50 protein-coding genes and 2 tRNA genes (2 of these 52 running past the window's edge) are annotated in these 56,843 nt (G+C 68.5%); 30 read left to right on the top strand and 22 right to left on the bottom strand.

What is annotated here, in order from left to right; translation table 11 throughout:
- From J7495_RS03920 to J7495_RS03910, 3 genes are all read left to right on the top strand, one after another.
- Positions 1-304, top strand: the 3' portion of a protein-coding gene (locus J7495_RS03920; RefSeq protein WP_294054770.1) for a septum formation initiator family protein. The gene continues 44 nt to the left of window position 1, outside the view; only the last 304 of its 348 coding nucleotides appear in the window; the start codon falls outside the window, past its left edge; it ends in the stop codon at positions 302-304.
- A 166-nt stretch (positions 305-470) separates the two neighbouring features.
- The gene (gene pdhA / locus J7495_RS03915; protein ID WP_294054769.1) at positions 471-1,517 is read left to right on the top strand and encodes a pyruvate dehydrogenase (acetyl-transferring) E1 component subunit alpha; all 1,047 of its coding nucleotides are present in this window, start codon (positions 471-473) and stop codon (positions 1,515-1,517) included.
- A 1-nt stretch (position 1,518) separates the two neighbouring features.
- Positions 1,519-2,892, top strand: a complete 1,374-nt coding sequence (locus J7495_RS03910) for a pyruvate dehydrogenase complex E1 component subunit beta (protein ID WP_294054768.1) — start codon at positions 1,519-1,521, stop codon at positions 2,890-2,892.
- Positions 2,893-3,057: 165 nt separating this feature from the next.
- Here the strand turns inward: J7495_RS03910 and J7495_RS03905 are convergent, their stop codons facing one another.
- From J7495_RS03905 to J7495_RS03895, 3 genes are all read right to left on the bottom strand, one after another.
- Positions 3,058-3,708 (bottom strand): TadE/TadG family type IV pilus assembly protein, encoded by a 651-nt coding sequence (locus tag J7495_RS03905; protein WP_294054767.1) that lies wholly within the window; start codon positions 3,706-3,708, stop codon positions 3,058-3,060.
- Positions 3,705-4,256, bottom strand: a complete 552-nt coding sequence (locus J7495_RS03900; RefSeq protein ID WP_294054766.1) for a TadE/TadG family type IV pilus assembly protein — start codon at positions 4,254-4,256, stop codon at positions 3,705-3,707. Before J7495_RS03900 ends, J7495_RS03905 begins: the two co-directional genes overlap by 4 nt.
- Before the next feature lie 95 nt (positions 4,257-4,351).
- The gene (locus J7495_RS03895) at positions 4,352-6,472 is read right to left on the bottom strand and encodes a pilus assembly protein TadG-related protein (RefSeq protein WP_294054765.1); all 2,121 of its coding nucleotides are present in this window, start codon (positions 6,470-6,472) and stop codon (positions 4,352-4,354) included.
- Between the two features lie 113 nt (positions 6,473-6,585).
- Between J7495_RS03895 and J7495_RS03890 the strand changes: the two genes are divergently transcribed.
- The 3 genes from J7495_RS03890 to J7495_RS03880 all read left to right on the top strand — a co-directional run bounded on the left by J7495_RS03890 (position 6,586) and on the right by J7495_RS03880 (position 8,551).
- Positions 6,586-7,251 carry a squalene/phytoene synthase family protein gene (locus tag J7495_RS03890; RefSeq protein WP_294054764.1) on the top strand — a complete coding sequence of 222 codons (666 nt, stop codon included), beginning with the start codon at positions 6,586-6,588 and terminating at the stop codon, positions 7,249-7,251.
- A 94-nt stretch (positions 7,252-7,345) separates the two neighbouring features.
- A complete protein-coding gene (locus J7495_RS03885; protein ID WP_294054763.1) occupies positions 7,346-7,855 on the top strand; it encodes an EF-hand domain-containing protein in 510 nt (169 codons plus the stop codon).
- Positions 7,856-8,134: 279 nt separating this feature from the next.
- Positions 8,135-8,551, top strand: a complete 417-nt coding sequence (locus J7495_RS03880; protein ID WP_294054762.1) for a hypothetical protein — start codon at positions 8,135-8,137, stop codon at positions 8,549-8,551.
- A gap of 30 nt (positions 8,552-8,581) precedes the next feature.
- Here J7495_RS03880 and trmFO read toward each other — a convergent pair whose 3' ends face one another.
- Entirely contained in the window at positions 8,582-9,895 is a 1,314-nt protein-coding gene (gene trmFO, locus J7495_RS03875) for a methylenetetrahydrofolate--tRNA-(uracil(54)-C(5))-methyltransferase (FADH(2)-oxidizing) TrmFO (protein WP_294054777.1), read from the bottom strand.
- 60 nt (positions 9,896-9,955) lie between these two features.
- Here trmFO and J7495_RS03870 point away from each other — a divergent pair, with 60 nt between their 5' ends.
- From J7495_RS03870 to J7495_RS03855, 4 genes are all read left to right on the top strand, one after another.
- Positions 9,956-10,573 carry a lysoplasmalogenase family protein gene (locus J7495_RS03870; protein ID WP_294054761.1) on the top strand — a complete coding sequence of 206 codons (618 nt, stop codon included), beginning with the start codon at positions 9,956-9,958 and terminating at the stop codon, positions 10,571-10,573.
- Positions 10,570-11,001, top strand: a complete 432-nt coding sequence (locus J7495_RS03865) for a DUF488 family protein (protein WP_294054760.1) — start codon at positions 10,570-10,572, stop codon at positions 10,999-11,001. The genes J7495_RS03870 and J7495_RS03865 overlap by 4 nt, the downstream gene beginning before the upstream one ends.
- Positions 11,002-11,011: 10 nt before the next feature.
- The gene (locus J7495_RS03860) at positions 11,012-11,398 is read left to right on the top strand and encodes a VOC family protein (RefSeq protein WP_294054759.1); all 387 of its coding nucleotides are present in this window, start codon (positions 11,012-11,014) and stop codon (positions 11,396-11,398) included.
- A 105-nt stretch (positions 11,399-11,503) separates the two neighbouring features.
- Positions 11,504-12,439 (top strand): hypothetical protein, encoded by a 936-nt coding sequence (locus J7495_RS03855; RefSeq protein ID WP_294054758.1) that lies wholly within the window; start codon positions 11,504-11,506, stop codon positions 12,437-12,439.
- 9 nt (positions 12,440-12,448) lie between these two features.
- On the opposite strand, the gene J7495_RS03850 is transcribed toward J7495_RS03855, so the two are convergent.
- The 3 genes from J7495_RS03850 to J7495_RS03840 all read right to left on the bottom strand — a co-directional run bounded on the left by J7495_RS03850 (position 12,449) and on the right by J7495_RS03840 (position 16,428).
- A complete protein-coding gene (locus tag J7495_RS03850) occupies positions 12,449-12,793 on the bottom strand; it encodes a DUF952 domain-containing protein (protein WP_294054757.1) in 345 nt (114 codons plus the stop codon).
- A gap of 186 nt (positions 12,794-12,979) precedes the next feature.
- Positions 12,980-15,745 carry a DNA gyrase subunit A gene (gene gyrA, locus J7495_RS03845; protein ID WP_294054756.1) on the bottom strand — a complete coding sequence of 922 codons (2,766 nt, stop codon included), beginning with the start codon at positions 15,743-15,745 and terminating at the stop codon, positions 12,980-12,982.
- 98 nt (positions 15,746-15,843) lie between these two features.
- A complete protein-coding gene (locus J7495_RS03840) occupies positions 15,844-16,428 on the bottom strand; it encodes a hypothetical protein (protein ID WP_294054755.1) in 585 nt (194 codons plus the stop codon).
- A gap of 185 nt (positions 16,429-16,613) precedes the next feature.
- Here J7495_RS03840 and J7495_RS03835 point away from each other — a divergent pair, with 185 nt between their 5' ends.
- Positions 16,614-17,900 (top strand): tetratricopeptide repeat protein, encoded by a 1,287-nt coding sequence (locus J7495_RS03835; protein WP_294054754.1) that lies wholly within the window; start codon positions 16,614-16,616, stop codon positions 17,898-17,900.
- A gap of 120 nt (positions 17,901-18,020) precedes the next feature.
- On the opposite strand, the gene J7495_RS03830 is transcribed toward J7495_RS03835, so the two are convergent.
- A complete protein-coding gene (locus tag J7495_RS03830) occupies positions 18,021-18,488 on the bottom strand; it encodes an Lrp/AsnC family transcriptional regulator (RefSeq protein ID WP_294054753.1) in 468 nt (155 codons plus the stop codon).
- 171 nt (positions 18,489-18,659) lie between these two features.
- Here J7495_RS03830 and J7495_RS03825 point away from each other — a divergent pair, with 171 nt between their 5' ends.
- The 4 genes from J7495_RS03825 to J7495_RS03810 all read left to right on the top strand — a co-directional run bounded on the left by J7495_RS03825 (position 18,660) and on the right by J7495_RS03810 (position 23,740).
- Positions 18,660-21,275 (top strand): HAMP domain-containing sensor histidine kinase, encoded by a 2,616-nt coding sequence (locus tag J7495_RS03825; protein ID WP_294054752.1) that lies wholly within the window; start codon positions 18,660-18,662, stop codon positions 21,273-21,275.
- Positions 21,276-21,279: 4 nt separating this feature from the next.
- Entirely contained in the window at positions 21,280-22,293 is a 1,014-nt protein-coding gene (locus J7495_RS03820) for a polysaccharide deacetylase family protein (protein ID WP_294054751.1), read from the top strand.
- Between the two features lie 37 nt (positions 22,294-22,330).
- Positions 22,331-22,406, top strand: a tRNA-Ile gene (locus J7495_RS03815).
- Positions 22,407-22,459: 53 nt separating this feature from the next.
- Positions 22,460-23,740, top strand: coding sequence for an NRAMP family divalent metal transporter (locus J7495_RS03810; protein WP_294054750.1), 1,281 nt, complete (start codon positions 22,460-22,462; stop codon positions 23,738-23,740).
- Here J7495_RS03810 and J7495_RS03805 read toward each other — a convergent pair.
- From J7495_RS03805 to J7495_RS03790, 4 genes are all read right to left on the bottom strand, one after another.
- Positions 23,741-23,817: transfer RNA gene (locus J7495_RS03805), tRNA-Pro, on the bottom strand. It lies immediately after the preceding gene.
- A gap of 41 nt (positions 23,818-23,858) precedes the next feature.
- Positions 23,859-25,154, bottom strand: a complete 1,296-nt coding sequence (locus J7495_RS03800) for a sugar porter family MFS transporter (RefSeq protein WP_294054749.1) — start codon at positions 25,152-25,154, stop codon at positions 23,859-23,861.
- A 26-nt stretch (positions 25,155-25,180) separates the two neighbouring features.
- The gene (locus J7495_RS03795; RefSeq protein WP_294054748.1) at positions 25,181-27,112 is read right to left on the bottom strand and encodes a serine hydrolase domain-containing protein; all 1,932 of its coding nucleotides are present in this window, start codon (positions 27,110-27,112) and stop codon (positions 25,181-25,183) included.
- Positions 27,109-28,593 (bottom strand): carboxylesterase family protein, encoded by a 1,485-nt coding sequence (locus tag J7495_RS03790; RefSeq protein ID WP_294054747.1) that lies wholly within the window; start codon positions 28,591-28,593, stop codon positions 27,109-27,111. Before J7495_RS03790 ends, J7495_RS03795 begins: the two co-directional genes overlap by 4 nt.
- A gap of 192 nt (positions 28,594-28,785) precedes the next feature.
- Between J7495_RS03790 and J7495_RS03785 the strand changes: the two genes are divergently transcribed.
- The 8 genes from J7495_RS03785 to J7495_RS03750 all read left to right on the top strand — a co-directional run bounded on the left by J7495_RS03785 (position 28,786) and on the right by J7495_RS03750 (position 38,292).
- Entirely contained in the window at positions 28,786-31,119 is a 2,334-nt protein-coding gene (locus tag J7495_RS03785; protein ID WP_294054746.1) for a TonB-dependent receptor, read from the top strand.
- A 26-nt stretch (positions 31,120-31,145) separates the two neighbouring features.
- Positions 31,146-32,558: an FAD-linked oxidase C-terminal domain-containing protein gene (locus J7495_RS03780; protein WP_294054745.1), complete on the top strand. Its 1,413-nt coding sequence runs from the start codon at positions 31,146-31,148 to the stop codon at positions 32,556-32,558.
- 71 nt (positions 32,559-32,629) lie between these two features.
- Positions 32,630-33,385, top strand: coding sequence for an AraC family transcriptional regulator (locus tag J7495_RS03775; RefSeq protein WP_294054744.1), 756 nt, complete (start codon positions 32,630-32,632; stop codon positions 33,383-33,385).
- Positions 33,382-34,086, top strand: coding sequence for an FCD domain-containing protein (locus J7495_RS03770; RefSeq protein ID WP_294054743.1), 705 nt, complete (start codon positions 33,382-33,384; stop codon positions 34,084-34,086). Before J7495_RS03775 ends, J7495_RS03770 begins: the two co-directional genes overlap by 4 nt.
- On the top strand, positions 34,083-35,087 hold the full coding sequence (locus J7495_RS03765; RefSeq protein WP_294054742.1) for an MBL fold metallo-hydrolase: 1,005 nt from the start codon (positions 34,083-34,085) through the stop codon (positions 35,085-35,087). The genes J7495_RS03770 and J7495_RS03765 overlap by 4 nt, the downstream gene beginning before the upstream one ends.
- On the top strand, positions 35,084-36,382 hold the full coding sequence (locus J7495_RS03760) for a family 1 glycosylhydrolase (RefSeq protein ID WP_294054741.1): 1,299 nt from the start codon (positions 35,084-35,086) through the stop codon (positions 36,380-36,382). Before J7495_RS03765 ends, J7495_RS03760 begins: the two co-directional genes overlap by 4 nt.
- Positions 36,383-36,391: 9 nt before the next feature.
- On the top strand, positions 36,392-37,201 hold the full coding sequence (locus tag J7495_RS03755; protein ID WP_294054740.1) for a GDSL-type esterase/lipase family protein: 810 nt from the start codon (positions 36,392-36,394) through the stop codon (positions 37,199-37,201).
- Positions 37,198-38,292 (top strand): glycoside hydrolase family 130 protein, encoded by a 1,095-nt coding sequence (locus J7495_RS03750; protein ID WP_294054739.1) that lies wholly within the window; start codon positions 37,198-37,200, stop codon positions 38,290-38,292. Before J7495_RS03755 ends, J7495_RS03750 begins: the two co-directional genes overlap by 4 nt.
- Positions 38,293-38,441: 149 nt before the next feature.
- Here J7495_RS03750 and J7495_RS03745 read toward each other — a convergent pair whose 3' ends face one another.
- Positions 38,442-39,116, bottom strand: a complete 675-nt coding sequence (locus tag J7495_RS03745; protein ID WP_294054738.1) for a response regulator transcription factor — start codon at positions 39,114-39,116, stop codon at positions 38,442-38,444.
- Positions 39,109-42,144, bottom strand: a complete 3,036-nt coding sequence (locus J7495_RS03740) for a sensor histidine kinase (RefSeq protein ID WP_294054737.1) — start codon at positions 42,142-42,144, stop codon at positions 39,109-39,111. The genes J7495_RS03745 and J7495_RS03740 overlap by 8 nt, the downstream gene beginning before the upstream one ends.
- Before the next feature lie 338 nt (positions 42,145-42,482).
- Between J7495_RS03740 and J7495_RS03735 the strand changes: the two genes are divergently transcribed.
- Together J7495_RS03735 and J7495_RS03730 are read left to right on the top strand one after the other, a co-directional pair.
- On the top strand, positions 42,483-43,313 hold the full coding sequence (locus tag J7495_RS03735; protein WP_294054776.1) for an alpha/beta hydrolase: 831 nt from the start codon (positions 42,483-42,485) through the stop codon (positions 43,311-43,313).
- 49 nt (positions 43,314-43,362) lie between these two features.
- A complete protein-coding gene (locus J7495_RS03730) occupies positions 43,363-44,142 on the top strand; it encodes an alpha/beta fold hydrolase (protein WP_294054736.1) in 780 nt (259 codons plus the stop codon).
- 106 nt (positions 44,143-44,248) lie between these two features.
- Here J7495_RS03730 and J7495_RS03725 read toward each other — a convergent pair whose 3' ends face one another.
- The 5 genes from J7495_RS03725 to J7495_RS03705 form a co-directional block, all read right to left on the bottom strand.
- On the bottom strand, positions 44,249-45,604 hold the full coding sequence (locus J7495_RS03725; protein WP_294054735.1) for an alginate export family protein: 1,356 nt from the start codon (positions 45,602-45,604) through the stop codon (positions 44,249-44,251).
- Positions 45,601-46,005 (bottom strand): DoxX family protein, encoded by a 405-nt coding sequence (locus J7495_RS03720; protein ID WP_294054734.1) that lies wholly within the window; start codon positions 46,003-46,005, stop codon positions 45,601-45,603. The genes J7495_RS03725 and J7495_RS03720 overlap by 4 nt, the downstream gene beginning before the upstream one ends.
- The gene (locus J7495_RS03715) at positions 46,002-47,840 is read right to left on the bottom strand and encodes an amidohydrolase (RefSeq protein ID WP_294054775.1); all 1,839 of its coding nucleotides are present in this window, start codon (positions 47,838-47,840) and stop codon (positions 46,002-46,004) included. Before J7495_RS03715 ends, J7495_RS03720 begins: the two co-directional genes overlap by 4 nt.
- A gap of 80 nt (positions 47,841-47,920) precedes the next feature.
- A complete protein-coding gene (locus J7495_RS03710) occupies positions 47,921-48,178 on the bottom strand; it encodes a DUF1427 family protein (RefSeq protein WP_294054733.1) in 258 nt (85 codons plus the stop codon).
- 15 nt (positions 48,179-48,193) lie between these two features.
- Positions 48,194-48,865: a hydrolase gene (locus J7495_RS03705; RefSeq protein WP_294054732.1), complete on the bottom strand. Its 672-nt coding sequence runs from the start codon at positions 48,863-48,865 to the stop codon at positions 48,194-48,196.
- 167 nt (positions 48,866-49,032) lie between these two features.
- On the opposite strand from J7495_RS03705, the gene J7495_RS03700 reads away from it, so the two are divergent.
- Positions 49,033-49,728: a dienelactone hydrolase family protein gene (locus J7495_RS03700; protein ID WP_294054731.1), complete on the top strand. Its 696-nt coding sequence runs from the start codon at positions 49,033-49,035 to the stop codon at positions 49,726-49,728.
- A gap of 135 nt (positions 49,729-49,863) precedes the next feature.
- On the opposite strand, the gene J7495_RS03695 is transcribed toward J7495_RS03700, so the two are convergent.
- Both J7495_RS03695 and J7495_RS03690 read right to left on the bottom strand, forming a co-directional pair.
- The gene (locus J7495_RS03695) at positions 49,864-50,055 is read right to left on the bottom strand and encodes a hypothetical protein (RefSeq protein WP_294054730.1); all 192 of its coding nucleotides are present in this window, start codon (positions 50,053-50,055) and stop codon (positions 49,864-49,866) included.
- 447 nt (positions 50,056-50,502) lie between these two features.
- On the bottom strand, positions 50,503-51,879 hold the full coding sequence (locus tag J7495_RS03690; RefSeq protein ID WP_294054729.1) for a M20/M25/M40 family metallo-hydrolase: 1,377 nt from the start codon (positions 51,877-51,879) through the stop codon (positions 50,503-50,505).
- A 124-nt stretch (positions 51,880-52,003) separates the two neighbouring features.
- On the opposite strand from J7495_RS03690, the gene ettA reads away from it, so the two are divergent.
- A complete protein-coding gene (gene ettA / locus J7495_RS03685; RefSeq protein ID WP_294054728.1) occupies positions 52,004-53,683 on the top strand; it encodes an energy-dependent translational throttle protein EttA in 1,680 nt (559 codons plus the stop codon).
- A gap of 31 nt (positions 53,684-53,714) precedes the next feature.
- Positions 53,715-54,335, top strand: coding sequence for a hypothetical protein (locus J7495_RS03680; protein ID WP_294054727.1), 621 nt, complete (start codon positions 53,715-53,717; stop codon positions 54,333-54,335).
- Between the two features lie 13 nt (positions 54,336-54,348).
- Here J7495_RS03680 and J7495_RS03675 read toward each other — a convergent pair whose 3' ends face one another.
- Positions 54,349-54,921: a Uma2 family endonuclease gene (locus tag J7495_RS03675; RefSeq protein WP_294054726.1), complete on the bottom strand. Its 573-nt coding sequence runs from the start codon at positions 54,919-54,921 to the stop codon at positions 54,349-54,351.
- A gap of 172 nt (positions 54,922-55,093) precedes the next feature.
- Between J7495_RS03675 and J7495_RS03670 the strand changes: the two genes are divergently transcribed.
- Both J7495_RS03670 and J7495_RS03665 read left to right on the top strand, forming a co-directional pair.
- A complete protein-coding gene (locus tag J7495_RS03670; RefSeq protein ID WP_294054725.1) occupies positions 55,094-55,813 on the top strand; it encodes a sterol desaturase family protein in 720 nt (239 codons plus the stop codon).
- 51 nt (positions 55,814-55,864) lie between these two features.
- Positions 55,865-56,843, top strand: partial view of a M28 family peptidase gene (locus J7495_RS03665; RefSeq protein WP_294054724.1) — the 5' portion only. Its footprint extends 41 nt past the window's final position; the window shows 979 of its 1,020 coding nt (coding positions 1-979); its start codon is at positions 55,865-55,867; its stop codon lies off the right edge, out of view.

Below are 56,843 nucleotides of genomic sequence, written 5' to 3'. Positions count from 1 at the left end.
GGCAGGCTTGCCCGCGCTCGCGCTGATCGCGGTGGGCTTCTTCGCCTATAACGCCGTGCTGGGGCCCACCGGCGTGATGGCGACCAAGCAGATCAAGGCCGAGTACGACCAGCGCAGCGCGGACTATGCCCAGCTCGACAAGAAGCGTGCGGCACTGAAGAATCGCGTCGAGCTGCTCGATCAGAAGCGCGGCGTCGACCCCGATCTGGCCGATGAGCTGGCCCGCAAGCAGCTCAATGTCGTCCGTCCGGACGAAGTGGTGATCCCGCTCGACAAGCAGGCGCCGGCCCCCAGCGGGCGCTGATTGCGTTTGCTGCAATGCAACGTACAAAAACCGCATTTCTGCTTGCATAAACCGCAATTGCCGTAGCGGCACGCGAACGGCACGCGCTATCCGCGCGTTAGTTGCGCGGCGGGTAAAAACGCGCTTATAGGCACCCGCCTTCCCCCTCCCCGGACGAGGATTTCCTGTGGCCAAAGCACCGGCACGCAAAACGACTGAACCCGCAAAGACCAATCGCGAACGGCCCGACGAGCCGAAGCGCTATGAGGCTTCGAAGGAGCAGCTGCTCGAATTCTACAAGCAGATGCTGCTGATCCGCCGCTTCGAGGAGAAGGCCGGCCAGCTCTATGGCCTCGGCTTCATCGGCGGCTTCTGCCACCTCTATATCGGCCAGGAAGCCGTTGCGGTCGGCCTGCAGTCCGCGCTCGACGGCGAGAAGGACTCGGTGATCACCGGCTATCGCGACCATGGCCACATGCTCGCCTATGGCATCGATCCCAAGGTGATCATGGCCGAGCTGACCGGCCGCGAGGCGGGGATCAGCCGCGGCAAGGGCGGCTCGATGCACATGTTCTCGACCGAGAAGAAATTCTACGGCGGCCACGGCATCGTCGGCGCGCAGGTATCGCTCGGCACGGGCCTGGCCTTCGCGCACAAGTATAACGACGACGGCGGCGTGACCCTGGCCTATTTCGGCGACGGCGCCGCGAACCAGGGCCAGGTGTACGAGAGCTTCAACATGGCCGAGCTGTGGAAGCTCCCGATCGTCTATGTGATCGAGAACAACCAATACGCCATGGGCACCTCGGTGCACCGTTCCTCGGCCGAGGATCAGCTGTACAAGCGCGGCGAGAGCTTCCGCATCCCCGGCATCCAGGTGGACGGCATGGACGTGCTCGCCTGCCGCGGCGCGGCCGAGGAAGCGCTGGCGTGGGTGCGCGCCGGCAAGGGGCCGATCATCCTCGAGATGAAGACCTACCGCTACCGCGGCCACTCGATGTCCGATCCGGCCAAGTATCGCAGCCGCGAGGAAGTCCAGGCGGTGCGCGACAAGTCCGATCCGATCGAGGCGGTCAAGCGCGAGCTCGAGGCGCTCGGCCTGAAGGAGGACGACCTCAAGCCGATCGAGGCGGAGATCCGCAAGCAAGTCAACGAAGCGGCGGATTTCGCGGAATCGACTCCCGAGCCCGATCCGGCAGAATTGTATACCGACGTGCTGGTGGAGGCGTATTGAGATGGCGATCGAACTCAAGATGCCGGCGCTCTCGCCCACGATGGAAGAGGGCACGCTCGCCAAGTGGCTCGTCAAGGAAGGCGACACGGTGAAGTCCGGCGACATCCTCGCCGAGATCGAGACCGACAAGGCGACGATGGAATTCGAAGCCGTGGATGAAGGCACGATCGCGTCGATCGTCGTCCCCGAAGGCACCGACAATGTGAAGGTCGGCACCGTGATCGCGACGATCGCGGGCGAGGGCGAGGCTGCGGCCCCCGCGCCAGCGCCTGCTGCTGCGCCGGCACCGAAGCATGAGCCCGAAGTCGCGGCCAAGGCCGAGGCGGCGCCGGCCAAGCCTGCCGCGGCGCCCGTCGCCGCTGCCGACCCCGAGGTTCCCGCGGGCACCGAGATGGTCAAGCTCACGCTGCGCGAGGCGCTGCGCGACGCGATGGCCGAGGAGATGCGGGCTGACGGGCGCGTGTTCGTGATGGGCGAGGAGGTCGCGGAGTATCAGGGCGCGTACAAGGTGACGCAGGGCCTGCTCGAGGAGTTCGGCGACAAGCGCGTGATCGACACGCCGATCACCGAATATGGCTTCGCGGGCGTCGGCACGGGCGCGGCGATGGGCGGCCTCAAGCCGATCGTCGAGTTCATGACCTTCAACTTCGCGATGCAGGCGATCGACCACATCATCAACTCGGCCGCCAAGACCAACTATATGTCCGGCGGCCAGATGCGCTGCCCGGTGGTGTTTCGCGGGCCGAACGGCGCCGCCAGCCGCGTCGCCGCGCAGCACAGCCAGAACTACGGCCCCTGGTACGCCAGCGTCCCCGGGCTGATCGTGATCGCGCCCTATGACGCGGCCGACGCCAAGGGCCTGCTCAAGGCGGCGATCCGCACCGACGATCCGGTGGTGTTCCTGGAGAACGAGCTGCTCTACGGCCGCAGCTTCGAGGTGCCCAAGCTCGACGACTGGGTGCTGCCGATCGGCAAGGCCCGGGTGATGCGCTCGGGCAAGGACGTGACGATCGTCTCCTATTCGATCGGCGTCGGCGTCGCGCTCGAGGCGGCCGAGACGCTGGCGGGCGAGGGGATCGACGCCGAGGTGATCGACCTGCGCACGCTCCGCCCGCTCGACAAGGCGACGGTGCTCGCGAGCCTGAAGAAGACCAACCGCATGGTGGTGGTCGAGGAAGGCTGGCCGACCTGCTCGATCTCGTCGGAGATCGTCGCGATCGCGATGGAGGACGGCTTCGACGACCTCGACGCGCCCGTGCTGCGCGTCACCAACGAGGACGTGCCGCTGCCCTATGCCGCCAACCTCGAGAAGCTGGCGCTGGTCAACCCGGCGAAGGTGGTCGAGGCCGTGAAGAAGGTGACGTACAAGGGGTGATTGCGCCTGAGCGCGATCCCCTTCCGACCAAACCCCGACTGTCATCCCGGCGAAAGCCGGGACCCAGGGTCACGAGCGATGACCTCTGCTGCCCTGGGTCCCGGCTTTCGCCGGGATGACGATTTGTTTTGAAGGGGCGCGGTGGGTAGCGCGCCGATCCAAGGCTCAGCAGGTCGAGGCGGTGACCCCGGTCACCTGATACACCCCGTTGGTCCCGCCGGTCGTGTCGCGGCGGTCGCGGACCATCATCGAGGCGGTCTCGTCGAACTCGGTGGTGGGCGAGAGCGATGTCTGGATCAGCGGCTTGTAGACGAAGCGCACCTCGACGAACATGGTGACGCCGCTCGCCGGCGCGATCACCTGCCGGCCCGTCGGGCCCACGCCCGCGAGATTGTCGGCGCCCGCCACGCCATAGTTCGAGCCCATCGTGGTCTTGCTGCCTTTGCAGCGCTGCCAGCGGATCCGGTACTTGCCGCTGTGATTGGGATCGGGCTCGATGCTCGACACGATCACGCGGCCGTTGGTGAAGAGCCCGAGCTCGCCGGACTGGAGGTCGGCGCCGGCGAGCAGATCGTTGATATCGGATTCGCTGATCGTCTTCGCCTGGAGCTGGCTGCCGCTGCCGATGCGCGCGGCATTGTCCGCGAGCATCAGCGCGATCTGGCTCATCCGCATCTTGGTGATGACATAGTTGGTGAGCTCGGCGCCGCTCAGCGTGATCGTCAGGAAGATCGGCAGCGACAGCGCGAACTCGAGGAGAGCGGCGCCGCTCGTGTCGTCGCGCATCCGGCGCAGGGCACGGGCGATGCGGCTCATGTGCAGTTCCTCACGACGGAGTCGGCCTGGTCGCCATAGGGCTGGTTGCGCAGGATCGTCTTGGCGGTGACCACAGTGGTCTGCGCGCCACCGATCAGATTGTAGATCGGGAAGATGCGCGGATAGCTCACCGACACCGAATAGACGACCGCGTCCTTGGCGCCGCCCTGGTTCGCGTTGATCGAGCCGGTCGCGTCCCACTGCTTGTTGCCGTTGGTGTCCTCATAGGGTTCGCCATTGTCGCAGCGGCCGTTCGCATTGGTGTCGGTCCAGGGCTCGAACTTGTTGGACGTCGCGTCGGCATAGTCGTGGAAATAGCTGCGCGTGATCGTCACTGTCGCATTGTTGGCGAGCGCGCGGATCTGGTTCGAGACCTTGGCGTCGAGGTTCGACTGGGTCGTGGTATCGAGCCCGGTCTCGAGCGACGCGTCGCGCGCGACCTTCTGGACGATGCCCTGCAGCGCTGCGCGCATGTAGAGCGTGTGGCCGACGTCGAACGCGCCGAGCAGCACCAGCCCCATGACGGGCGCCACGATCGCGAATTCCACGATCGTGGCGCCCTTCTCGTCACGCGCAAGCGCGCGCAGGAACCGGCGGGAGAAGGCGGGCGTGGCGTACCGCCTATGATGGGAGACCTGCCGGGTCATCGGGTCAGCCGCAGCTGCGAGATCTGGTCGGCGATCGACTTGAAGGTCGACTGGATCGTCGCGGCATTGGTGGCGTTGAAATAGCGGCCCGAGGTGGCGCAGGCGGTCATCCGCGTCACCGTGCTCGACGAGAGCGTGCCGAAGGTGATCACCCAGAGCGTGATGTTCTTGTTCTTGATCGCCGTGCACAGCGCCGCGGTGCGCGCATTGACCTGCGCGGTGAGCGTGCCGGTGTCGGTGCAGCCGTCGGTCGGCGCCGAGGAGGCATCGGTCTGGCGGCGGTCGAACCAGGCGACGCCATAGGCCTGGTAGTTGCCCACCGAGGTGCAGGGATCGCCGTCGGTCATGAAGATCAGGTGGCGCTCGATCTCGCCGCCGCCGGGATTGTCCGAGGTCGGGAGCGTATAGGCGTTCTCGCTCGCGAAGATGCCGGTGGGCGACATCAGCCGCGCACCCCAGAGCAGGCCGATGTCGTGATAGGTGTTGCCGTTGGCAGTGAGGCTGTCGACATAGGTGTCGAACGCGTCGGGGTCGGTCCAGGCCTGAAGCTTCTTGGCCTGGGTCGGGCATTGGTAGGACGAGCCGTTGACATAGTCCGAGGTCGAATAGACTTCGTCGGTCGTATCGTTCGGGCCGGTATAGGTCCAATAGGACGAGCCACCCCACCAGCCGCCGGGATCCTGCGGCGTGTAGATCATGTCGTCGAGCACCGGCCCCCAAAGGGTGGATGCATCGCTCTGGCTGGGCACCAGGTCGATGTTCAGGTCCTTCGCGCCGTCGGGGATCGGATCGTAGCTGGATTGCTTGACCGTCGCGCGCTCCTCGACGCAGCCGTCCCAGGTGATCGTCTTGGAGGTGCCGTTGCTACCGATCGGCAGCGTGAACGAGCTGTTCCAGTTGGTGCCGTTCTTCAGCCCCGAGATGTCCTGGGTGATCCGGCCGTAATGCCACTGCTTGAAGGTGTAGGTGGTCTGCGCCACGCCCTGGTCGACGCGCCTGTAGGTGGTCGTGGCGGTACCAGTGGCCTGCCGCGTGTCATAGTAGCAGAGCTTGCTCGGATTGCCGGTATAGCTGTCGTAGCGATACTGCGTCTTCACGATCGGCTGGTCGACCTTGTAGGTGACCGTCTGCACACCGTTCGACGTCGAGGTGTTGACGTTGTACGGGCTGCCGGCCGAGCCGTTGTTCTGCGTCGCGGTGTCGGCGGGAACGTTGTTCTGGCAATTGGTCGAGGATGTGCCCGACTTCGAATAGGCCTTGTCCTGCCAGTTGCCGGTGCCGGTCCAGTTCTCGGTGGGGCCCGAGGTGACCGTGGGCGTACCCTGGTTGGGATAGGTGTAGGTGGTGTTCGCGTTCCACTGCGCCTCGCGCGACTGGTAGGGCCAGCTGTTCGCGAAATAGCTGGTGGGCAGCAGCTTGCCGACGTTCACATTGGTGGCATAGGGCACGAAGCCGAAGCGGATCTGCACCTGGTTGCCGGTGCCGCCGCTGGGATTGCCGGTGGTGCAATTCTCGTCGGTGTCGAGCCGCGCGACGATCTCGTAGAAGCATTTCACCGCCGACTTGAGCGACTGGAGCTTGGTCTTGCTGTCGCCCGAGGGCGTGTCCCCCATCGACCCGGTGGTGTCGAGCACGAACATCACGTCGGTGTTCGGCAGCCGCATTTCGGCATCGCAGGTGACGCTCAGCACTTCCTCGGTGCGCCCGAAGATCCGCATCAGCGTCATCGGCACGGTCGCCGACGCCGTACCGGTCACCTTGCCGGCATTCTCGCTGAAGCTGCGCGTAACGCCGGTCGCGCCGTAGGCGGCGCTGTTGTAGTTCGAATCGAAGAACTGGACGGCCTGGGTATTGGGATAGTTGGAGACGCCGTTGACGGTCTGTGCCCAGGTCCCGCCGCCCATCGTCTTGCGCCCGGCGAGCGCGCCGGCGTCACAAGCGTGTTGCAGCCGCGTCTTGACGATGTACAGGCGCGAGATGTCGACGCCGCCGCCCACCAGTCCCGCAAGCGGGATCAACGCGATCGCCATGATCGCGATGGTGTTCGCACGAACGTCACGGATCAACCGCGTGAGGAAGGTTCCCGGCGTGGCCATGTCGCGCTGCTTCTGCCCCATCGATCCGTTCCCGATCCCCGATCCGGAACAGCTATGACCCAAGTGTCGCTAACGGGCTTTCAACGGCCGTGGTTAATTCCGGATTGCATCTCCGGATCGGATTTGTGCGGAGCATGACGATCGAGGACCCCGAACGCGCGCTCGCGATCAGCTATGCGCCGCGGCACGCGCAGGCGGCGCTGGGGGCGCTGTTCGCGCTCGACGAGTCGCTGGCGACGCTGCTGCGCACCACGACCGAGCCGATGCTGGGGCAGATGCGGCTGACCTGGTGGCGCGACCGGCTGATCGGGCTCGACGAGGGTCCGCCGCCGGGCGAGCCGGTGCTCCAGGCGATCGCGGGCGAAGTGCTGCCGCTGGGCATGCGCGGCGCGGCGCTGGTGCCGATCGTCGAGGGCTGGCACGAACTGGTCGGCAACGAAGCGCTCGATCGGGCGGCGCTCGAGCGGTTCGCGGCTGGGCGGGGGACGTTGTTCGGGATCGGCGGGCAGCTTTGCGGTGCGGCTTCCGGCGATCCGCTCGCGGCGGCGGGGCAGGGCTGGGCGCTCGCCGACCTCGCGCGGCATCTGAGCGATCCGGGCGAGGCCGGGCTCGCGCGCGAACTCGCGGGAGCGTGGCTGGCGGAGGCGGCTGCGGCGCGCTGGAGCCGGGGCGGGCGGGCGTTCGGCGCGCTGGCGCATCTCGCGCGGATCGACCTGGCGCTGCCGGCCGATGCGCCGGCGCCGGTGGGCGCGCCGGGGCGGGTCTGGCGGATGCTCTGGCACCGGCTCACCGGGCGCTAGCGGAGAGTTGCATCCAATTTCGAGCAGGTTGCATTCGATTCGGACCTCGATTGCGATAGCGTGACGATCGGAACGGCCGAAGGGGAGACCGGCGATGTGGCGCTATTGGGTGGGCGGCGGTGCGGCGCTGGTGCTGGCGCTCGCGGGGATGTTCCTGTTTCGCGGCAGTGCGGCGACCGAGGCCAAGGTGCCGCCGGCGCCGCATGCGGCCGCTGCGCCGGCGGGATCGGCGGAGGCAGCGCTGCCCGAGGAAGTCCCCGCCGCCGATGCGCGGACGCGCGAGCAGAAGCGCTTCGACCGGATCGACCGCAACAAGGACGGAATCGTCGGCAACGACGAATATTTCAAGCTGCGCCACACGCTCTTCGCCAAGATGGACAAGGACCATGACGGCAAGCTGAGCTTCGAGGAATGGGCCTATCGCGGCATCGCGCGCTTCGAGGGGGCGGATGCCGACAAGTCGAACACGCTGACCCGGGCAGAGTTCGCGACGACCGCGGTGAAGCGGCGGGCGGCGTCTTCGCGGGGGAATTGCAGCTGCGGGAAGCCGGCACCGGCGCCGGTTGCTGCGACGGCCGAAGAGGATGGGGACGGGGAGGAATGAGGTCCTCGGGTCGCACCGGGACTTAGGGTGAGGTTGGAGAGAGGTTTGAAGCCGGGGTGACGGGCGTCGTTGGCGGAAACGCCCAGCCTCAGCTCTGATTGTCGATACGAGCCAAGCCCGCAGCAGGGTGCCCCGCTTCGCGCCTTTGCGCGAACAATCCGCTACTTTCTTCGTGGCAAGTCTCGCCTTCGGCCCGCGTGATCGCCACGGACCGACGGCGCTCTTGCGGCCCCGGATCGGCCATGGGATGACCGATCGATGGAAGGATTGCTCTGGATAGTGCTGGCAGCAACCGCCGCGGGGCAGCAAAGCCGTCCGCCGCCGCCGGTTGCGCCACCCGTGCCCGTCCGCGTCGATTTCGAGGAAGTCCGCCGGCAGGTCGCGCTCGAGCAGCGCGCCGCCTTGCGGAAGGCCGCGCGCTCGCAACGCATCGTGACGCGCAGCTTCTCGGTCGGCTGGGAGGTGCACCACGGCCTTTTCCTCGTGCCGGCGAACGCCGCCAATTGGCTGGCGGCGGACTGGCTAGTGCCCGACTTCCTCGCGCCGGGGCTGGGCGACCGCCTTGCGGCGGCGGCGGCGTCGCCCGGTGCCGCGCACGCCGGGCAGCGGCTCGTCTGCCGCTGCACGGGCGTCGAATGGAGCTTCCACGACCAGAAGCGCTTCCTGGTCCGCGAGGCCGAGCTGAGCTGGAACTAGCGGGCGCTCGGTTCCCGCCGCCGCCGAGCCTCAGCCCGCCATCCACCCCTTCAGTGCCTCGCGCGCCCGGGCGGTGTACAAAAGCTTGCGGTCCGCCTTCTTCGCGCGCTGGGTGATCGGCGGGAACAGCCCGAAGTTGACGTTCATCGGCTGGTAGGTCTCCGCTTCGGCCTCGCCGGTGATGTGCGAGAGGAGCGCGCCAAGCGCCGTCTCGCGCGGCGGCGGCGCCAGCGTCTCGCCGCGCAGCTCGGCCGCGGCGAAGCGGCCGGCGAGCAAGCCGATCGCGGCGCTCTCGACATAGCCTTCGCAGCCGGTGATCTGCCCGGCGAAGCGCACATGCGGCGCCGATTTGAGCCGCAGCGTCCCGTCGAGCAGCTCGGGCGACTTGATGAAGGTGTTGCGGTGCAGGCCCCCCAGCCGCGCGAACTCGGCGCCTTCCAGGCCCGGGATGGTGCGGAACAGCCGCACCTGCTCGGCATGCTTGAGCTTGGTCTGGAAGCCGACGATGTTCCACAGCGTGGCGCTCGCATTGTCCTGGCGCAGCTGGACGCAGGCATAGGGCCAGCGCCCGGTGCGCGGATCGTCGAGCCCGACGCCCTTCATCGGGCCGTAGCGCAGCGTGTCGAGCCCGCGCGACGCCATCACTTCGATCGGCATGCAACCTTCGAAATAGGGGACATTCTCCCACTCGCGATATTCGGTCTTCTCGCCGGCGAGCAGCCCCTCGACGAAGGCGACATATTGGTCCTTGTCGAGCGGGCAGTTGATGTAGTCGGTGCCGCTGCCTTTGTTCCACCGCGACTGGAACCAGGCGGTCTCCAGGTCGACGCTCTCGCGGTGGACGATCGGGGCGATCGCGTCGAAGAAGGCGAGGCTCTCCTTGCCCGTCGCCGCGCCGATGCTCGCGGCGAGGCCTTCGGCAGTGAGCGGGCCGGTGGCGACGATCGTCATCCCCGCCTCGGGCAGCCGGTCGACGCGCTCGCGGACGATCTCGATGTTGGGATGGCCTTCGAGCGCGGCGGTGACGCCCTCCGCGAAGCCGTCACGGTCGACCGCGAGCGCCGAGCCGGCGGGGACCTTGTGGACATCGCCCTCCCGCAGGATCACCGATCCGAGCGCACGCATCTCGGCATGGAGCAGGCCAACGGCGTTGCTGTCGGCATCGTCCGAGCGGAAGCTGTTCGAGCAGACGAGCTCGGCGAGCCGGTCGCCGTGGTGCGCGGGCGTCGTCGAGCCGCTGCCACGCATCTCGGAAAGGCGGACCTTGTACCCCGCTTCGGCGAGCTGCCACGCGGCTTCCGAACCGGCGAGACCGCCGCCGATGATATGGACGTGATGAGTCATGAAGCGGCGGGCCATAGCGCGCCGCTTGGCATCAGGCCAGCGGTGCGGCATCACGGGCGGATGGAGAGGCGATTTCTGTTCGCGGCGGCGCTGGTCGCGGGATCATCCTATTATCTGTCGCACTGGCTTCCCGTCTCGGGCGCGCTCGAGGTGGCATGGAAGGGATCAGGCGTCGGGCTGCTCGCGCTCTGGGCGGCGACGCAGGCGCGCTCGACCGACGGCTGGCTGATCGCCGCGGTGACGGCACTGGGCGCGGCGGGCGACGTGCTGCTCGAGACGCATGGGCTGACGGTGGGGGCGCTCGCCTTCCTCGCGGGGCACGTCACGGCGTGCGTGCTCTACATCCGCAACCGCCGCGCGACGATCGAGCTGGCGGTGCCGATCGCGCTCGCCGTGGCGCTCGCGGCTTGGCTGCTCCCCAGCGATCGGACCGCGGCGACCGGGATCGCCGTCTATGCGCTCGGACTCGGCGCGATGGCCGGGACGGCGCTCAACAGCCGTTATCCGCGCGCGATCGTCGGCGTGGGCGCATTGCTGTTCGTGCTCTCCGACCTGCTGATCTTCGCACGGCTCGGCCCGCTGGCGCATTCGCCCTTGCCGGGGCTGCTGATCTGGCCGACCTATTTCGGCGGCCAGGCGTTGATCGCCTGGGGCGTCGTGAAGGCCGAGCGCAGATGAAGATCTTCACCATCGGCTACGAGGCCACGACGATGGCCGAGTTCCTCGCCGCGCTGAAGGCGGCCGGGGTCGAGCAGGTGATCGACGTGCGCGCGGTGCCGCTGTCGCGCCGGCCGGGGTTCTCGAAGAACATCCTCGCCGCGAGCCTCGCCGAGGCGGGGATCGGTTACGTCCACCTCAAGTCGCTGGGCACGCCAAAGGAAGGCCGCGACGCCGCCAAGAAGGGCGACCGCAAGACGCTGGAGCGCGTCTACGACGTCCAGCTCGGGCTGCCCGAGGCGCAGGCCGAGGCGGCGCGGATGCGCGCGCTCGCTGCGGAGAAGCCCTCGGCATTGCTCTGCTTCGAGCGCGAGCCCTCGCATTGTCATCGAACCCTGCTGCTTGCCGCCGAAGGCGAGGGCGCCGAGGTGATCGACCTGTTCCCCTGAGAGGAGTGCCATGCTCGACCATATCGGCATCGCCGCGAGCGACTTCGACGCCTCGCGCCGCTTCTACGAAGCCGCGCTCGCGCCGCTGGGGATCGGGCTGGTGATGGAAGTCACGCCCGAGGAGAGCGGCGGCTATCACGGGCTGGGGCTGGGCAAGGGGGTCAAGCCTTTCTTCTGGCTCGGCAACTTCGGCCCGCGCGGCGCCGGCATGCACATCGCCTTCGCCGCCGGGACGCGGGCGGAGGTCGATGCCTTTTACGAGGCCGCGATCGCCGCGGGTGGGCGCGACAACGGCCCGCCGGGGCTTCGGCCACACTATCATCCCAACTATTACGGCGCCTTCGTGCTCGATCCCGACGGGATCAACGTCGAGGCAGTGTGCCACAAGCCCGAATAGCGGCGACAATCGAGTCCGTTTCGCGCGGTATCGGCCCGCGAGGTCCGCGCCATGATAGCCTGCCCCCTTTGCGCGGTCCGAAGAGGCCGCGAAGGGGAGGCACCGATGCGCAGCAGCAATGCCCTGATCGCCTATTGGCTTCCGACGGTGGGGATCGGGAAGAAGCCCGCGATCCACTATGTCCATGTGCCGCTAACCGAAGTGCTCAACTATCGGCGAGCGGACGGGACGCCGCAGGTCGACGTGGTCAACCTGGGTGGCTGCACCTTCAACGTCGCGGAGGATTTCGACACCGCGCCTCTGTGGTTCGATCCGGTGCTGCAGACGACGTTGCAGAGCGGTGCGGTCGCACAGCTCCAGGGGGCGGGGATCAAGGTGCTGCTCACCATCCAGGGCTCGGGCAACCTGCCCGGCACGCCGATGGGCTGGGAATCGGTGACGCCGGCGCAGCTCCCGATCCTCCTCGACTATATCAACAACCAGATTCTCGGCAGCGACGGCTATAATCTCGACGGGATCGACGTCGACGACGAATGGGGCCCCTCGGGGCCGTATCTCGAACCCACGATGACCGCGCTGGGCAAGAGCTTCAACGGCCAGCGGATGCTCACCCAGGCGGTGACCAGCGGCTATGAGGTGCCGGCTGATGCCAAGCCCTATGTCAGCTTCGTCAACACCATGGTCTATGGCGACGATTTCTGCGGGCTGGTGAGCGGCTATCAGTCGTGCCTCGACGCGGGCTTCGCGCCGGGCCAGGTGACGATCGGCGTCAATGCCGGTCCGGTCGCGCAGGGCGGGGGCGGCTTCACTTCGGTCGCGACGACCGAGGCGGCGACTGCGTGGCAGCCCGATGGCGCGACCAAGCTGGGAATGATGCTCTGGACCTTCAGCCAGGACATCCAGCAGTTCACCGCCAATCCGCAGAACCAGCCCGACAAGCTCTACCCCAACGCCGACGACCACAGCTGGCAGGCGGCGATCATCGCGGTGATGCAGGGGGAGAAGGTGACGATCCCGACCTGCGAGCCCGAGGCCTGCTGAGCGGCGGGCTCAGCCAGCGACGGGGAGCATCACGCTGCCGTCCTCGGTGCGCTCGAGCGGCTGCCAGGCGATCACGGTCTCGAGGTCGAGCGGCGCGTAGAGGTGGGGGAAGAGCTGGCCGCCGCGCGACGGTTCCCACTTCACCTTGTCGCCGAGCGCCTCGAGATCGACTGCGGCGATCCAGAGCTTGTCCTGTCCGGCAAAATGTTTGTCGGCGGTCTCGGTGACCTGCGCGGCGGTCGACATGTGGACATAGCCGTCGGCCAGGTCGATCGGCGCGCCGGCGAAGCTGCCTTCGCGCTCGAGGGTATCCATCTGGTCGGAGGTGAGGATCTTGTAGGCGATCAGGTCCATGGGGGTTCCACCGTTAGCGCGTGATCGGGTTCGATCGAAACTCAACCGTCATCCCGGCGAAAGCCGGGACCCAGGGCAGCAAGCGGCGTCCTCCGTAACCCTGGGTCCCGGCTTTCGGCGGGATGACGATTCAGGACGGGCAACCACGGCCCAGGCTTCCCTTCGGGGGAGATGCCTGAGGAAGGATCACTCGTCCGACGCCTCATCGATCGAGGGGTCTTCGCCCGAAGCGAGATCCTCGCCGATGGTTCCATCGGGCGTCGGTTCGCCGCCGACCGGGCCGTCGCCAAGGTTGGCTTCGGCCTCTTCCTCATTCTCCTCGATCCGCGCGGCCGACACGACATGCTCGTTGTCCGCCACGTCGAACAGCCGGACGCCCGCCGAGCCGCGGCCGGTCACGCGCGTGTCGCCGACGTTCATGCGGATCAGCTTGGCCTGGTCGGTGACCAGCATCAGCTGCTCGCCGTTGTGCGCCGGGAAGCTCGCGACCACCGGGCCGTTGCGCTTGAGGTTGTCGATGTTGGTGATGCCCTGGCCGCCGCGGCCGGTGCGGCGGTATTCATACGCCGACGAACGCTTGCCATAGCCGTTGGCGCAGACGGTGAGGATGAACTCCTCGGTCTCGATGAACTCGGCCATGCGCTCGGGGCTGAGCGTGATCTCGCGCTCGCCTTCCTTCCAGGGGGCGGCCTTGAGATAGGCGTCGCGCTCCTCGGTGCTGGCGTCGAAGCCGCGGAGCACCGAGAGCGAGATGACTTCGTCGTCGCCGAGCAGCGTGATGCCGCGCACGCCGGTCGAGCTGCGGCTCTGGAACTCGCGCACTTCGGTCGAGGCGAAGCGGATCGCGCGGCCGCCGCGGGTGGCGAGCAGCACGTCGTCGCTCTCGTCGAGCAGCACCACGCCGATCAGCCGGTCCTCGGCATCCTCGCCTTCGAACTTCATCGCGATCTTGCCGTTCGTGGGCACGTTGGTGAACGCGTCCATCGAGTTGCGGCGCACCGAACCCCTGGCGGTGGAGAACATGACGTGGAGCTTGCCCCACTCATTCTCGTCCTCGGGCAGCGGCAGCACCGCGGAGATCGTCTCGCCGGCGGCGAGCGGCAGCAGGTTGATCATCGGCCGCCCGCGCGTCGCCGGCCCTCCCTCGGGCAGGCGCCAGACCTTCATGCGATAGACCTTGCCCGCGGTGGAGAAGAACAGCACCGGCGTGTGCGTCGACGTGACGAACAGGTGGGTGACCGCATCCTCGTCCTTGGTGGCCATGCCGGCGCGGCCCTTGCCGCCGCGGCGCTGGGCGCGGAACGTGTCGAGCGTCGTGCGCTTGATATAGCCTTCCATGGTCACGGTGACGACCATGTCCTCGCGCTCGATCAGGTCCTCGTCCTCGATCCCGTCGGCGGCGGCGGCGATCTCGGTCTTGCGCGGGGTGGCAAACTGGTCGCGCACCGCGATCAGCTCCTCGCGCATCACTTCGTAGAGGCGCGCGCGGTTGGCGAGGATCTCGAGCAGCTCGGCGATCGAATCGGCAAGGCCCTTCAATTCGTCGCCGATCTCGTCGCGGCCGAGCGCGGTGAGGCGATGCAGGCGCAGGTCGAGGATCGCGCGGACCTGGGTGTCCGAGAGGCGATAGGTGTCGCCGGTGACCTCGACTTCGACCGCCTCGACGAGGCGGATATAGCCTGCGATCTCGGCGATCGGCCAGTCGCGGGCGAGCAGCGCCTCGCGGGCCGCGGCGGGGCTCGACGAGCCGCGGATGATCTTGACGACTTCGTCGAGGTTGGTGACCGCGATCACCAGGCCGAGCAAGATGTGCGCACGGTCGCGGGCCTTGGCGAGCTCGAACTTCGAGCGGCGCGTGATCACTTCCTCGCGGAACTTGACGAAGCTCTCGACGATGTCGCGCAGGTTCAGGAGTTCGGGGCGGCCGCCGCGGATCGCGAGCATGTTCGCCGGGAAGCTCGACTGCGCCGGGGTGTGGCGCCAGAGTTGGTTGAGCACCACTTCGGGCGTCGCGTCGCGGCGCAGGTCGATGACGATGCGGACGCCCTGGCGGTTCGATTCGTCGCGGATGTCGCTGACGCCTTCGACGCGCTTGTCCTTCGCGGCTTCGGCGATCTTCTCGACCAGCGCGTTCTTGCCCTGCTGGAACGGGATTTCAGTGAGCACGATCGAGCGCCGCTCGCCGCGCTGCTCGAAGGTATGGCGGCTGCGCACCATGATCGAGCCGCGGCCGGTCTGATAGGCATTGCGCGTGCCGCCGCGGCCGAGGATCAGCGCGCCGGTCGGGAAGTCCGGACCGGGGACGATCTCCATCAGCTCCTCGACGGTGATTCCGCCGTTCTCCATATAGGCGAGGCAGGCGTCGATCACTTCGCCGAGATTGTGCGGCGGGATGTTGGTTGCCATGCCCACCGCGATGCCGCCGGCGCCGTTGACGAGCAGGTTGGGGAAGCGCGCGGGGAGGACCGTCGGCTCCTGGTAGGAACCGTCGTAATTGTCCTGGAAGTCGACCGTGTCCTTCTCGATGTCGGCGAGCAGCGACATCGCCGGCTTGGCGAGGCGCGCTTCGGTGTAGCGCATCGAGGCGGGCGGATCGGGGTCCATCGAGCCGAAATTGCCCTGGCCGTCGACCAGCGGCACGCGCATCGACCAGTCCTGCGCCAAGCGGGCCAGCGCGTCGTAGATCGCGGCGTCGCCGTGCGGGTGGTAGTTGCCCATCACGTCGCCGACGATCTTGGCCGACTTGCGGTAGGGCCGGCCGGCGACGAAGCCGCCTTCCTGGCTGGCCCAGAGGATGCGGCGGTGGACGGGCTTCAGGCCGTCGCGGACGTCGGGCAGCGCGCGCGCCACGATCACGCTCATCGCGTAATCGAGGTACGAGGTCTTCATCTCGTCGACGATCGAGATCGGCGTAATGTCGGAAGGGTCCGCGAGGACGATCTCGTCGGTCAAAGGCTTCGGCTTTCCGGGGCTATGTTACAAATGTGCGGCCGCTCTAGCCGCGCCGGGGAGCAATGCCAAGCCTCGCGTACGCGCGTGCGCGTGCGCGGTCATTCCGGGAAGGCCGTGATGCAGCTTTCGGTGAGCGCGGTCAGGCTGCCGAGCTTCGCGGCGGTGCTCATCGCCTGCCCCACCATGCGCTTGATGTCGTCGGCAGTGTAGATTCCGTGCGCGTGATAGTCGTCGTCGCTGGTCAGCTTGGCGAATCGATCGGCGACGGGCGTCAGCCGGTCGAACGTGCTGCGGTCGCCGGATCGCTGGCCATGGACGTCGGCAAGACCCCGGGTCATCGACGCGACCGTCGAGCAGAGCTGGGCGCGCTCGAACCGGTCCTGCGGCAGCGCGATCGGTGCGGCGCGCCAGGCGACCGGCCAGGCGTTGCGGCAGGCCTCGGTCGACGGACCGGCGCCTTGCTTGCGCGCGATCGCCGCGTCGTGGATCGACTGGCTCGCGGCGTAGAAACGATCGACGAAATCCTTCTCGCTCGACTCGTTCGCCGCGATCAGCGCGAAGCTCATCGCCAGCGCCGTCTGGTCGAAATCCGCCTTGTCGGGCATGCCGAGCGCCGTTGCACCGCATTCGATCGCGGTCGGCGCAGGCGCGGCCTGGAGCAGCAAGGCGAGCAGAAGCGACATGGATATGAATCCTCCCCCGCGCTTTCTTCCGGTACGATCGGCGACAGCGCAAGCCATTCAATCTGCGTTCACCCGAGCCCTGCCACCGATTGGAAACACGCGTCCGCTTGAATGCCGCCGTGCGCCCAACTAGAGCGTGGCGCGAAGTTTCCCTGCTGCCGACCCGAGAGGAGAGGTCCCCAGTCATGAAGATGGTTTCCCGTTTCGCGCTCGCCGCCATGTTGTCGCTGGGCGCGGTGTCCCTCACGTCCGCCCCGGCCTTCGCCCAGAAGAAGGGCGAGCAACAGAAGCCCGACGAAGCGACGGCCAAGCTGCTGACCCAGCTCAGCCCCGAATATCGCAAGCTCGCCGGGGCCGCCGAGACGTCGATCGGCAAGAGCGACTGGGCCGCTGCCGACACGGAGCTCGCCGCCGCCGAGGCGGTCGCGAAGAACGACGCCGAGAAATATTTCGCGGCGCGCATGCGCTACACGATCGAGTTCAACCGCAAGTCGGACGATGGCATGGTCAAGGCGCTCGACGCGCTGCTCGCCAATCCGAACACACCGAAGGAGCTGATCACCGGACTCACCTATTCGCGCGGCGAGATCCCCTTCCGCCAGAAGAAGCGCGCGGAGGCGCTGCCGTTCCTGCTCAAGGCCCGCGAACTGGGCTCGACCGAGCAGGGCCTGCAGCTGATGATCGCGCAGAGCTATTTCGACAGCGGCAACCTCAACCAGGGCGTGGCCGAGCTGGGCAGCGCGATCGACAAGGAAAAGGCCGCGGGCCGCAAGGCCCCCGACGACTGGTATAACTTCATCATCCAGCGGCTCTACAAGGCCGGCGACCGCACCGCGACGACGCTGTGGCTGACCAAGCAATTCTCGGACTATCCGAAGCTCGACACCTGGCACAAGATCGTGATGCTGTACCGCGAGAGCAAGGACAAGGCGGGCACGCCGCTCGACATCAAGCAGAAGATCGACCTCTACCGCCTGCTCCGCGCGACGGGCGCGCTGGCCGACGTCAACGATTACGGCACCTATGCCCAGGCGGCGGTGAACCGCGGCATTCCGTGGGAATCGCTCGCGGTGATCGACGAAGGCCTGAAGGCACAGAAGTTCACGCTCGAGGAGCCTTCGATCGCGGCGATCAAGGCGGCGGCGGTGAAGGCCTCGGCGAACGACAGCTCGCTCGACACCTATGCCAAGCAGGCGGCCGCGGCGCCGACCGGCAAGGAAGCCGCCAATACCGCCGAGGGGTATCTCGGCTCGGGCAACTACGCCAAGGCGGTCGAGCTCTACGACATGGCGCTCAAAAAGGGTTCGGTCGACAACGACGAAGTGAACCTCAACCGCGGCGTCGCGCTCTATCGCCTGGGCCGCAAGGACGAGGCCAAGGCGTCGTTCGACGCGGTGCAGGCCGGCGTGCTCAAGGACATCGCCAAGTTCTGGATCACCTGGATCGAACTGCCCGCGCCGCCGACCGCCTGAGGTCGGCCGGACGGCTGAAGGAAAGGGGCGGCCGTTGCGCCGCCCTTTTTCGTTGGAGAAAAAATCGTCATCCCGGGGAAAGCCGGGATGACGGAAGAAGAAAGTAGCCGGTTAGCGGCCTCAAGCCTCCGGAACCGGAACCCCCGGCAGCGCCTTCGAGGTGCGGATCGTCAGCGAGGTCTTAACATGTTCGACGTTGGGCGCGGGCGTGAGCCGCGTGGTCAACAGCCTCTGGAAGCTCTGCAGGTCGGTCGCGACGATCTTGAGGATGAAGTCGATCTCGCCGTTGAGCATATGGCATTCGCGGACCTCGGGAATGCTCGCGACCAGTTCCTCGAACGCGCGCAGGTCGGCTTCGGCCTGGCTGCGCAGGCTCACCATCGCGAAGACGGTGAGGTTGTAGCCGAGCGATTCGGGCTCGAGCTGCGCGTGATAGCCGCGAATCACGCCTTCCTGCTCGAGCGCGCGGACCCGGCGGAGGCAAGGCGGCGCGGTGAGGCCCACGCGCTCGGCCAATTCGACATTGGTCATCCGGCCTTCCTCCTGCAAAAGTGCCAGAATCCGCATGTCGATTTCGTCGAAACGCATCCGCAACCTACTCCCTGTTCGATTCGTGCCGCTTTCTTCTGCCGACCATAAGATTCTTACGCGGCAACGCAATTGTCTCACATTGCGACGTTCCGAAATGAGCTGTTCCCCTGACCCCGCCACAGGACTTAAGGAATTCTTACCCGGGCGCGATGCCGCGCGCGGGGAGGGATGGGCGACTTGCGCTTCGACGACACTCTGGAGACCGTTCTGGCGGGCGATCTGGGCTCGCCTTCGGGCGTGTGCTCCGCCTGGCGCCAGCTCGTCGACCTGATCGGCCGCCGCCGCTTCGCGCCCGACGTCCGCGCGCTCACCTTGCTCCGCCGCATTCGTTCGCAGGTGCCGCTCGCGGTGCGCGCGGCCAGCGCGAAGGGGCTCGAGCTCGCCAATCCGCCATCCGCGCTGGTGCGGCTGCTCGCGGTCGACGAAGTTCCGGTGGCGGTGCCCGTGCTCAAGAATGCGCGGATGACGACCGCCGAGTGGATCCAGCTGCTCCCCGATCTGGCGCCCGCGGGCCGCGCGGTGCTGCGCAACCGGCGCGACCTGAGCCCGGTCGTGCGCCGTGCGCTCGAGAGCTATGGCCCGATCGACTTCATCCTGACCGACGAATCGCGGCGGCACGAGGCGGCGGAGGCGGTCGAGTCGAGCGACGGGGCGGCCCAATTGTTCGAGTCGACGCCGGAAATCGAGTCCGAACCGGTCGAAACCATTGCCGAAGCGGAGGAAATTCCCGTGGTCGAGGAACCCGAGACCGAGCCTGCGCTCGCTGCGGCGCTGCCGCTCCCGCCGATCACGATCTTCTCCGAATCGCTCGCGGCGCGATTCGGCCTTCACTCGCCGGTGGTCGCGGCGCCCCAGCACCCTCTCGGTGCCGAGGCCGATCCGGAGCAGGTCGTCACGATGGTCGAGCAGTTGCTCCGCGCCGTGTCGCACGATCCGGACGCGCCGTCGCTCGACGGTGCCGCACCGCTGATGGACGGAGAAGCGGTCGATGGCGTGGCTGCATTCGAGTCTGCCGGGGAAGGTCCGATCGTGATCCCGGCCGAGATGCTCGAGCCCGAGCCCGAGGAATTGGACGGCGCTCCGGTCGCCAACGGCCTGCTCGATCACGCCGCGCCCGTGACCGAGCCCGAAACTGTCTTCGAACCCGAGCCCGAACCCGGTCCTCAGCCGGCCGCCGAAGCAATCGTTTCGCCCCCGATTTCCGCCGCACCGGCGCGTCCCATGCCGCGCGAACGGATGGTCGACTGGACGGACGTGCTCGCGGCGCCCACACCGGTCGTGGTCCCGCCCGTGGTGGTGGAACTGCCCCGGCCCGAGTCGCGACCGGCACCCGAGCCGGTCGCGGTCGAAGCCGAATTGCCGCCCCCCCTCGAGCCGGTTGAACCCGCTGTTATGGAAGAAGATTTCTCGTTCGTCGCGCTTGCCGGGATTGCCGCCGCGCTCCCGAACACGACGATTGTCGAGCGTGTCGAAGCCCAAATTCAACCGAAGCGGGATCAATCCGGGACAGTCGGGTCAGCTGTCCCGGAACGGTCGATTGCGGAGGCGAAACCACCGCTACAGGGTCCGGATGCGACAACGTCAGGGGATCGTACGGTGTTGGATGAAGGGCAGATGCTCGATCGCGCGAGCGAAGCCCCCGCGGCGGCGGAAGGGGACGGCCCCTTCGAGATCGCCGAGGTGGTCGCGCGCATCGACGCTTTCTGGCGCAATCGCGACGAAGGCGCCGTCGACGCGCCCGTGCGCGCCGTGCGCCAGGCGAACCAGTTCCGCTTCGAGACCGATGCCAAGGGCGTGATCCGCTGGGTCGACGGCGCCTCGCGTGCGCCGATCATCGGGCTCAGCCTCGATTCGCCCGCAGCGCTCGGCGGGCTCGCCGGCTCGCGGGTCGACGGCGTCGCGACCGGCGCCTTCCGCCGCCGCGCCGGCTTCTCCAACGCCCGCCTCGCGATCGAAGGCGATTCGGATGCCTCGGGCGACTGGCTGATCTCCGCGATCCCGGTGTTCGACCCCGCCAACGGCCGCTTCACCGGCTATCGCGGCACCGCGCGCCGCCCGCGCGTCGACGAGCGCGCCGAGCCGCTGCGCAACCCCGCGGCCGCCGCGCCCGATTCGCTGCGCCAGCTGGTCCATGAACTGCGCACGCCCACCAATGCGATCGCCGGCTTCGCCGAGATGATCGAGACGCAGATGCTGGGGCCCGTTTCCGATCCCTATCGCGAGCGCGCCCAGGTGATCCGCGCCCAGGCCAAGGAACTGCTCGGCGCGATCGACGATCTCGACCTTGCCGCGCGGATCGACAGCGCCGCGCTGTCGCTCGTCCCCGGCCGCGTCGCGCTGCGCCCCTTGCTCGCCACCATCGCCGACGACCTTGGCCCGCTCGCGGCGCTGCGCGGCTCGGCGATCGCGCTGCCGATCGCGGACCTCGCGGTAAGCGGCGACCGGCGCGCGGTCGAGCGGCTGCTCGCGCGGCTGCTCGCGACGCTCGTCTCGGCGAGCGGTCCCGACGAGCGGATCGGCGTGCGCACCTCGCTCGACGGCGACGAGGTGGTATCGATCGCGATCGACCGTCCGCGCGCACTCTCCGACTATCCCGGCGATTCGGTGCTCGGGCTCGACGACGAGCGCGAGGATTCGAGCCTGCTCGGCACGGGATTCGCGCTGCGGCTCGCCCGCAACCTCGCGCGCGAGCTCGGCGGCAGCCTGGTGATCGAACCCGAGAGCTTGACTTTGCGGCTTCCGGCCTCCGTAAACGGACAGGTGGGACAGGCAAATCTAAGCTGATGCGGTGACAGGCGCCGCACGCGGATACCGAGTTCCGGCGCCGGAGCCCGAGGCGGCCGTCGCCTGGCCCCAGGCCTTCGGCACGCGCTTCCTCGTCTTCGTCGACACCGAGGAGGAGTTCGACTGGCGCTTGCCCTTCAGCCGCGACCGCCACGGCGTCACGCATGTGACGGCGCTCCCCACGGTCCAGGCCCGCTTCGCCAAGCGCGGCGTGCCGCTGACCTGGCTCGCCGACTATCCGATCGTCGCGTCGGACGAAGGTGCGGCGGTGCTGCGCGAGCTGGTGGCGGATGGCGTTTCGGAAGTGGGCACGCAGCTCCACCCCTGGGTGAACCCGCCCTTCGACGAGGAGCTGAGCGGCCCCAACAGCTTCGTCGGGAATCTTCCCGCGGCGCTCGAGGAAGCCAAGCTCGCGAGGCTTACCGAAGCGATCGAAGCCGCGGTGGGGCGGCGTCCGCGCATCTACCGAGCCGGCCGCTACGGGATCGGGCCGCACACGGCCGGGATCCTTGCCCGGCTGGGCTATCGCGCCGATTGCTCGGTGCGCGCGTGCTATGATTATACATCCGAAGCCGGCCCCGATTTCGCGGCGGTCGGCAACCCGGCCTATCGCTTCGGTCCGGAGAACAGCCTGATCGAGCTGCCCTTCTCGACCGTCTTCACCGGCATGCTGCGCGGGCAGGGCGAACCGCTCTACCGAACCCTGGGCAAGCTCCCGCGGGGCCGCGGCGTCGCGGCGAGGCTCGGGCTGCTCTCGCGGGTCTCGCTCACCCCCGAGGACATGCCGCTTGCCGACGCCGAGGAAGCGGTGCGCGTCGCGCTGGGGGAGGGCGAGCGGCTGCTGAGCTTCGCCTTCCACTCGCCCTCGGTCGTCCCCGGCCACACGCCCTATGTGCGGACCGAGCGCGACCTCGTCGACTTCCACCGTTGGTGGGATCGCATCCTGGCGCTGCTCGACCGCCTCGGCGCGAAGCCCGCCAGCCTCGGCGAAGTGCTTGCCGCTGCCGAAGACGCTTGATGCCGCTCGTGCGCCCGCGCTATCGCCGGCCGGGGTGGGGCCTGTAGCTCAATGGTTAGAGCTGGCCGCTCATAACGGCTAGGTTGCGGGTTCGAGTCCTGCCGGGCCCACCAACCCCCGTCGTGCGTTGGGCTTCGAACGAAACAACCGACGGCAAAGGGGCCGCATGCAGCAAGAAGCGTCGTCGCGCACCGCCAAGCTCGCCAAGCAGTTCGGCCCCGGCCTCGTCACCGGGGCGGCGGACGACGATCCCAGCGGCATCGCCACTTATTCGCAGGCCGGCGCGCAATTCGGTTTCCAGCTCCTCTGGACCATCGTCCTCACCTATCCGCTGATGACTGCGGTCCAGCTGGTGAGCGCGCGGATCGGGCGGGTGACCGACCATGGCCTGGCGCACAACATGTGCCGCATCCTGCCGCGCCCGCTGGTGCTGGGGCTGGTCGCGCTGCTGTTCGTCGCCAACACGATCAATGTCGGCGCCGACCTCGCCGCGATGGGCGAGGCGGCACAGCTCGTGACGGGCGGGAACCCGAATGCTTTCGCGGTCGGCTTCGCGCTGCTCTCGCTGCTGCTCCAGCTGTTCATCCCCTATCACCGCTATGCAGCGGTGCTGAAGTGGCTGACCCTGGTGCTGCTCGCCTATGTCGCGCTGCTGCTGATGATCCACGTCGATTGGAGCTCGGCGCTGAAAGGCATGGTCTGGCCGACGCTTGCCGGCGCGGGCGCGGTGACCACGGTGGTGGCGATCTTCGGCACGACGATCAGCCCCTATCTCTTCTTCTGGCAGTCCAGCCAGGAAGTCGAGGAAGTCGACCGTGACGACGACAAGCATGCGCTCACCGAGGCGCCGGAGGAAGCGCCCGAGGAGTTCGGCCGGATCCGCGTCGACACCTTCGTCGGCATGGCGGCGTCGAACCTCGTCGCACTGGCGATCATGATCGGCACTGCCGCGACGCTCCACGCCTCGGGCAAGACCGACATCCAGACCGCCGCCGAAGCTGCCGAGGCGTTGCGGCCGGTGGCGGGGCAGTTCGCCTTCCTGCTCTTCGCGCTGGGGATCATCGGTACGGGGCTGCTCGCGGTGCCCGTGCTCGCCGGATCGGTCGCCTATGCCGCGGCCGAGACCAACGGCTGGACCTGCGGGCTCGAGCGCACCCCGCGCGAGGCGCCGGGCTTCTACGGCGTGATCGCCGCCTCGGTGCTGCTCGGGCTGGCGATGTGCTGGCTGCCGATCGACCCGATCAAGGCGCTGTTCTGGAGCGCGGTGGTCAACGGCGTGGTCGCGGTGCCGATCATGGTGGTGATGATGCTGGTGGTCGGCCGCAAGTCGCAGATGGGCGACTTCACTGCGCCGCTGCCGCTCAAGCTGTTCGGCTGGGCTGCGACCGGCGTGATGGCCGCGGCGGCGCTGGCGATGTTCGCGCTGCCGCTGATGGGGATGGGGTGATGGTCGGGGAGACAGGATTCGAACCTGCGACCCTCTGCTCCCAAAGCAGATGCGCTACCAGGCTGCGCTACTCCCCGACGGGCGAACCCCTTAGAGGGCGCGCCGCCGGCCCGCAACCTCAATGGACCGACGGCATCGCTTCGAGCCGCACGCCGCGCGTCTCGGGGTAGAAGCGCAGCACGCAGACCGTCATCGCCGCCATCATCGCGGCGAAGAACAGGAACGGCGCGCCGGCCGAGACCGCCGCGACCATTGGGAAGACCGCGGAGATCAGCGCGTTGAGCAGCCAGTGCGTGCCGCTGCCCAGCGCGGCGCCGCGCGCGCGGACCTCCTGGGGGAAGATCTCCGAGATATAGGTCCAGATCACCGCGCCCTGGCTCATCGCGAAGAAGCCGATGAAGCCGATCAGCGCCGGCAGCAGCAGCGGCCGCGGTGCCAGGCCGAACATCACCGTGGCGGTGAGCAACAGCGACACGGTCAGCCCCATGCCGCCGATCGCGAGCAGCCTGCGTCGGCCCAGCCAGTCGGCGCCAGTGATGCCGAGCACCGTGAAGCCAAGGTTGACCAGCCCGATCGCCACCGCCTGCCAGGCCGCCGATAGCGCGCCGTAACCCGCGGCGGCGAAGATGTCGTTGAGATAGTAGAGGATCGCGTTGATCCCGCTCAGCTGGTTGAACGCGGCGAGGCCGGTGGCGAGCAGGATCGGGCGGCGGTGGCGCGCGAAGGAGAGGCGGGTTCCGGGGGCCTCGGCCGCGTCCATCGCCGCGCTTGCGATGCCGAGCGCTTCGCAGGCCGCGCGCGCCTCCTCATGGCGGCCCTTGGCGGCGAGCCAGCGCGGGCTGTTCGGGATCAGCCAGAAGAGCAGGAGGAGCAGCAAGGCAGGGACCGCGGCGACGCCGAGCTTCCAGCGCCAGGTCGCCTCGGTTACCCATTCGCCGATCAGCGCATTGCTCAGATAGGCGAGCAGGATGCCGCTCACCACGCTCAGCTGGAAAAGCCCGACCAGCCGTCCGCGCCGCGCCGCCGGCGAGATTTCGGCGATGTAGACGGGCGCGAGCACCGACGTGCCGCCGATCGCGATTCCGCCGACCAGCCGCGCGAGCGCGAACGACGTCCAGTCCCAGGCAAGCGCGCAACCGAGCGCCGAGACGAGGTAGAAGAGCGCCATCACGCGCAGCCCCGCGCGGCCGCCCCACCGGTCGCCCGGCGCGCCGATCCCGAAGGCGCCGGCGAGCGTGCCCCAGAGCGCGATCGACACGGTGATCCCAAGCCAGGCGTCGGAAAGCCCGAAGACGGTGCGCAAGTCGCCGGTCACGCCTGCGATCACCGCCGTGTCGAAGCCGAACAACAGCCCCGAGAGCGCCGCCGCGCCGATGCTGAAGGCGAACAGCAGCTTCGTGCCGAGCTTGGTCATGCGACGATCCTCCCCCCGGGGCCCGCTCAATAGTTGGTGCTCATCGCGAGCAGGCCGAATTGCCAGGCCGTGTACAGCAGCATCAGCGCGGCGAGGACCATGGCGATGCTCCACAGCCGGCGCGTCCAGTGTCGCCGCTCACGCCAGGCCAGCGTGGCGTTCCAGCCCGCAAGTCCGACGCTGCCGGTGAACGCCAGCAAGCCCGAGAGCTGGAGCAGCCGCAGCCAGGGGTCGCTGCGCGCGCTGAGCAGGTCGAGGTCCGAGAGCATCATCGCGAGCAGCGTCATCCAGCCGCACAGCACCAGCAACGCGGCGAGGCTGGCGATGCGGAGCGCTCGATAGGCGAGCAGCGAGCGGCTGCCCAGCGGCGAGGGCGCGCGGAAGCGGCGGCGGACGAACCAGGAAGCCGGCCAGTGGAGCACGGCCAGCGCGAGCGCGCCGAGGCTTAGTCCCAGCGCGGGCAGCAGCCAGTCGGCCGACATTGCCGCGGGCGCGCGGTCGAACACCGCGGCGGGCGCCAGCGTGTCGACGCTCCACCGCATCGGCCTGCCGTCGACCAGCTGCGCAGCGAGCCGCTCATGCCCGCGCCGCACCTGCCAGACGAAGGGCGCGACTTCGTCCCAGACCTGCGGCGCACCCGAAGCGTCCTTGAGCGAAGCGATCGACAGGCCGCCCTCGGGGGTGAGCGCCACCTTGGTCTGGCCGGCGAGCATCGCGAGCGCGAGGAAGCTGGTTTCGGCGCGGCGGCTGCTCATCCACATCCCCGCCATCGCCCGGGCGTGCTCGCGGGCGAGCTTCGGGTCGACGCGCGACGCCACCGGCGCGGCGGGGAAGTAACGGTCGGCGAACCCCTCGCCGATCTGGTCGAGCGCCGTCTCCGCCGCCCCGTCGCGGCCCGCGCTGTTGAACGAGACGAACAGGCCGACGCCATCGTTGATATAGAGCTGGAACAGCGTGTGGAAATTCTGCGTCGCGCCGCGGTGGCCGATGATCTCGCGGCCGTTGAGGTTGCGCTCGAGGAAGCCGAGCTCGGCGCGGTCGAGTGGTGGGACCAGCGACTTGGGATCGACGCGGTCGAGCGGGCTGTGGTGCATCGTCGCCGCGGTCTGCGGCGCCATCAGCCCGCGGCCTTGGGCGAGGTGCGCGATCATGAACTTGGCCATGTCGAGCCCCGAGGCGGCGAGCGCACCGGCGGGCGCGGGGCCGATCACTTCATAGCCCTGCGCGGGGGCAGAGGCGCGCGGATAGCCGGTCGCCACCCAGGGCGCGAGCGCGGGCGGAAGCGGCTGGCGGAAGCTCGCGTGGCGCATGTCGAGCGGGGCGAAGATACGCTGCTCGACATAAGCCGCGAAGGGCAGCCCCGAGACGCGCTGGACGATGTAGCCCGCCAGTGCCGTCGCCCAGTTCGAATAGGCGGGCGTGGTGCCCGGCGCGTAGATGCGTGCGGGCACCCAGCGCTTGAGATAGGCGTCGAGCGCGATCGGGGCGTGGAAGGTGATGACGTCCTTGCCGCTCTCCTCGAAGCCGGCGGTGTGCGTCATGATCTGGCGCAGCGTGACGGGCTTGCCCTGGTAGGGCGGGATGGCGAAATCGAGGTAGCGATTGACGTCGGCGTCAAGGTCGAGCCGGCCCGCCTCGACCTGTTGCATCACCGCGGTCCAGGTGAAGAGCTTCGAGACCGAGCCGACGCGGAACAGCGTGCGTTCGGGGTCGACCGGGCGATGCGCGGCGATGTCTGCCCAGCCATAGCCGCGCGCAGTGACGAGCTGGCCGTTCTTGACCACCACGACCACCGCACCGGCGATGTCGCCGGTGCGCAGCGCATAGGGGATGGCGCCGTCGAGCCAGGCGTCGAGGTCGGTCGCATCGAGGCTGTGGCCGGCGGGCTGCTGGGCCTGCGCGGCCGTGCTCGAGGCCAGCACCGCCAGCGCAAGCAGCAGGGCGCGCCACAGGCTCACGGCAGGAACGCGGCGGCGGGCATCGCCGGCTCGGTGACGGTCTCGTCGGAGCCGAATCGGTGGACCTGGCGCGTCTCGCGGTCGAACTCGGGCCAGGGGACGTTGCCCGTCCGCGCGAATTCGATCCACACGGCGTGCATCCGCGTCGCGAGATCCTGCGGCGGGGCTTCGCCGACGAGGCCTTCAGGCCCAGTCACCGTCGCCAGCGTATCGAAGACGAAGGGCAGCTCCATCCCGTGCGAGGCGCCGAGCTGGCCGTCGTAACGCGGCGAGCGCCAGTCGAACTCATAGACGAAGGTCCGCCCGCGATGTTCCTCGGCGAAGCGCCGCGCCGGCCAGCGGAAGACGAGGTCGGTCATTGCGACGCCCAGCGCTTCGCCGGGATGCCGGCCGATGCCCATCCCATAAGCCTTGAGCACCTGCCATGCGCGCGGCTGCGACTTGCGCAGCGCGATCCAGGCGAGCAGCCGCCCGACCTTGGCGCGCAGGCCGGTGGGCACGAGGTAGAGGTTCATCTCCTCGGCATTGCTGCCGATCAGCAGGTCGACTTCGGCGCCGACGCCGCGCTTGAGCGCCTCGAGCGGCGGCTCGGGGAGGACGTCGTCGCCATGGACGGGAAGGAAGCGGCTGATCCCGAAGGCGGGCTCGTGGCCGCCCGCGTCGCACAGGTTGATGCGGGTCGTGGGCTTCGCGACCGTTTCGAGCGCGTCGAGCAGCCGCGAGCCGGGCTCGACGCTCGCGAAGCCGTCGCGGTCGGGCGTGACGCCGAGCAGCTTGGCAAGCTTCGCCACCAGCCGGCGCGCGACCGGGATCGGCCGGGTCATCGCCCCGTGCCCGCTCTGGACGATCGCGCGGCGGAACAGTCCCCTGGCGAGCGGCGAGGCGATCAAATCGGCGATCGACATCGCTCCCGCGCTCTCGCCGAATACCGTGACGTTCGCGGGATCGCCGCCGAACGCCGCGACATTGGCCTGCACCCAGCGAAGCGCCGCGATCTGGTCGCGCAGGCCCAGGTTAGTCGACACGCCGGGGATGGGGAGGAAGCCGTCGACCCCCAGGCGATAGTTGATCGCGATGCAGATCACTCCGTCGCGGGCGAAGGCCGCGCCGTCCTGTACCGAAGCGTCCTTGCTGCCGATCACGAAGCCGCCGCCGTGGATGAACACCATCACCGGCAGGCTGGTCGCGCTCCCAAGCGGGCGCCAGAGGTTGAGCGTCAGATAGTCGCCACCTTCGTTCCATCCCGTGCCGACCAGCGGCGCCACGTCCATGCCGGGGAAGGCGCGCAGCCGCTGCGGCGCCGTCGCGCCCGGCCGAGTCGCATCGCGGATGCCATCCCACGGCGTAACCGGCTGCGGCTCGGCGAAGCGATGGGCGCCCACGGGCGGGGCGGCATAGGGCACGCCGAGGAACCGGATGCAGGTTTCGAGGATTTCGCCGCCGATACGGCCGTAACCCAGGTTAATCGTTGCCTCGTCCATGGCGCCGTCATAGCGCAGCCGGCAACGCAGCGACGCCCCTTATCCGCCGCCGTACCGGGCCGCAAAGCCGTGCATCCGATCGGCAAAGTCCGAGGGGCTATGGCATCCTGTCCTATCTGATAGGCAGTACCTGTCTGACAGCATAAGCCTCAAAAAGGGGCCGGCACAGCGCATCAGGAGAGGTTGAAGGCCATGAAGAACAGCTCATTGCGGGTCGCGTTGCTTGGCGGTGCCGCTTCGGCATTTCTCGCGATCGGCACTGCCGCCGCCGCGTCGGCCCCCGCTGACGACGCGCAGCCGGCGCCCGTCGCCGCGCAGGGTGCGGACGACGACGGCTCGGTCGCGTCGAACGACGAGATCATCGTGACGGCGACCAAGCGCGCCGAGCGACTCCAGGACGTCCCGGCCTCGATCTCGGTGGTCAAGGCGGGCGACCTCACCAAGGAAGGCGTGGTCCGCTTCACCGACTATGCCGCACGCGTCCCCGGCCTCTCGGTCACCACCGGCCGCGCCGGCAACGCCCAGGTGACGTTGCGCGGGATCACCACCGGCGCCGCCCAGCCGGGCTCGACGACGGGCTATTATATCGACGAGGCGCCGGTCGGCTCGGTCAACGCCTATACCGGCGGCAGCGGCATCACGCCGGACCTCGACCCCTCCGACCTCGCGCAGATCGAAGTGCTGAAAGGGCCGCAGGGCACGCTCTACGGCGCCGGCGCGGTGGGCGGGCTGCTCAAGTTCACCACTGCCGAGCCCGATCTCGATATCGTCGAGGGTCGTGCTTCCGCCGGCGTCACCGCCGTGGCGAAGGGCGAGATCGGCGGCTCCGCGCGCGGCATGGTCAACGTGCCACTCGCGCCGGGCAAGCTCGCGCTCCACGTCTCGGGCTTCTACCGGCTCGATCCCGGCTATATCGACAACGTCAACCCGCGCATCGGCGCGAAGGACATCAACACCACGCGGGTGAGGGGCGGCCGCGCGGTGCTGGCGATGAAGCTCGGGCCCGATGTCAGCGTCAACCTCTCGGCGATCGGCCAGGACACCACCTCCGACGGCAACAACAGCGTCGACATCGACGCCGCCACGCTCAAGCCGATCTCGGGCGATCTCAAGGCCGACCGCTATGTCCAGGAGCGCGGCTATGCGCGGCTGCGGCTCTACAATGCGACGGTCAAGGCCGATCTCGGCAAGGTGAACCTGACCTCGTCGACCACCTACCAGCGCATCTATTTCCGCGAACTCGGCGACGCGACGCGCAGCTATGCCTCGTTCCTCACGGCGAATGCGCCGGTGCTGGCGTTCTTCGCCGGGATCGCGGTGCCGGCCAACCTAGGCATGCGCGTCGACACGGTGAAGCACACGTCGCGCTGGTCCGAGGAGGCGCGCGCCAGCATCAACGACGTGGGCGGCATCCTCGACCTGCAGGGCGGCTTCTACTGGACGCGCGAATCGGACATCAACCGTATCCCGAGGATCGACTATTTCTCGACCGCCACCGGCGCTTCGATCACGCTGCCGCCCTTCGCCGTCGCCAAGATCGACTCGACCTATGAGGAAGTTTCCTTCTTCGGCAACGCGCGCCTCCACCTGGGCGAAAGGTTCGACATCCTCGGCGGCGTCCGCCGCGCGCACGACAGCCAGACCTATGCGCAGGATTATCGCGGGCTGCTGATCTCGATCTCGACCGGCGCGATCGCAACCGGCGCCAAGTCGGCGACGCTCGCCGCCAACGGCAAGGAAAGCGCGAACATCACCACCTGGCTGGTCTCGCCGCGCTACCGGATCTCGGACGACTTCATGGTCTATGCCCGCGCCGCGACCGGCTATCGCCCCGGCGGCCCCAACCCGGCGCCGCCGACGGGAAACATCCCCAACATCTTCGACCCGGACAAGCTCACCCAATACGAGGTCGGCTTCAAGGCCTCGGCGCTCGACCGCGCGCTGACGCTCGACGCCGCGCTGTTCTACACCGACTGGAGCCACGTCCAGATCCAGACCAGCGGCGGCGGGTTCAACTATCTGGTCAACGGCGGCTCGGCGCGCAGCCAGGGTGGCGAAGTCACGCTGCGCTACCAGCCGGTGAAGGCGTTCACCCTCGGGTTCAACGCCGGCTACACCGACGCCAAGCTGACCGCCGACGCGCCGGCGGCGGGCGGCAAGGACGGTGACCGGCTGCCCTATGTACCGCGCCTCTCGGGCTCGCTGACCGCCGATTATTCGGCCGAGCTCGGCGGCTCGGCGATGCTCAACCTCGGCGCCTCCGCCAATTACGTCGGCAGCCGCACGAGCGACTACAGCCAGAAATTCCCCAAGCACCTCGACAGCTACGCGACCTTCGACCTGCGCGCCGGGGTAAGCTCGGGTCCGTGGTCGCTCTCGGCCTTCGTCAAGAACCTCGCGGACAAGCGCGCGATCATCGTCACGGGCTTCCAGGGTCTTGCGGCGAGCGCCACGCCAGGGGCTTATTATTCGGCGGCGTACATCCAGCCGCGGACGATCGGCGCCGAGGCGGCGATCCGCTTCTGAGCTGAAGGGACGGGGGGAAGCGTATCATGTCCGCCGATCATGCGACCGCCGCGACCGGTTCGCCCAATGTCACGCCCGCGTTCCTCGCGCGGCTGGCCGAGCGCTTCGGCGCGCGCTGCCAGACGAGCGAGGGAGTGCGCGCCCAGCACGGCCAGAGCGAGGCGCACTTCGCGCCGATGCCGCCCGACGCGGTGGTGTTCGCCCATTCGACCGAGGAAGTCGTCGAGCTCGTCCGCATGTGCGTCGAGGCGGGGGTGCCGATCATCCCCTATGGCGCCGGCACCTCGATCGAGGGCAACACGCTCGCGGTGCAGGGCGGCGTGTCGGTCGATCTCTCGGAGATGGACGCGATCGTCGAAGTCAATGCCGAGGACTTCGACTGCACCGTCCAGGCGGGCGTCCGCCGCGAGCAGCTCAATGCCCATATCCGCGACCTCGGGCTGTTCTTCCCGATCGATCCCGGCGCCAACGCGACGATCGGCGGCATGGCGGCGACGCGCGCCTCGGGCACCAATGCGGTGCGCTACGGCACGATGCGCGAGGCAGTCCTTTCGCTCCGTGTCGTCACCCCCGACGGGCGCGACATCCGCACCAGCCGGCGCGCGCGCAAGTCCGCGGCGGGGTTCGACCTCACCCGGCTGTTCGTCGGCTCGGAAGGGACGCTCGGCATCATCACCGAAGCGACGCTGCGCCTCCACGGCATCCCCGAGGCGATCACCTCGGCGGTCTGCTCGTTCGAGACGCTGCATGGCGCGATCGACACGGTGGTGCAGACGCTCCAGATGGGCGTGCCGATCGCGCGGGTCGAGATCCTCGACGACATGCAGATGCGCGCGGTCAACGCCTGGTCGAAGCTCGACTATCCCGAGCTGACCACCTTGTTCTTCGAATTCCACGGCTCGCCCAGCTCGGTCGAGGAGCAGGCGCAGACGGTGCATTCGCTCGCGCTCGCCAACGGCGGCTCGGCGTTTCGCTGGTCGAACCTGCCCGAGGAGCGCTCGAAGCTCTGGAAGGCGCGGCACGAGGCCTATTATGCCGCGGTCAACCAGCGCCCCGGCGCGGTCGGCTGGGCGACCGATGTCTGCGTGCCGATGAGCCGACTCGCCGAGTGCATCACCGAGACCAAGGCCGACCTGGCCGGCGCGAGCATGCCCGCGACGATCCTCGGCCATGTCGGCGACGGCAATTTCCACGTGATCTTCCCGCTCGATCCCGATTCCCCGGAGGAGCTCGCCGAAGTCGAGGCGATCAACGCCCGGCTGGTCGAGCGCGCGCTGGCGATGGACGGCACGTGCACCGGCGAGCACGGCATCGGCCTCGGCAAGCAGCAATGGCTCGTCGCCGAGCTGGGCGAGGACGCCGTGGCGATGATGCGCGCGCTGAAGGCGGCGCTCGACCCCGCGGGGCTGTTCAATCCGGGCAAGATCTTCGCGGCTTGACAACCTGTCAGATAGCAAGTGAAAACCTGTCCGCTAGCAAGCCTCGAGGGAATGAGGCGCGGAGGAGAGCGATGGGCAACAAACGCCACTTTCAGGTGTCGATGCGGATGACGGTGTTCTTCGGGCCCGGCACGTTGCCCGAGGATGCGCCGTCGCTGCATCCGGTGCGGCTCGCCTTTTCGCTTGGCGGCGAGCGCGAGCCGGCGCTGGTCGCGATCGGCGAGGATTTCCCCGAAGGCCGCGACATCGACATCCTGTTCCTTGTCGATCCCGAAGGTTGCCGCGAAGTGCTCGGCCAGGTGCCGGAGGGCGAAGGGACCTGGCATCTCACCAGTGACCAGCGCGCGATCGCGCTCGCGCTGCTCGATTGCGCGCTGCCCGAGCCTGCCGCGCAGACGCTGCGGACGATCAAGTCGGTCGAGCTGCTCTGCGCGATCACCACCGATCTCGCCGAGGACCGGCTCGTCCCCGCCGACGGCGGCTGCGCGCTGGGCGAGCTCGACACGCGGCGGATCATCGCGGCGCGGCGGATGATCGACGAGGGCTGGCGCGAGAAGCTCACGCTCGACGGTATCGCGCGCGCCAACGGGCTCAACCGCGTGAAGCTCACGCGCGGCTTCCGCGCGATGTTCGACTGCACCGTCGCCGAGGCCATCGCCGAGCGTCGGCTGAGCGGCGCGAAGCAGCTGCTGCTGGTCACCGACCTGCCGGTCTCGTCGATCGGCTATCGCTGCGGCTACAGCAACAACGCGAGCTTCACCCGCGCCTTCTCGCGCCGCTTCGGCATGGCACCGACCCAGCTCCGCGCCGCGCAGGTGGCGGCATGAGCGCGCTCTCCATCGCCGAGGGCGAGTCGCTCGTCACCGTCGCGATGCGCAGCGTCCGCGAGCATATCCGCAGCAATGGCCTGCGCGTCGGCGATGCGCTGCCGGGCGAGCATCATTTCGCGAGCCAGCTCGGCGTCAGCCGGGCGGTGATGCGCGAAGCGTTCGGCGCGCTCGCGGCGCTCAGCGTGATCGACGTCGGCAACGGCCGCCGCGCGCGGGTGAGCGCAATCGACGGCTCGGTGATGGCGACCTCGCTCGAGCACGCCGTCAGCACCGAGCAGGTGTCGATCACCGAGATATGGGACGTTCGCCGCACGCTCGAGCTGCGCACCGTCGCGCTCGCCGCGCTCAACCGCACGCCGTCGGAAGCCGACCGCATCACCGAGCTGGCGCAGGCGCTGGCGGCGGCGACCGAGCCCGACGAGATCACCGTGCTCGACATCGCGCTCCACCAGGCGATCGCCAAGGCGACGCACAACATCGTCTTCCACCAGATCGTGAGGTCGTTCGAGAACATGATGCGCGTCGCCGTGCCCGCCGCCTGGCGGACGCGGACCACGCCCGAGCAGCGCACGGTCGTTCGCGCCAACCACCTCGAGATCGCCGCGGCGATCGACGCGGGCGACCCCGCGCGCGCGGTCGCGGCGATGGACAGCCATTTCGATGCCTCGGTGATCCGCGCCGCCCGGATGGCACCGTGATCCGGCGCTGGCTGGTCCGAATCCTGGTCGCGCTCGCGGTGCTGGTGCTCGCCGGCGGCGGTTATGCGGCGTGGCGCTTCGGCCATCCGGCGATGCCGGCGGATACCCAGGTGTTGAAGCCCGGCACCGCCGCGCCGGGTGCGCTCACCGTGCAGTATTTCGGCGCGACGACCCTGGTGTTCAGCGACGGGCGCAACGCCGTGATGGTCGATGCGCTGCTGACCCGGCCCGACATGCGCACGGTGATGTTCGGCAAGGTGGCGAGCGATCCCGGCAAGGTCGACCTGGCGCTGCGCCGGGCGGCGTTGTCGAGGATCGACCTGCTGCTGGTCACGCACACGCACTACGACCATGTCCTCGATGCCGCCGCGGTCGCGCAGCGCACTGGCGCGACGATCGTCGGCTCGCCCTCGACCCGCCAGGTCGCGCTCGGCGGCAACATCCCCGCGGCGCGGATCGTCACCGTGCACGGCGGCGAGCGGTTGAGCGCCGGCGATTTCAGGGTCACCGTCATCCGCTCGCTCCATTCGGCGGGAGACCGCGTGCCCGGCGACGTCACCGCGCCGCTCCGCCAGCCGGCGAGCGCCAAGGACTATAAGGAAGGCGGCACCTTCGCCTATCTGATCGAGCACAAGGGTTTCCGCATCCTCGTCCATGCCAGCGCGAACGTCGTGTCCGGCATGTACCGCGAGCATGGCGTGCATGCCGACGTGGTCTTCCTCTCGACCGGCGGCCTCACGCTCCAGCCGCCCGCCTTCACCCAGACCTATTGGCGCGAGACGGTAGCGGCCACCGGCGCGAAGCTCGTCGTGCCGATCCATTGGGACGACTTCCTCCTGCCGCTCGACCAGCCGCTCGTTCCGCTCCGCCGCTTCCTCGACGACATCCCGCTGACGATGTCGCGCATCGCTCCGCTCGCCGCCCGCGACCATGTCGCGGTGCGCTACATGCCGGTGTTCGGCCCGGTCGACCTCGTCGCCGCGGCCAGGACCGGCCGGTGAAGCGTCGCGAGGTCGTCGCCGGGCTGGCCGCCGCGGCGGTACTGCCCGCGCTCCCGGCGCAGGCGAAGGGCAGGGCGGTGCCCAAGGGTTTCCTCTGGGGCACCGCGATCTCGGCGCACCAGAGCGAAGGCAATAACGTCAATTCGGACATGTGGCTCAACGAGCATGTCGAGGGCACGCTGTTTCGCGAGCCTTCGGGCGATGCCTGCGACAGCTACGAGCGCTATGGCGAGGATGTCGCGATCGCCGCCGCGCTCGGCTTCAACGCGCATCGCTTCGGGATCGAATGGGCGCGGATCGAGCCCGAGCCGGGGCAATATTCGCTTGCTGCGCTCGACCATTACAAGCGCGTGCTCGAGGCCTGCCATGCGCATGGGCTGAAGCCGATGGTCACCTTCAGCCACTTCACCACGCCGCGCTGGTTCGCCGCGCGCGGCGGGTTCGAGGCGGCGGGTGCGCCCGAGCTGTTCGCGCGCTTCGCCGGCACCGTCGCGCGCCACTTCGGTGCCCTGCTCGACGCAGCGACGACCTTCAACGAGATCAACGCCCCGCGGCTGATCCCGGTGCTCGCGCCGGGCTATGACAAGGCGCGCCCGCGGATCGAGGCGATGCTCGCCGCCTCGGCCAGGGCCTGCGGATCGGACCGCTTCGCCTCCTGGGTGTTCACCCCCGCCGACCGGATCGAGCCGCCGACGCGCGAGGCCCACGCCAAGGCCTATGCCGCGATCAAGGCAGCGGTGCCGGGCTGTTCGGTCGGGGTCAGCCTGTCGATGCAGCAACTCCAGCCGGTCGCCGGCGGCGAAGCGAAGGCGACCGAGTTGAACCAAATCCTCTACGACCAATGGCTCGGCGCCGACACGCCCTCGGACTTCGTCGGCGTCCAGACCTACACGCGCATCCTCGTCGGCCCCGAGGGCTCGCTGCCTACCCCCGATGGCGTCGAGAAGACCGACGCGGGCTATGAGTTCTACCCGCCCGCGCTCGGCCATTGCGTCCGATACGCTGCGAAGATCGGCCGCAAGCCGGTCATCATCACCGAGAGCGGCATCGCCACGAGCGACGACGCCCGCCGCATCGCCTTCATCGACGCGACGCTCGCCGAGGTGCGCCAATGCCTCGCCGACGGCATTGATCTCCGCGGCTATCTCCACTGGTCGCTGCTCGACAATTTCGAATGGACGCGCGGCTATTCGCAGCATTTCGGGCTGGTCGCGGTCGACCGGAAGAGCTTCGCGCGCACCCCCAAGCCCAGCGCGCATCACCTCGGCCGCATCGCCCGCTCGGGCCGTCTCTAGGAGCACCGCATGGTCCCCTTCGCTCTCGCAGCCCTCCTCGCCGCCATCGGCGTGACCGACAATCCCTGTCCGCCGGCGATGGGCTTCCCGCCCGCGCTCGTCGAGTGGCGCGCGAAGACCTACGCGCCGGGCAATGCGAAGATGCTCCCGCCGCCGATGGCCGAGGCAGCCGCCTATCGCACCGCCTATCTCGAGGCGCGCAAGACCGACTGGGCCGACCTCTGCCATTATCGCGACGACAATCTGAAGCTGCTGACCCGGCCCCAGGCCGAGCGGGACATCGTCTTCATGGGCGATTCGATCACCGAGGGCTGGAAATACGGCCGCCCGGATTTCTACACCCGTGGCTGGATCGACCGCGGGATCAGCGGCCAGACCACGCCGCAGATGCTGCTCCGCTTCCCGTCGGACGTGCTCGCGCTCCATCCGCGCGTCGTCCACATCATGGCGGGAACCAACGACATCGCCGGCAACACCGGCCCGACGACGCTCGACACGATCGAGGCCAACATCGCCGCGATGGTGACGCTCGCCAAGGCAGCGAAGATCCGCGTGGTGCTGGCCGCGGTGCCGCCCTCGGCGAGCTTCACCTGGGCGCCCGACCTCAAGCCCGCGCCGGTGATCGCGGCGCTCAACGGCAGGCTCAAGGCGCTGGCGGCGCGCGAGAGGATCGTGTTCGTCGATTATGCCGAGGCGATCGGCCGGCCCGACGGCGCGATGAAGCCCGAGTTCAGCCTCGACGGCGTCCACCCCAATGCCGCGGGCTATGCCGCGATCGAGCCGCTCGCGCGCAAGGCGATCGCGGCAGCGCGGCGATGAGGGTCACTCGCCGCACGGTCATGGCGGGCCTAGCGGCCGCGCCGGCGCTGAGGGTGGTACCGGGCAAGCTCGCCGGCTTTCGCCGTCGCACCGACGCCCGCCCGATCATCTCTGCCGATCCGCAGTCGACCTTCTTCTGCCCGATGCGCAAGGCGCCGGTGCATTGGCGCGCGCTCCATGCCTTCAATCCGGCGGCGGTGGCGCATGACGGCGCGGTCTACGTGCTGTTCCGCGCCGAGGACGACAGCGGCGCGATGGAACTCGGCGGCCACACCTCGCGGCTCGGCCTCGCGCGCAGCACCGACGGGATCAACTTCGAAGTGCTCCCCGCGCCGGTGCTCTATCCCGCCGACGACGGCCAGCGCGCCGCCGAATGGGATGGCGGCTGCGAGGACCCGCGGCTCGCGGTCGCCGAGGACGGGCGGTTCGTCTGCACCTACAGCCAATACAACCGCAAGGCCGTCTACCTCGGCATCGCTTCGTCGCGCGACCTGGTGTTCTGGACCAAGCACGGCACCGCCTTCGCGGGCACGCGCTACGAGACGATGATGATGAAGTCCGCCGCGATCGTGCACCGGCTGGTGAACGACCGGCTCGTCGCCGCGCGGATCGGCGGGCGCTACTGGATGCTCTTCGGCCAGGGCAAGATCCACGCCGCCCATTCCGACGACCTGATCCGCTGGACCCCGGTCGAGAGCGCGCCCGGCCAGCTGAAGGTAGTGATGGCGCCGCGCCCCGACCGGTTCGACAGCGTCCTCGCCGAAGTCGGTCCGCCGCCGGTGCTGACGCCGCAGGGCATCGTCATGCTCTACAACGGCAAGAACGCCGCGGCCGGCGGCGACCCCGCACGGCCTGCGCTCGAATATGCTTGTGGCCGCGCGATCCTCGATCCGCGCGATCCGACGCGCGTGCTCGAACGCGCCGACACGCCCTTCTTCGCGCCCGAGCTCTCCTGGGAACGCACCGGCCAATATCAGGCGGGCACGACGTTCATCGAAGGGCTGGTGCGCTTCGACGGCAGGTGGTTGCTCTATTACGGCGCCGCGGACAGCGTCACCGGGGTCGCGGTCTCCACCGATCGCTGGCTTTGAGAGTCTGTTTGGAAACTCGCGGAAGAGCGAGTTTCGAGGCGGTGCCAGCCCGCTCCCCCTCCCGGCCACCCATAGAATACACTATGGGTGGCCGGGAGGGGGAGCGGGCTGGCACCGCCATGCGCCGTGAGGCGCATCCGAACAGGCTCTCAGGCGTCGGTGTAGGCGATCACGTCCTCGGCGATGTCGATATAGCCGCGCCGCGCCGCGACGATCACCGCATGGGTGCGGTCGGCGACGCCCAGCTTCGAAAAGATGTTCTTCATATGCGCCTTCACCGTGTCGGTGGAGAGCGAGAGCCGCCAGGCGATCTGCTTGTTGGGATGTCCCTCGGCGACCAGCCGGAGGATGTCGATCTCGCGATCGGTCAGCCGGTCCTCGAGCGCATGCAGCGCGATGTCGTGCGCGACGTCGGCGCAGATCGCGCGGCGCCCGGCGTTCACGGCGCGGATTGCGTCGAGCAGCTCCTTGCGGATGCAGCTCTTGAGCAGATAGCCTGCGGCGCCCGCGCGCAACGCCCGCAACGCCTGGGTGTCGCCGGGGTACGTGGTCAGCACCAGGATCGCCGCATCGGGCGTCCGCGCGCGGATCGCTTCGATCGCTTCGATCCCACCGAGCTTGGGCATCTGGATGTCCATCAGCGTCACGTCGGGGCGCAGCGCCTCGTGCTGGGTCACCGCTTCGGCGCCGTCGCGCGCCTCGCCGACGAGGCGCATGTCGGCCTGGCGCTCGATCACGGCGCCGATCCCCTCGCGGAGCATCGGATGGTCGTCGACGACGAGCACGCTGATCGGCAGCGGCTGGGAAACGGCAGGGTCAACCAAGGTCACCTCCATCGGCAGCCTTCTGCCCCCGGCGAGGGCCGGAAGCATAGGCTATAGCAGCAGGGATCGAGAACGTCACTTCGGTTCCGCCACCGGGCGGGCGGGCAAGCTCGAGCTGGGCGCCGAGCTTGGCGGCGCGCTCGCGCATGCCGGGCAACCCGAAATGCCCGTCGCGCTGGCCGCGCGTGAGCACCTCGGGATCGATGCCGACGCCATTGTCGCGGAACAGGACCTTGAAGAGATAGGGGCGGAACTGGACGTCGACTTCGACGCGCGTCGCCTTGGCGTGGCGCCAGATGTTGAACAGCGCCTCGTTGGCGATCCGCGCGACTTCATCGCCGACCAGCGGCTCGAGCGGGCGCGGGTTGCCTTCGCTCGAGATCGAGACGCGAGTCTCGGGCCCGAAGGCCTGGCGGCGGACGATCGCCTGGAGCATCCGCTCGACGTCGCTGGCATCGTCGATCAGCCGGAGGTCGCGCACGCGATCGCGTCCCTCGGCAAGCACGGTGTCGGCGCGGTCGAGCGCATCCTCGAGCGTCTTCCGCGCCGGTGCCCCCTCGGGCAGGTCCTCGGCGGCGAGCTGGAAGCGCATGATCAGCGCCTGGATCGACTGGAGCAGCGTGTCGTGGATCTCGCGCGCGATCCGTTCGCGCTCGTTCAGCCGTTCGGCCATGCGCATGCGCAGCCGCCCCGCGATCGCGCGCAGTCGCAGCGAATAGGCGAACCAGAGCAGTCCGGCCGCCGCGGCGGCGAGCAGCAGGCGGAAGGGCCAGCTCTCCCAGAAGGTCGGCCGGATGTCGAACTCCAGCGTCGCGCCGGTGCGGTTCCACACCCCGTCGTTGTTCGAGGCGATCACCTGGAAGCGGTAATGTCCCGGCCCGAGGTTCGAATAGGAGGCGAGGCGGCGAGTGCCTGGATCGACCCAATTGTCGTCGACGCCTTCCAGCCGGTAGCGGAAGCGGACGCGTTCGGGGATGGTGAAGCTGAGCGCTGTATAGGCGATGTCGATTGCGCGCGTGCCTGCCGCGAGTACCAGCTTCGACGGATCGCGATACAGCGCGCCGCGCGCGGTCAGCGAGCGGATCGTCACGGGCGGGGCGAGCCGGTTGGTTTCGATCGTCGCGGGATCGATCACCGCCAGCGCCGTGCGCGCGAGCGCCCAGACGCGCCCGTCGCCGCCCAGCGCAAGCTGAAGGCCGCGGAAGCCGATGTGCTGGACGCTGCCGGGAAGCCCGTCGCGCGTGTCGAACAGCGTCCGCGGCACCGCGCTGCCGGGGTGATCGAACGCGGCTTCGAGCGCGGCCGTCGAGACGCGGGAAATGCCGTCGAGGCCGAACAGCCAGGTGCTGCCGTCCGGCGTCTGCAGCAGCGTCCGGACCGCCGCGACCCAGCGGATCGTGTTGGCGTCGATCCGCCGCATCCGGTCGCCGCGCAGCCGGACCATGCCGCCCGAGCCCGAGATGTAGAGCGCGTCCCCGATGGCATCGACCGCCGTAAGCTCGCCGAGGCCGAGCTCCGCGGCATCGATGATCCGCGTGCGGCCGCCCCGGACCAGGCCGAGCTGGCGCAGGCTGATGTTGAACGCCATCGTGCCGTCGCTGGTCGCGGCCATGTCCCACGCCGATGCGCCCAGCAACGTCCCGCCCAGCTGCTGCCACGCGCCGTCCTGTCGAAAGATCGGGCCTCCGCCGTCGGCGACCCACAAGCGCCCCTGGCTGTCCTCGACGCAGCTGTCTCCGGTCGTGCCGCCGGGTGGCGGAGTGGTCTGCTCGATCCCGGTGCGGGTCAGCCGCATCACGCGCTTGGGAGAAATCGCCCATATGCCGCCGGCTCGCGCGGTGCAGATGGTCAGCAGGTCCTCGAAGTCGCCCGACAACAGGCGCGGTCTCGCGTTGGGGGCGATCTCGTACAGCGCGCCGTTCGAAAAGACATAGACGGTCCCGTCGGCAGCGCCCGCGATCCTCATGCCGGTGAGCGCCGAGACCGGGACCGACGCCTCGGGCACCACATTGGCGATGCGGAAGCGGTCGACGCCCATGTCGGTTCCCGTCCAGAGGTTGCCCTCGCGGTCGGCGAACATCGGGCCCGTGTACGAGCCGCTGAGGCCCTGGAGGGGGCCATAGGCCTCGACAGCGCCTGCCGGATCGGGCGCGGGCGTTTCATAGCCGGCGACGCGGAACAGCCCTTTGCTGCGCGTCGAACCCCAGACGCCGCCCCACCGGTCGAATGCCATCGTCGCGAAGCGCAAGCCGGGCGTGGCCGGATAGGCGACGTCGAGGCTCGGGGGCAGGCCGCCGACAGCGCGCAGCATGCGGGTCGAATCGCGGCCCGCCGCCCAGATATGGCCGTGCGGATCCTCGGCGAGGCGTGGCCAGGCGATACGGTCGGGCATTGCACGCAGCCGCGCCTCGCCGGGGCGAAGGGTCAAGAGGCTGCTGCGCGTCTCGCCGTCCGGCAGGTCGTGATTGAAGGTGATCCACAAGGTACCGTCGCGGGCGGCCATCAGGCCGAGGACCTGGCCTTGCGGGAGGCCGGCTTCCGCATCGACCCAACGCCATCTGCCCGCGCGATACCGCGCCAGGCGTGCTGCACCGACGCCCCCCCAGCTCGCCCAGATCGTCCCGTCGCGCGTCTCGACGAGGTTGGTGACCATCGGAGGCGGGTCGGGCATGTGGGTATCGACCAGCCTGCCGCCACGATAGACCGCTACTCCCCCGCGCTGCCCGTAGGCGATCCAGAGCTCGCCTGCGCGCGAGACGAGCAGCTGGCTCCCCGGCGCGCTGGTGAAGGGGGTCCCGCGTGGCGCGCGGACGGTCTCGAAGCTGACGCCGTCGAACCGGGTCAGTCCGTCGGCTGCCGCGATCCACAGATAACCGTCCGGAGTCTGGACGATATCGTTGACCCCGATCGGCGCGCCGTCCTCCTGCGTCCAGCGCGTATGCTTGAAATGGTCGAGCCGGACCGGCGGGCCACCCTGCGCGATCGCCTGCGTGCCGAGCGCGAGCTGGGCAAGCAAGCCCAGCGCCACGCCTCGACACATCGTCCAGATCCCCCCGTAGCCCAATGTCGCCCTCGAAAGCCCGGCACCTACGGTAGCACGGTCCATTCCGGTCACGTACTCACTCTAAAGTGTAGTCGGATCACCCACCTCGCGGGATTTCCGTTTGAGCGACGGTCTGGGACAAGCCCTTAGACCAGAAGGGGAAGCCGCCGATGGAACCGCCCAGACTCCCGCCCGCGAGCCTCCCGGCCGCGTTCGCCGATCTCAACCGGCGCGACTTCCTCGTGGGCGCCGCCGCCGCGTCCACGCTCGCTGCGCTGCCGCTGGGCGGCGCCTTCGCCGCACCGATTTCAGGAGGAAAGACCATGGGTACGATCAAGACCAAGGACGGCACCGAGATCTTCTACAAGGACTGGGGCCCCAAGGATGCGCAGCCGATCGTGTTCCACCACGGCTGGCCGCTGTCGGCTGACGACTGGGACAACCAGATGATGTTCTTCCTCCTGCAGGGTTATCGCGTGGTCGCGCATGATCGCCGCGGGCACGGCCGGTCGAGCCAGACCGACACCGGCAACGAGATGGACACCTATGCCGCCGACGTGATCGAGCTCGCCGACCACCTCGACCTCAAGGGCGCCGTCCATGTCGGCCACTCGACCGGCGGCGGCGAAGTCGCCCATTATGTCGCGCGCGCCAAGCCGGGCCGTGTCGCCAAGGCGGTGCTGATCGGCGCAGTGCCGCCGGTCATGGTCAAATCGGAGAAGAACCCCGGCGGCCTGCCGCTCGAGGTGTTCGACGGCTTCCGCCAGCAGACTGCGTTCAACCGCGCGCAATTCTACATCGACGTGCCTTCGGGCCCCTTCTACGGCTTCAACCGTCCGGGCGCGAAGGTCGACCAGGGCGTTATCTACAATTGGTGGCGCCAGGGCATGATGGGCAGCGTCAAGGCGCATTATGACTGCGTCAAGGCCTTTTCCGAGACCGATTTCACCGAGGATCTCAAGAAGATCGACGTGCCGGTGTTCATCATGCACGGCGAGGACGACCAGATCGTGCCGATCGCGGACTCGGCGCTGATCGGAATCAAGCTGCTCAAGCACGGCACGCTCAAGACTTATCCGGGGCTGCCCCATGGCATGTGCACCACGCACCCCGACACGGTGAATCCGGACCTCCTCGCCTTCATCAAGGGGTGAGACGTCCGGGCAGGGGGAACGCTCGGGTGAGGCGAAGGGACAGGACCGGATGACCGGCACGGTGATGCTGATCCACGGCGCGTGGCTGACGCCGAGCGCCTGGGATCGTTTCCGCCAGCGCTACGAGGCGGCGGGCATGACCGTGTCGGCGCCGCCCTGGCCCTATCTGGATCGCTCGATCGATGCCCTGCGAAGCTCGCCCGATCCCGGGCTCGCCCGGCTGGGGATCGCCGAGCTGGTCGACCATTATGCCGCGCTGATCGAAGCGCTGCCGCATCCGCCGATCCTGATCGGCCATTCGTTCGGCGGGCTGGTCGTCCAGTTGCTTGCCGATCGGGGCCTGGGTTCGGCGGCGGTGGCGATCGATCCCGCGCCGGCGTTCGGCGTGCCGCCGCACCCACTCGCCTTCTGGACCTCGCTCCCTGTCTTCGCGGCATGGAACGGCTGGAACCGCGTGCTCCGGATGAGCGAGCGCGGCTTCGCCACCGGCTTCGCTCAGACGCTGCCCGAAGCCGAGAAGCCCTATGCCTATGAGAAATACATCGTCCCCACGCCGGGGCGGATCTTCTTCCAGGTGCTGCTCGGCACCGGAAACCGCATCCGCTGGGCCAACCCCGATCGTCCGCCGCTCCTGCTGATCGCCGGGGAGAAGGACCGCACCGCGCCCGCGACGACGGTGCATGCCGCCTATCGCCGCCACCTGCGCTCGCCGGCGCTTACCGGCTATCATGAATTCTCGGGCCGCTCGCACTGGCTGTGCAACGAGGCAGGCTGGGAGGAAGTCGCAGACCGCGCGCTCGCCTGGGCGCTCCAGCATGGGGCGGGGTAGCCTAATTCCAATCGTCGTCGTCCAGGCGAAAGCCGGGACCCAGGGCGGCAAGCGAGGTGGCCCGTGACCCTGGGTCCCGGCTTTCGCCGGGATGACGGTTGAGAAGTCAAAGCCTGAACTGCGCCTCCAGCCCGATCATGTGGATCGTCTTCGCTGGCCCGGTCTCGCGGATGAAGCGGCCCGCGGTGAAGCACGACCACGATGCCGTGAACGACAAGAGCGGCGTCGGCGCCCATTCGAGCAGCAGCTCGCCCTGGTCGCCGATGTGCCTCGCGCGGCTGTTCGCGCCCGAGCGGATCAAATTGCCGGGCAACCCGTAGATCCCGTCGCCGCGGCTCTGGCGCCAATAGGCGATCCCCGTCGCGCTCAGCGTCAGCCTCGGAGTCAGGTCATAGGCGATCGTCGGGTGGAGGTTCATGAGGTTGTACGGGCCGAGCGGCGAGAGCTCGCCGAAATACTTGCCCTTCGGGAACATCGGATCGAAGGCCTGGAGCGCCGGATCGTGCCGGTCCTTGTCGCCGCTCACGACATTGGCGCGCAGCCGCACCGAGGCGCGGCCGACGCGGTAGCCGGTCTCGGTCGCCATTGACCAGGCGCGGATCGGCGCCCCGGCGAAGCGCCCGCGCTGAAGCATCGCTTCCCAGTTCCAGCTCAAGCCGGCCCGCTTGCCGGCGAAGCGCAGCCCCCAGGTGTCGCGATGCTCGGCACCGCCGCCCTGGTCGAAGCGGGCATGGTCGTTCTCATAGGCGAGCCAATAGGCGTCCAGGGCACCCCGCCCCGCGTGGAGCGTCGCATAGACGCCGGAGAGGCGCCGCGTGTCCGAGGTGCGGTCGTCGAAGTCGCCGAGGCCGATCACCACGGGCCGCAACCGGAGCAGCTGGACCCTGAGCTTGCCCATATCCGCGATCGCGCGGACGCCGTCGAAGGGCTGGGGGATATTGGGCCCGTAGCGCACGCCGACGAGCCGCTCGCTCCCCAGCGCGACCAGCTCGCGGCCGCCGCGCAGCGTGAGCGTCGCCGGTCCGATCGGCAGCCGCGCGTCGGCGAAGCCCTGGAGCAGGTCGATCCCGGTCTCGTCCGAAGGCCCCTTGTCGGGCCTCAATCCCAGCGCATAGCCCGCGATCCCCTGGACGAAGGCGCGGACCGGTCCGGCGTGGAGCTCGGCATGCGGCATCAGCCGCACCCAGGTCGCGCCGTCGTCGGGCGCGTCGGCCGAGCCCCATTCATTGCCGGTATAGCCTTCGTGCCGCGCCCGCGCCTCGAGCCCGGTGCTGAGCCAGACGTCGCCATCGGCATCGAGGGGGATGTACTTTGCCTTTGTCCACCCGGGCAGGCTCGCCGGATCCTTGCCCGCGATCGCCGACCAATCCTCGTCGTAGCGCCAGTTGACCTGGTCGACCGGCGAGTCCTGCGCGCGAGCCGCCGGCGCCGCGAGCAGCAAGAGAAGGGCGAGCCGCCTCACGGCCGTCGGCGATCGAGCATCGCGACGAGCACGAAGCCGCCGATCAGCCCGAGGTGCTCGAAGAAAGCGTTTCTGGCCATGAAAGCCTCATGCCCGCTCATCGTCCAGAAGGCGTTGGCGGTCAGCGCCGCGAGTCCGGTGAACACGCCGAGCATCCCCGCGCCGAGCCACACCAGCCGCCCCGACAGGATCAGCGCCGGCCCGACCAGCTCGACGAGGATCGTCAGCACCGCGAACAGCGCGGGTGGGTTCAGCCCGAAATGCGCCTGCTCCGCCACCGCGCCGGGGAAGTCGAGCAGCTTCTGCGCCGCGCCGAGGAGATAGGCGCCGACCAGCGCGAGCTTCGCCAGCGGCCAGCTCCAGCGCCAGCCGAGGGCGTTGTCGACGAAGCCGGGGGTCATACTGCCCAGCAGGCGCAGCCCATCGCGCCCCAGAAGCCGCGCTCGTCGGAGACCGGCACGCGCGCGCCCAGCGCCGCAGCATGGTCGTGCCCGTGCACCGCGCAGCTGCTGTGGCACGCGCAGGCGCTCGCCAGCACCTTGCGATCGGCTTGGTGATAGCCACCAAAGCTCGCCACCGGCGACCAGTCGGGCATCACCGGCGGAAGCGGCGGGGCCAGTTCGGCGAAGTCGCCCGCGCCATGCACCACCGCGCCGCCGAGCACCGTCAGCACCGATCGCAGTTGCGCAATCTCGTTCTCCGGCACGGCAAAATAATCGCCCGAGAGCAACACCATGTCGGCGAGCTGCCCCGCCTTGATCTGCCCCTTCTTGCCGACTTCGTTCGAGAACCACGTATTGCGCTCGGTCCAGAGCCGGAGCGCGGTCTCGCGGTCGACGCGGTTCGCCATCGGGTAGATAGTCGTCCCGCCCACCGTCTTGCCGGTGACGAGCCACGCCAGCGAAACCCAGGGGTTGTAGCTCGCCACGCGCGTCGCGTCGGTGCCCGCGCCCACCGGCAGCCCGGCGCGCAGCATCGCCGCGATCGGCGGGGTGCGCTCGGCGGCGCGCACGCCGTAGCGTTCGGTGAAATATTCGCCCTGGAACGCCATGCGGTGCTGCACCGCGATCCCGCCGCCCAGCGCAGCGATGCGATCGATGTTGCGCTCGCTGATCGTCTCGCAATGGTCGAAGAACCAATGGAGCCCCTCGAGCGGCACGTCGGCGTTGACCTTCTCGAACACGTCGAGCGCGCGGCTGATCGTCTGGTCGTAGGTGGCGTGCAGCCGCCACGGCCAGCGCCGCTCGGCGAGCAGGCGCACCACCGGCTCGAGATCGGCCTCCATGTTCGCCGGCATCTCGGGGCGCGGCATGCGGAAATCCTCGAAGTCGGCGGCCGAATAGACCAGCATCTCGCCCGCGCCGTTCATGCGGTAGGAATCGTCGCCCTGGCCCGGCTTCACCTGGGTCGACCAGGTCGCGAAGTCCTTGAGCTCCTCCTTGGGCTTCTGGGTGAAGAGGTTGTAGGCGATGCGCAGCGTCATCAGCCCTTCGCGGTGGAGCTCCTCGACGATCGCATAATCGTCCGGGTAGTTCTGGAAGCCGCCGCCCGCGTCGATCACGCTGGTGACGCCGAGCCCGTTCAGCTCGCGCATGAAGTGGCGGGTCGAGTTCTTCTGATAGTCGGGCGGCAGCTTGGGGCCCTTGGCGAGCGTTGCGTAGAGCACCGTCGCATTGGGCTGGGCGAGGAGCAGCCCGGTCGGGTTGCCCGCCGCATCGCGCACGATCTCGCCGCCGGGCGGGTTGGGCGTGTCCCTGGTGTAGCCCACCACGCGCAGCGCCGCGGCGTTTAGCAGCGCGCGGTCGTAGAGGTGGAGGATGAACACCGGCGTGTCGGGTGCGGCGGCGTTGAGCTCGTCGATCGTCGGCAGCCGCTTCTCGGCGAACTGGTGCTCGGTGAAACCGCCGACCACGCGCACCCATTGCGGGCTGGGCGTGCGCGCCACCTGCGCCTCGAGCATCGCCATCGCATCGGCCAGCGTCGGCACGCCGTCCCAGCGCAGCTCCATGTTATAGTTGAGCCCGCCGCGGATCACATGGATGTGGCTGTCGATCAGCCCCGGGATCAGCCGCCGCCCGCCGCAGTCGACTTCCTGCGCTCCCGGTGCTGCCGCGCGCGCCTCGGCTTCCGATCCCGCAACCAGGATGCGTCCGTCGCGGATCGCCACGGCCTGGGCGGCGGGGTTAGATCGATCGAGCGTGGTCACCCGCGCGTTGAACAGGATCAGGTCGGGCATCTCGGGGCTTCCTCGGGCAAGCTTGGGCAACAGCGCCGCAGCGGCGCCGGCAGCGATCGCTTCGCGGCGGCCAAGGCGCATCACGCGCTCTCCTCGGGCGAGACCGACTTGCCCGCCTGCGGCCCCAGCACCTCGCGCGCGCAATCGCTGCGGACATAGGCCATCACCGGCTCGCCGCGGACCAGCCGCTTGGCGATCGGCACCATCTGCTCGCCGAGCAGCATGCCCAGCAGCCCGATCAGCGCGATCGTCGGCGGCGCCGGCGATCGCACGCCGACCGCTCCGTAGAGCACCCCGGCGAGCATGCCGACCGCGAGCGAGATGAGGTAGGGCTTCATGCCACGCTCCCCGGCTCAGGCCGTCTCGAGCTCATGTCCTTCCTGCGCGGCGAACATCGTCCGCGCGTAGATGATGCCCAGCCCATAGGCGCCGCCCAGCTCGGCCGCGATGCCGGTGGTGAGCGCATAGGTCTCGCCGCGCGCCCAGTCGCGCTGCATCTCGAGGAGGTACTGGAGCGAGGTCATCGGCACCGCGCCGGCCTGCACCATCCGGTCCATCGCGCGGTCGTGCGCCTCGTCGGACACGTCGCCGCAGGCATCGGCGATGATGTAGACCTCGAAGCCCTGCTCGAGCGCCGAGAGCGCCGGGCCGACGATGCACACGCCGGTCCAGAGGCCGGCGAGCACGATCCGGCCCCGGCCAGCGGCGTTGACGCGGCGGATGACGTTCGCGTCCTCCCAGCAGTTCATCGTGGTGCGGTCGGTCACTTCGGCGCCGGGGAAGGCCGCGGTGATCTCGTCGAAGATCGGGCCCGAGAAGCTCTTCTCGGCGACGGTCGTCAGGATCGTCGCGGCGCCGAACCCCGCGGCGGCGCGCGCGACGAGCGCGGCGTTGGAGCGCAACAGCACTGCGTCGATCGACCTGGTCGCGAACGCCATCTGCGACTGGTGGTCGATCATCACCAGCAGGTGGTTGTCGGGGGTGAGCAGCGCCTTGGCGGGCGTCGTGCTGGCAGTGACGGGCATGGCGGTCCTCCTCCGGTGTTGCGGTGCAATCTACCGGACCTGGGGAGGGGGTCGCATCCTCCGGGGAGGGGAGGTGCACCTACCCCTTAAGGGGGAGCGCCCCGGCTCCAAAGCGGGTTGCGGACGCGGCCCCGGCCGGCAAAGGCTTGCACGGAAGGAGACCCATCATGGCCGACTACGTGACGATCGAAGTGCCCGGAGGCGCATTCCAGGCCTATGTCGCGCGGCCCGCGATCGAGCCCGCGCCCGCCGTCGTAGTGGTCCAGGAGATCTTCGGGATCAACGACGACATCAAGGAGACCTGCGCCGAGCTCGCGTCGCGCGGCTTCATCGCTGTGGCGCCCGACCTCTTCTGGCGGCTCGAGCCCGGCGTCTCGCTGTCCCACTGGAGCGAGGAGGAGTGGAAGAAGGGGCTCGACCTCTACGGCCGCTTCGATTTCGATCAGGGCGTGCGCGACGTCGCCGCGACGATCGACCATGCCCGTGCGATCGCCGGGGGCAACGGCAAGGCCGGGGTGATGGGCTATTGCCTGGGCGGGCTGATGACCTTCCTCGTCTCCGCGCGCTTCCACGCCGATGCCGCGGTCGAATATTATGGCGGTGGCACCGAAGGCTATGCCGGCGAGGCCAAGGACATCGGCAACCCGCTGATCATCCATGTCGGAACCGCGGACGAATATATCGGCCCGGAGGCGCAGGCGACGATCGAAGCCGCGGTCGCGTCCAATCCCAACGTCACCTTTTACAGCTATCCCGGCTGCTCGCACGCCTTCGCGCGCCACACCGGCACCAAGTACGACGCCGAAGCCGCCGCGCTGGCCAACGGGCGGACATGGGACTTCCTCGAGACGCACCTGCGGTGAGCCGGGTCGCCGCGCTCGACTGAATTGGATGACGGCCGATTGGATTGCCCCAAATGCGAGAAGGGCGCCTCTCCCCCCGGGAAGAGACGCCCTTCGTAACTGGTAGCCCTGGCCCGCGAAGGGCCAGGTCGCCGATTACATCGCGTTCGAGGTGTTTTCCTCGACCACGGTCGCGTTGGTGTCGACCACGGTGTTCGCCGTCTCGTCATACACCTGCGCGTTCGCCTCGGTGTCGTTCGTCGCCTCGACGCTGTTGTTCGCCGCGGGCGTGCACGCCGCGAGCATCATCAGGCCGCCGGCAGCAGCAACAATGAGGACCTTCTTCATTTCGGTTGCTCCCAATGAAAACCATTTTTTCGCTGCGGCCCGAATGCCGAGGCGAAGGCCGATGCAATAACGGTCGTTGCGAATGCGTCAATCGCAAATTCACCGGGGAGCAAGCCGGTCGCCTGATTTCCGCCTGTTTTCAGCCACTCGAGCGCCGCGAAACGGTGCCGCTCCGAGAGCACATGGCGCCGCTCCCGGCAGGCAGACCTTCCGCCCGAATCCTGACATGTGTCAAGATAGCACAGGTAACAGACTGCGATAGCAGTATTTTCTAGCCCATCGCGCGGAGACCGCGGCTGCAACATCCCGCCACTGATCCACCGCAGCCACATGGGTTTGGCAGCCAGCGGAGTTCATGGTGCGCAGCATCAATTTCCGCCGCATATTTTGCGGTGCAGCATGATGATTCGCACCGTTACGGCACAGTTGCGCGAAACCCGACCGCGGTCAGGGTTTGGGCGCGGCCATTCCCAGCGCCTCGGGCGCGTCCGCCACGGTCGCCAGCATCGCCGTCCAGGCCGCGACGTTCTGGCGCAGCTGCTCCGGGTCGATCTTGTCGAGCGTGTCGTCGGCGGTGTGGTGCAAATCGAAATAGCGCAGCCCCGACTGGTTGAGGTCCACCGCCGAGGCGCCGAGCGCGAACAGCGGGCCCACGTCGGTGCCGTCGCCCGCCTTGTCGCCGCCGCGCGTGATCCCGAGCGGGGCAAGCAGCGCGTCGAGCCGTCCAGCGATCGCCTTGGCGCCATCGGGCAGCTTCGTCTCGAAGCGCCAGATCCGGTCCGCGCCGAAGTCCGATTCGGCGGCGAGCGCGAATTTCTCGTCCTTGTGCGCCTTGGCATAGGCCTCGCCGCCGAGCCCGCCGGGTTCCTCGGCGCCAAACCAGATCACGCGGATCGTGCGCCGCGGCCTGCCGGCGTCGAGGATGCGCTTGGCCGCCGCGGTGGTGATCGCCACGCCCGAAGCGTCGTCGATCGCGCCGGTGCCCAGGTCCCAGCTGTCGAGATGGCCGCCGATCACGACCACTCCCGCGTCGGGATCGGTACCCGGCACTTCGGCAACGACGTTACCCGATTCGCCTTCGCCCAGGAATTTCGGCGTCAGCAGCAGGTGCATCGTCACCGGCTTGCCGCGCGCGAGGATGCGCTCGAGCTGCTCGGCGTCGGGCACCGAGAGCGCGGCGGCGGGGATCGGCTTGGTCGTGCCCCAATTGGTGCCGCCGGTGTGCGGCACGCGGTGATGGTCGGTGCCGATCGAGCGGATGATCACCGCGAGCGCGCCCTTGTCGGCGCCGATCCGCGGGCCCGAGCGCCGCGCCATGCCCGAGGGGCCATAGGCCGAGCCGTCCTGCGTGGGCGCCATGCGGTGGCTGATGAAGACGATCTTGCCCTTCACCTGCTCGGCCGGCGCGGCGAGGAGATCGGCGAAGGTCGGGAAGAACACCACTTCGGCGGTGATCCCCTTGGGCCCGGTCGCGCCCGAATTGCCGAGCGCGGCGAGCGTCAGTGACTGGGGGAAGGGCGCGCCGATCTCGGCCTTCTCCTCGCCGCGTACCCAGACGGGCATCTTGAAGGTCTCGACATGCACGTTGGCGAAGCCCAGCGCCTTGAGCCTGGCCACCGCCCAGTCGCGCGCCCGCGCCTCGGCCTCGGTGGCGGCGAGCCGCTGGCCGACCTCGGTGGTGAGCCCCTCGGTGATCTCCCAGGCGAGATCGTCCTTCAGCGCCGCGTCGCGCAGCGCCGCCGCGGTCGGCGTCAGCTGGGCCAGGGCGGGGACGGGGAGGAGGGCGGCAAGGGCCGCAGCGGCGGCGAGGGGCGCGAGCTTCATGCGGCCACCCGTAGCCCCTGCGCGTTCCGATGCAAGCACCCTCCGTTGCCATCTACCCGGCCCGTCGCTACATGCGCTGCCGAACTTCCTGCATCCCGAAATTCCCCCAACGGAGACTTGCCCCGTGGCCGCGCAATACGCCTTTGTCATGAAGGACATGACCAAGACCTTCCCCGGTGCCCCCAAGCCGGTGCTGAGCAACATCAACCTGCAATTCTACCAGGGCGCCAAGATCGGCATCGTCGGCCCCAACGGCGCCGGCAAGTCGACGCTGATGAAGATCATGGCCGGCATCGACAAGGAATTCTCGGGCGAGGCCTGGCCGGGCGAGAACATCACCGTCGGCTATCTGCCCCAGGAGCCGCAGCTCGACCCGAGCAAGAACGTGCTCGAGAACGTCAAGGACGGCGCGCGCGAGACCGCGGACATGGTCGATCGCTTCAACGCGATCTCGGCCGAGATGGGCGATCCCCAGGAAGACACCGATTTCGACGCGCTGATGGAGGAGATGGGCGATCTCCAGGCCAAGATCGACGCGGTCGACGGCTGGACGCTCGACAACCAGCTCGAGATTGCGATGGAAGCGCTCCGCTGCCCGCCGTCGGACTGGCCGGTCGAGAACCTCTCGGGCGGCGAGAAGCGCCGCATCGCGCTCACGCGCCTGCTGATCCAGAAGCCCTCGATCCTGCTGCTCGACGAGCCCACCAACCACCTCGACGCCGAGAGCGTGCTGTGGCTGGAGAGCCACCTCAAGGAATATCCGGGCGCGGTGCTGATGATCACCCACGACCGCTACTTCCTCGACAACGTCGTCGGCTGGATCCTCGAGCTCGATCGCGGCAAGTATTTCCCGTACGAGGGCAACTACACCACCTATCTCGAGAAGAAGTCCAAGCGCCTCGAGCAGGAGGACCGCGAGGCGACCGGCCGCCAGAAGGCGATCAACGACGAGCTCGAGTGGATCCGCGCCGGCACCAAGGGCCGCCAGACCAAGTCCAAGGCGCGCATCAAGAAGTTCGAGGAGCTCGTCTCCGCGCAGGAGAACCGCACGCCGGGCAAGGCGCAGATCGTCATCCAGGTGCCCGAGCGCCTGGGCGGCAAGGTGATCGAGGTCGAGAACATCTCCAAGGCCTATGGCGACAAGCTGCTGTTCGAGAATCTCTCGTTCACGCTGCCGGCGGGCGGCATCGTCGGCGTGATCGGGCCCAACGGCGCGGGCAAGTCGACGCTGTTCAAGCTGATCACCGGCCAGGAGACGCCCGACACCGGCTCGATCGAGATGGGCTCGACCGTGCGCCTCGGCTATGTCGACCAGAGCCGCGACCATCTCGACCCGTCGAAGAATGTCTGGGAGGAAGTCTCGGACGGGTTGGACTACGTCAAGGTCAACGGCCACGACATGTCGACCCGCGCCTATGTCGGCGCGTTCAACTTCAAGGGCCAGGACCAGCAGAAGAACGTCGGCAAGCTCTCGGGCGGCGAGCGCAACCGCGTCCATATCGCCAAGATGCTCAAGCGCGGCGGCAACGTGCTGCTGCTCGACGAGCCGACCAACGACCTCGATGTCGAGACGCTGGGCGCGCTGGAGGAAGCGATCGAGAATTTCGCGGGCTGCGCGGTGGTGATCAGCCACGACCGCTTCTTCCTCGATCGCCTCGCGACGCACATCCTGGCGTTCGAGGGCAATTCGCATGTCGAGTGGTTCGAAGGGAACTTCGAGATGTACGAGGAGGACAAGCGTCGCCGTCTGGGCGATGCGGCGGATCGTCCCACGGCGCTGGCGTACAAGAAGCTGACGCGCTAAACTTGCCCGCATGGGCAGGCTCCGCGCATCGTTGACCGCTGTCGCGCTCGTCGCGGCGGCGACGCCTGCGGTGGCGCAGAAAGTGCCGGACCGGATCGCGATCACTCCGGCTTCGGCCGAGGGCGCGATCCTGATCCGCGTGCCGGTGATGCCCTTCACCTACACGCTCGACTTCTCGAAGAACGGCAACGACGGCTTCATGTCGCGCGTCTATCTGATGAAGGTCGAGGGCGGCGCGAGCGGCTATCGCTACATCGCGCGCACGCTGAAGCCTGGGCGCTACCAGCTCAATTCGGTGTGGCAGCAGGGTAGCTGGGGCGCGTGCCTCGCGCAGGGCACCTTCACGATCGAGGTGGTGGCGGGCAGGGTCCTGTGGGTCGGCACCTTCGAGACCGGCGAGCTGCTCGCGCGGCTTCAGGGCAATGCGGTCGAGGCGGGCAAGACGGTGGTGCAGTCGCCGAGCGTCAATCTGTTCGCGAACGGCGATGTGCGGCCGATCCTGATCGGGCGCGACGACGAGGGACTGGCGGCGGCGAAGGCGTTCGCGGCGGCGACGATGAGCAAGGCGACGGCTTCCGTCGAGCTGGCGCAAGTGACGGACACGGCGTTCGAAGCCGGGGCGGGGAACCGCTCGATCGGAATCTGCGGCTAGGCCGCGGCTGGGGTCAGAGCTTGGCGGTTTCGACTTCGAGGCCGGGGATCGTGGTTGCGGCGATCGGCTGGCCGAACGCGGTCTCGTGCCGCTCCGAATAGGCCTCGCCTTGCGGCGCCCACAGCTGGTGGATGACGCCGGCCTCGACATCGACGATCCAATATTCGGGAATGCCGTTGCGCGCGTACATCGGCAGCTTGCGCTTCATGTCGAAGGCCAGCGTCGCATCGGAGACTTCCACGATCAGCTTGACGCTGTCGAGCGGGATCAGGCCCTTGCCGTCGGGCTCGCTGGTCACGACGATGTCGGGCTCGGGCGAGTTCTGCGGCGGGATGGCGATCGATCCCTCGACGATCGCCTCCCAGCCCTTGCCCTGAGCGGCCAGCGCTGCTGCGAGAAGGACATGCAGGCGAGACTTAATGACCGCATGCGGCCGGTGCTGCGCGTTCATGAAGAAGATTTCCCCGTCGATCAGCTCGGTCTTGCGATAGTCGGCGAAGGCGCCGGCATCATCGAGGCGAAGATAGTCCTCGAGCCGCAGTCTGACGGGCAGATGAGCGTTGTTCAGCGGCAACATCTCGGTCATGCGCGCGATCCTATCACAGGCGGCCAAACCCTCCAATGCCGACATAGCGATGTTCATCAAATGTTCCAACTTCCAATTCCGACGCGAACATGAAAGATTGAAGTCGGCACCCGCATCGCTTCACCGGCAAGCAACGGCGAGCGGGCGAAAAGCGGCAGGGGGGTCACGGGCAATGACCATCTACCACTACGTCATCCTCGGCATCTTCATCGCCTTCGCGATCCTCGACACGATCGGGCGGCGGACCGACTTCCCCAGCGTGCCGTTCTGGCGGGTGATGGGCGTCGTCTCCTTCGTCCTCTATTTCGCCATCGCCACCTACGCGCCGTTCCTCTGGGACAGCTGGTTCGGCGCGCACCAACTTGTCGATGGCTCGAAGCTGCCCTTCTGGGCGCAGGTCGTCACCGGCTTCCTCATCCTCGAGTTCGGCATCTATTTCTGGCACCGGCTGATGCACGGCTGGGACCCGCTGTGGCGCGTCACCCACCAGATGCACCATGCCGCCGAGCGCGTGGACATCTGGGGCGCCTATTATTTCCACCCGGTAGACATGCTCGGCTGGGCGCTGCTCGGCTCGGCGTGCCTCGTCGGCATCTTCGGGATGAGCCCCGAAGCGACGCTGGTGGTGGCGGTCCTCACCACCATCCCCGGCATGTTCCAGCACCTCAACGTCCGCACGCCGCACTGGCTCGGCTATTTCATCCAACGCCCCGAGAGCCACCTCGTCCACCACCAGCGCGGCGTCCACGCGTGGAACTACGGCGACATCCCGCTACCCGACATGATCTTCGGCACCTTCCGCAACCCGCGCGACTGGGAAGGCGAGAACGGCTTCCACCAGGGGTCGACCCTGCAGGTCCCCGCGATGCTGCTGTTCCGCAAGATCAGTTGAGTTCGCTGCCCTGCACGGGCATCAAGCGCAGGCGGAACTGGGGAGGGCAGGGTGCGCGACTGGCTGGCGGAGCATCGGGCGCAGCTGATCGCGCTCGCCGTCGTGCTCGCGCTGTTCGCGACGCCCGTGATCATGCTGCTCTGGATGACCGCGGTGCCCGGCCGGGGCTGGTCCGGGCCGCTGCCGCCGCTCACGGCCGACGAGGCGGAGCTCGCCCGGCGGCTGCGAACCCATGTCGAAGCGATCGGCAAGGCGCCGCACAACCTCGGCCACCCGGAGGCGCTCGAACGCGCGGCGCGCTATCTCGAGGGGGTGCTCGCGAGCGGAGGCTATGCCGTCGTCCGCCAGCCCTTCGACGAAGGCCGCGCGCGCAACCTCGAAGTCACGATCGAGCCCGCCGACCCCAGGGCGCCGACGCTCGTCATCGGTGCGCATTATGACAGCGCCTTCACCGCGCCCGGCGCCAACGACAACGGCAGCGGCACCGCCGCGGTGCTCGAGCTCGCCCGCCGCCTCGCCGACCTGCGCGGCAAGGCGAGCCGGCGCATCCGGCTGGTGCTCTTCGTCAACGAGGAGCCGCCCTTCTTCCAGACCGAACGGATGGGCAGCCTCGTCTACGCCCATGCGCTGCGCGGTCGCGGCGAGCCGGTCGAGGCGATGTTCTCGCTCGAGACGCTCGGCTGCTACAGCGACGCGCCCGGCAGCCAGCGCTACCCGTTCCCGCCGAGCCTCCTCTATCCCGGCACGGGCAATTTCGTCGCGTTCGTCGGGACGCTGGGCTCGCGCGCGCTCGTCCGCCGTGCCACGGCCGACTTCCGCCGCCATGCGCGCTTTCCGAGCGAAGGCGGTGCGGCGCCGGCGCTGATCCAGGGCGTGGACTGGTCGGACCATTGGTCGTTCGAGCAGCTCGGCTACCCCGCGATCATGGTCACCGACACCGCGCCCTTCCGCTACCGCTTCTACCACGACACCCAGGATACCCCCGACAAGCTCGACTACCCCCGGCTCGCGCGCGTCGTAGCGGGGCTCG

Source organism: Sphingomonas sp., from assembly GCF_017745215.1.
GTDB lineage: Bacteria > Pseudomonadota > Alphaproteobacteria > Sphingomonadales > Sphingomonadaceae > Sphingomonas.
Note: the sequence above shows the minus strand (reverse complement) of the source record. Positions and strands in the feature narration are given on the sequence as shown.

What these genes read in the sequence shown, in the direction of transcription:
- J7495_RS03715 (WP_294054775.1), bottom strand. Translation starts at nt 47,840, where the DNA reads ATGCCCGACCTGATCCTGTTCAACGCGCGGGTGACCACGCTCGATCGA.
- J7495_RS03770 (WP_294054743.1), top strand. Translation starts at nt 33,382, where the DNA reads ATGAGCGCGCTCTCCATCGCCGAGGGCGAGTCGCTCGTCACCGTCGCG.
- J7495_RS03865 (WP_294054760.1), top strand. Translation starts at nt 10,570, where the DNA reads ATGAAGATCTTCACCATCGGCTACGAGGCCACGACGATGGCCGAGTTC.
- J7495_RS03895 (WP_294054765.1), bottom strand. Translation starts at nt 6,472, where the DNA reads ATGGGGCAGAAGCAGCGCGACATGGCCACGCCGGGAACCTTCCTCACG.
- J7495_RS03825 (WP_294054752.1), top strand. Translation starts at nt 18,660, where the DNA reads ATGGGCGACTTGCGCTTCGACGACACTCTGGAGACCGTTCTGGCGGGC.
- J7495_RS03750 (WP_294054739.1), top strand. Translation starts at nt 37,198, where the DNA reads ATGAGGGTCACTCGCCGCACGGTCATGGCGGGCCTAGCGGCCGCGCCG.
- J7495_RS03860 (WP_294054759.1), top strand. Translation starts at nt 11,012, where the DNA reads ATGCTCGACCATATCGGCATCGCCGCGAGCGACTTCGACGCCTCGCGC.
- J7495_RS03850 (WP_294054757.1), bottom strand. Translation starts at nt 12,793, where the DNA reads ATGGACCTGATCGCCTACAAGATCCTCACCTCCGACCAGATGGATACC.
- J7495_RS03700 (WP_294054731.1), top strand. Translation starts at nt 49,033, where the DNA reads ATGGCCGACTACGTGACGATCGAAGTGCCCGGAGGCGCATTCCAGGCC.
- J7495_RS03870 (WP_294054761.1), top strand. Translation starts at nt 9,956, where the DNA reads ATGGAGAGGCGATTTCTGTTCGCGGCGGCGCTGGTCGCGGGATCATCC.
- J7495_RS03785 (WP_294054746.1), top strand. Translation starts at nt 28,786, where the DNA reads ATGAAGAACAGCTCATTGCGGGTCGCGTTGCTTGGCGGTGCCGCTTCG.
- J7495_RS03720 (WP_294054734.1), bottom strand. Translation starts at nt 46,005, where the DNA reads ATGACCCCCGGCTTCGTCGACAACGCCCTCGGCTGGCGCTGGAGCTGG.
- J7495_RS03890 (WP_294054764.1), top strand. Translation starts at nt 6,586, where the DNA reads ATGACGATCGAGGACCCCGAACGCGCGCTCGCGATCAGCTATGCGCCG.
- J7495_RS03735 (WP_294054776.1), top strand. Translation starts at nt 42,483, where the DNA reads ATGGGTACGATCAAGACCAAGGACGGCACCGAGATCTTCTACAAGGAC.
- J7495_RS03755 (WP_294054740.1), top strand. Translation starts at nt 36,392, where the DNA reads ATGGTCCCCTTCGCTCTCGCAGCCCTCCTCGCCGCCATCGGCGTGACC.
- J7495_RS03695 (WP_294054730.1), bottom strand. Translation starts at nt 50,055, where the DNA reads ATGAAGAAGGTCCTCATTGTTGCTGCTGCCGGCGGCCTGATGATGCTC.
- J7495_RS03705 (WP_294054732.1), bottom strand. Translation starts at nt 48,865, where the DNA reads ATGCCCGTCACTGCCAGCACGACGCCCGCCAAGGCGCTGCTCACCCCC.
- J7495_RS03690 (WP_294054729.1), bottom strand. Translation starts at nt 51,879, where the DNA reads ATGAAGCTCGCGCCCCTCGCCGCCGCTGCGGCCCTTGCCGCCCTCCTC.
- J7495_RS03905 (WP_294054767.1), bottom strand. Translation starts at nt 3,708, where the DNA reads ATGAGCCGCATCGCCCGTGCCCTGCGCCGGATGCGCGACGACACGAGC.
- J7495_RS03855 (WP_294054758.1), top strand. Translation starts at nt 11,504, where the DNA reads ATGCGCAGCAGCAATGCCCTGATCGCCTATTGGCTTCCGACGGTGGGG.
- J7495_RS03810 (WP_294054750.1), top strand. Translation starts at nt 22,460, where the DNA reads ATGCAGCAAGAAGCGTCGTCGCGCACCGCCAAGCTCGCCAAGCAGTTC.
- J7495_RS03790 (WP_294054747.1), bottom strand. Translation starts at nt 28,593, where the DNA reads ATGGACGAGGCAACGATTAACCTGGGTTACGGCCGTATCGGCGGCGAA.
- J7495_RS03730 (WP_294054736.1), top strand. Translation starts at nt 43,363, where the DNA reads ATGACCGGCACGGTGATGCTGATCCACGGCGCGTGGCTGACGCCGAGC.
- J7495_RS03830 (WP_294054753.1), bottom strand. Translation starts at nt 18,488, where the DNA reads ATGCGTTTCGACGAAATCGACATGCGGATTCTGGCACTTTTGCAGGAG.
- J7495_RS03835 (WP_294054754.1), top strand. Translation starts at nt 16,614, where the DNA reads ATGAAGATGGTTTCCCGTTTCGCGCTCGCCGCCATGTTGTCGCTGGGC.
- J7495_RS03670 (WP_294054725.1), top strand. Translation starts at nt 55,094, where the DNA reads ATGACCATCTACCACTACGTCATCCTCGGCATCTTCATCGCCTTCGCG.
- J7495_RS03675 (WP_294054726.1), bottom strand. Translation starts at nt 54,921, where the DNA reads ATGACCGAGATGTTGCCGCTGAACAACGCTCATCTGCCCGTCAGACTG.
- trmFO (WP_294054777.1), bottom strand. Translation starts at nt 9,895, where the DNA reads ATGACTCATCACGTCCATATCATCGGCGGCGGTCTCGCCGGTTCGGAA.
- J7495_RS03710 (WP_294054733.1), bottom strand. Translation starts at nt 48,178, where the DNA reads ATGAAGCCCTACCTCATCTCGCTCGCGGTCGGCATGCTCGCCGGGGTG.
- J7495_RS03910 (WP_294054768.1), top strand. Translation starts at nt 1,519, where the DNA reads ATGGCGATCGAACTCAAGATGCCGGCGCTCTCGCCCACGATGGAAGAG.
- J7495_RS03840 (WP_294054755.1), bottom strand. Translation starts at nt 16,428, where the DNA reads ATGTCGCTTCTGCTCGCCTTGCTGCTCCAGGCCGCGCCTGCGCCGACC.
- J7495_RS03885 (WP_294054763.1), top strand. Translation starts at nt 7,346, where the DNA reads ATGTGGCGCTATTGGGTGGGCGGCGGTGCGGCGCTGGTGCTGGCGCTC.
- J7495_RS03780 (WP_294054745.1), top strand. Translation starts at nt 31,146, where the DNA reads ATGTCCGCCGATCATGCGACCGCCGCGACCGGTTCGCCCAATGTCACG.
- J7495_RS03775 (WP_294054744.1), top strand. Translation starts at nt 32,630, where the DNA reads ATGGGCAACAAACGCCACTTTCAGGTGTCGATGCGGATGACGGTGTTC.
- J7495_RS03800 (WP_294054749.1), bottom strand. Translation starts at nt 25,154, where the DNA reads ATGACCAAGCTCGGCACGAAGCTGCTGTTCGCCTTCAGCATCGGCGCG.